This is a genomic window from Bifidobacterium sp. ESL0798, from assembly GCF_029395415.1.
Taxonomy (GTDB): Bacteria; Actinomycetota; Actinomycetes; order Actinomycetales; family Bifidobacteriaceae; genus Bifidobacterium.
The window spans coordinates 519,041-575,446 of record NZ_CP113914.1 but is presented as its reverse complement, the minus strand read 5'-3'; the positions used below and the strand labels follow the sequence as shown (position 1 = coordinate 575,446).

Annotated in this window: 59 protein-coding genes, 4 tRNA genes and 2 pseudogenes (1 of these 65 running past the window's edge); 7 read left to right on the top strand and 58 right to left on the bottom strand. The window is 57.2% G+C overall.

The window, feature by feature from the left end; all coding sequences use genetic code 11:
* Positions 1 to 134: 134 nt before the first annotated feature.
* The 23 genes and pseudogenes from secY to adhE all read right to left on the bottom strand — a co-directional run.
* Positions 135 to 1,466: pseudogene (gene secY, locus OZX74_RS02325) on the bottom strand (preprotein translocase subunit SecY); the annotation flags it as partial.
* A gap of 235 nt (positions 1,467 to 1,701) precedes the next feature.
* Positions 1,702 to 2,163: a 50S ribosomal protein L15 gene (gene rplO, locus OZX74_RS02320; RefSeq protein ID WP_277156960.1), complete on the bottom strand. Its 462-nt coding sequence runs from the start codon at positions 2,161 to 2,163 to the stop codon at positions 1,702 to 1,704.
* 1 nt (position 2,164) lies between these two features.
* Positions 2,165 to 2,344: a 50S ribosomal protein L30 gene (rpmD, locus tag OZX74_RS02315; RefSeq protein WP_277146295.1), complete on the bottom strand. Its 180-nt coding sequence runs from the start codon at positions 2,342 to 2,344 to the stop codon at positions 2,165 to 2,167.
* The gene (gene rpsE / locus OZX74_RS02310; RefSeq protein WP_277156959.1) at positions 2,344 to 3,129 is read right to left on the bottom strand and encodes a 30S ribosomal protein S5; all 786 of its coding nucleotides are present in this window, start codon (positions 3,127 to 3,129) and stop codon (positions 2,344 to 2,346) included. The genes rpmD and rpsE overlap by 1 nt, the downstream gene beginning before the upstream one ends.
* The gene (gene rplR / locus OZX74_RS02305; protein WP_277156958.1) at positions 3,126 to 3,497 is read right to left on the bottom strand and encodes a 50S ribosomal protein L18; all 372 of its coding nucleotides are present in this window, start codon (positions 3,495 to 3,497) and stop codon (positions 3,126 to 3,128) included. The genes rpsE and rplR overlap by 4 nt, the downstream gene beginning before the upstream one ends.
* A 1-nt stretch (position 3,498) precedes the next feature.
* Positions 3,499 to 4,038, bottom strand: coding sequence for a 50S ribosomal protein L6 (gene rplF / locus OZX74_RS02300; protein WP_277156957.1), 540 nt, complete (start codon positions 4,036 to 4,038; stop codon positions 3,499 to 3,501).
* Between the two features lie 16 nt (positions 4,039 to 4,054).
* Entirely contained in the window at positions 4,055 to 4,453 is a 399-nt protein-coding gene (rpsH, locus tag OZX74_RS02295; protein ID WP_277156956.1) for a 30S ribosomal protein S8, read from the bottom strand.
* 88 nt (positions 4,454 to 4,541) lie between these two features.
* Complete coding sequence (locus tag OZX74_RS02290) at positions 4,542 to 4,727, bottom strand: type Z 30S ribosomal protein S14 (protein WP_277156955.1); 186 nt, start codon at positions 4,725 to 4,727, stop codon at positions 4,542 to 4,544.
* A 1-nt stretch (position 4,728) separates the two neighbouring features.
* Positions 4,729 to 5,301: a 50S ribosomal protein L5 gene (rplE, locus tag OZX74_RS02285; RefSeq protein ID WP_277156954.1), complete on the bottom strand. Its 573-nt coding sequence runs from the start codon at positions 5,299 to 5,301 to the stop codon at positions 4,729 to 4,731.
* Entirely contained in the window at positions 5,298 to 5,633 is a 336-nt protein-coding gene (rplX, locus tag OZX74_RS02280; protein WP_277156953.1) for a 50S ribosomal protein L24, read from the bottom strand. Before rplX ends, rplE begins: the two co-directional genes overlap by 4 nt.
* 1 nt (position 5,634) lies before the next feature.
* A complete protein-coding gene (gene rplN / locus OZX74_RS02275; protein WP_091847708.1) occupies positions 5,635 to 6,003 on the bottom strand; it encodes a 50S ribosomal protein L14 in 369 nt (122 codons plus the stop codon).
* 71 nt (positions 6,004 to 6,074) lie between these two features.
* The gene (gene rpsQ / locus OZX74_RS02270) at positions 6,075 to 6,341 is read right to left on the bottom strand and encodes a 30S ribosomal protein S17 (protein ID WP_277143842.1); all 267 of its coding nucleotides are present in this window, start codon (positions 6,339 to 6,341) and stop codon (positions 6,075 to 6,077) included.
* Between the two features lie 2 nt (positions 6,342 to 6,343).
* Positions 6,344 to 6,601 (bottom strand): 50S ribosomal protein L29, encoded by a 258-nt coding sequence (gene rpmC, locus OZX74_RS02265; protein WP_277156952.1) that lies wholly within the window; start codon positions 6,599 to 6,601, stop codon positions 6,344 to 6,346.
* Positions 6,601 to 7,020: a 50S ribosomal protein L16 gene (rplP, locus tag OZX74_RS02260; RefSeq protein WP_277146287.1), complete on the bottom strand. Its 420-nt coding sequence runs from the start codon at positions 7,018 to 7,020 to the stop codon at positions 6,601 to 6,603. Before rplP ends, rpmC begins: the two co-directional genes overlap by 1 nt.
* A 6-nt stretch (positions 7,021 to 7,026) precedes the next feature.
* Positions 7,027 to 7,860 (bottom strand): 30S ribosomal protein S3, encoded by an 834-nt coding sequence (rpsC, locus tag OZX74_RS02255; protein ID WP_277156951.1) that lies wholly within the window; start codon positions 7,858 to 7,860, stop codon positions 7,027 to 7,029.
* Between the two features lie 2 nt (positions 7,861 to 7,862).
* Entirely contained in the window at positions 7,863 to 8,222 is a 360-nt protein-coding gene (gene rplV, locus OZX74_RS02250) for a 50S ribosomal protein L22 (protein WP_277146285.1), read from the bottom strand.
* A 15-nt stretch (positions 8,223 to 8,237) separates the two neighbouring features.
* Positions 8,238 to 8,516 carry a 30S ribosomal protein S19 gene (gene rpsS, locus OZX74_RS02245; RefSeq protein ID WP_091847714.1) on the bottom strand — a complete coding sequence of 93 codons (279 nt, stop codon included), beginning with the start codon at positions 8,514 to 8,516 and terminating at the stop codon, positions 8,238 to 8,240.
* A gap of 14 nt (positions 8,517 to 8,530) precedes the next feature.
* Positions 8,531 to 9,361: a 50S ribosomal protein L2 gene (gene rplB / locus OZX74_RS02240; protein ID WP_277146284.1), complete on the bottom strand. Its 831-nt coding sequence runs from the start codon at positions 9,359 to 9,361 to the stop codon at positions 8,531 to 8,533.
* Between the two features lie 35 nt (positions 9,362 to 9,396).
* Complete coding sequence (rplW, locus tag OZX74_RS02235; protein ID WP_277156950.1) at positions 9,397 to 9,693, bottom strand: 50S ribosomal protein L23; 297 nt, start codon at positions 9,691 to 9,693, stop codon at positions 9,397 to 9,399.
* A gap of 5 nt (positions 9,694 to 9,698) precedes the next feature.
* The gene (gene rplD, locus OZX74_RS02230) at positions 9,699 to 10,358 is read right to left on the bottom strand and encodes a 50S ribosomal protein L4 (RefSeq protein ID WP_277156949.1); all 660 of its coding nucleotides are present in this window, start codon (positions 10,356 to 10,358) and stop codon (positions 9,699 to 9,701) included.
* 6 nt (positions 10,359 to 10,364) lie between these two features.
* On the bottom strand, positions 10,365 to 11,018 hold the full coding sequence (rplC, locus tag OZX74_RS02225) for a 50S ribosomal protein L3 (protein WP_277156948.1): 654 nt from the start codon (positions 11,016 to 11,018) through the stop codon (positions 10,365 to 10,367).
* A 14-nt stretch (positions 11,019 to 11,032) separates the two neighbouring features.
* A complete protein-coding gene (rpsJ, locus tag OZX74_RS02220) occupies positions 11,033 to 11,341 on the bottom strand; it encodes a 30S ribosomal protein S10 (protein WP_003808013.1) in 309 nt (102 codons plus the stop codon).
* A gap of 436 nt (positions 11,342 to 11,777) precedes the next feature.
* Positions 11,778 to 14,459, bottom strand: a pseudogene (gene adhE / locus OZX74_RS02215) (bifunctional acetaldehyde-CoA/alcohol dehydrogenase); the annotation flags it as partial.
* A gap of 481 nt (positions 14,460 to 14,940) precedes the next feature.
* On the opposite strand from adhE, the gene OZX74_RS02210 reads away from it, so the two are divergent.
* A complete protein-coding gene (locus OZX74_RS02210; protein ID WP_277156947.1) occupies positions 14,941 to 16,005 on the top strand; it encodes an ROK family transcriptional regulator in 1,065 nt (354 codons plus the stop codon).
* A gap of 185 nt (positions 16,006 to 16,190) precedes the next feature.
* On the opposite strand, the gene OZX74_RS02205 is transcribed toward OZX74_RS02210, so the two are convergent.
* The 6 genes from OZX74_RS02205 to OZX74_RS02180 form a co-directional block, all read right to left on the bottom strand.
* Complete coding sequence (locus OZX74_RS02205; protein WP_277156946.1) at positions 16,191 to 16,586, bottom strand: VOC family protein; 396 nt, start codon at positions 16,584 to 16,586, stop codon at positions 16,191 to 16,193.
* Between the two features lie 124 nt (positions 16,587 to 16,710).
* Complete coding sequence (locus OZX74_RS02200; protein WP_277156945.1) at positions 16,711 to 17,715, bottom strand: zinc-dependent alcohol dehydrogenase family protein; 1,005 nt, start codon at positions 17,713 to 17,715, stop codon at positions 16,711 to 16,713.
* 411 nt (positions 17,716 to 18,126) lie between these two features.
* Positions 18,127 to 18,618, bottom strand: coding sequence for a 30S ribosomal protein S9 (gene rpsI / locus OZX74_RS02195; protein ID WP_277156944.1), 492 nt, complete (start codon positions 18,616 to 18,618; stop codon positions 18,127 to 18,129).
* Between the two features lie 21 nt (positions 18,619 to 18,639).
* A complete protein-coding gene (gene rplM, locus OZX74_RS02190; protein WP_277146276.1) occupies positions 18,640 to 19,089 on the bottom strand; it encodes a 50S ribosomal protein L13 in 450 nt (149 codons plus the stop codon).
* Between the two features lie 372 nt (positions 19,090 to 19,461).
* A complete protein-coding gene (locus OZX74_RS02185) occupies positions 19,462 to 20,151 on the bottom strand; it encodes an AbrB family transcriptional regulator (protein ID WP_277157388.1) in 690 nt (229 codons plus the stop codon).
* Positions 20,152 to 20,759: 608 nt separating this feature from the next.
* The gene (locus tag OZX74_RS02180; protein ID WP_277156943.1) at positions 20,760 to 21,404 is read right to left on the bottom strand and encodes a YigZ family protein; all 645 of its coding nucleotides are present in this window, start codon (positions 21,402 to 21,404) and stop codon (positions 20,760 to 20,762) included.
* 507 nt (positions 21,405 to 21,911) lie between these two features.
* On the opposite strand from OZX74_RS02180, the gene OZX74_RS02175 reads away from it, so the two are divergent.
* On the top strand, positions 21,912 to 22,577 hold the full coding sequence (locus OZX74_RS02175) for a GNAT family N-acetyltransferase (RefSeq protein WP_277156942.1): 666 nt from the start codon (positions 21,912 to 21,914) through the stop codon (positions 22,575 to 22,577).
* Between the two features lie 51 nt (positions 22,578 to 22,628).
* Here the strand turns inward: OZX74_RS02175 and OZX74_RS02170 are convergent, their stop codons facing one another.
* From OZX74_RS02170 to OZX74_RS02160, 3 genes are all read right to left on the bottom strand, one after another.
* On the bottom strand, positions 22,629 to 23,165 hold the full coding sequence (locus OZX74_RS02170) for a DUF2165 domain-containing protein (protein WP_277156941.1): 537 nt from the start codon (positions 23,163 to 23,165) through the stop codon (positions 22,629 to 22,631).
* 436 nt (positions 23,166 to 23,601) lie between these two features.
* Positions 23,602 to 23,688, bottom strand: a tRNA-Ser gene (locus OZX74_RS02165).
* A 225-nt stretch (positions 23,689 to 23,913) separates the two neighbouring features.
* Entirely contained in the window at positions 23,914 to 24,807 is an 894-nt protein-coding gene (locus tag OZX74_RS02160; protein ID WP_348519561.1) for an EamA family transporter, read from the bottom strand.
* Positions 24,808 to 25,243: 436 nt separating this feature from the next.
* On the opposite strand from OZX74_RS02160, the gene dinB reads away from it, so the two are divergent.
* Positions 25,244 to 26,695 (top strand): DNA polymerase IV, encoded by a 1,452-nt coding sequence (gene dinB / locus OZX74_RS02155; RefSeq protein WP_277156939.1) that lies wholly within the window; start codon positions 25,244 to 25,246, stop codon positions 26,693 to 26,695.
* Between the two features lie 173 nt (positions 26,696 to 26,868).
* Here dinB and OZX74_RS02150 read toward each other — a convergent pair whose 3' ends face one another.
* Positions 26,869 to 27,591, bottom strand: a complete 723-nt coding sequence (locus OZX74_RS02150; RefSeq protein ID WP_277156938.1) for a CPBP family intramembrane glutamic endopeptidase — start codon at positions 27,589 to 27,591, stop codon at positions 26,869 to 26,871.
* A 673-nt stretch (positions 27,592 to 28,264) separates the two neighbouring features.
* Here OZX74_RS02150 and OZX74_RS02145 point away from each other — a divergent pair.
* Positions 28,265 to 29,248: a hypothetical protein gene (locus OZX74_RS02145; protein WP_277156937.1), complete on the top strand. Its 984-nt coding sequence runs from the start codon at positions 28,265 to 28,267 to the stop codon at positions 29,246 to 29,248.
* 139 nt (positions 29,249 to 29,387) lie between these two features.
* On the opposite strand, the gene dapC is transcribed toward OZX74_RS02145, so the two are convergent.
* From dapC to OZX74_RS02075, 14 genes are all read right to left on the bottom strand, one after another.
* Positions 29,388 to 30,524, bottom strand: coding sequence for a succinyldiaminopimelate transaminase (dapC, locus tag OZX74_RS02140; RefSeq protein ID WP_277156936.1), 1,137 nt, complete (start codon positions 30,522 to 30,524; stop codon positions 29,388 to 29,390).
* 162 nt (positions 30,525 to 30,686) lie between these two features.
* The gene (gene fdxA, locus OZX74_RS02135) at positions 30,687 to 31,010 is read right to left on the bottom strand and encodes a ferredoxin (RefSeq protein WP_277156935.1); all 324 of its coding nucleotides are present in this window, start codon (positions 31,008 to 31,010) and stop codon (positions 30,687 to 30,689) included.
* Positions 31,011 to 31,268: 258 nt separating this feature from the next.
* Complete coding sequence (locus tag OZX74_RS02130; protein ID WP_277156934.1) at positions 31,269 to 32,828, bottom strand: amino acid permease; 1,560 nt, start codon at positions 32,826 to 32,828, stop codon at positions 31,269 to 31,271.
* 248 nt (positions 32,829 to 33,076) lie between these two features.
* Positions 33,077 to 34,351: a UDP-N-acetylmuramate dehydrogenase gene (locus OZX74_RS02125; RefSeq protein ID WP_277157387.1), complete on the bottom strand. Its 1,275-nt coding sequence runs from the start codon at positions 34,349 to 34,351 to the stop codon at positions 33,077 to 33,079.
* 161 nt (positions 34,352 to 34,512) lie between these two features.
* Positions 34,513 to 34,683: a 50S ribosomal protein L33 gene (gene rpmG, locus OZX74_RS02120; RefSeq protein WP_277156933.1), complete on the bottom strand. Its 171-nt coding sequence runs from the start codon at positions 34,681 to 34,683 to the stop codon at positions 34,513 to 34,515.
* A gap of 49 nt (positions 34,684 to 34,732) precedes the next feature.
* Positions 34,733 to 34,806: transfer RNA gene (locus OZX74_RS02115), tRNA-Met, on the bottom strand.
* A gap of 4 nt (positions 34,807 to 34,810) precedes the next feature.
* Positions 34,811 to 34,882 (bottom strand) — tRNA-Thr (locus OZX74_RS02110).
* Position 34,883: 1 nt separating this feature from the next.
* A tRNA-Tyr gene (locus OZX74_RS02105) sits at positions 34,884 to 34,965 on the bottom strand.
* Positions 34,966 to 35,158: 193 nt separating this feature from the next.
* Positions 35,159 to 36,241, bottom strand: coding sequence for a histidinol-phosphate transaminase (locus tag OZX74_RS02100; protein WP_277156932.1), 1,083 nt, complete (start codon positions 36,239 to 36,241; stop codon positions 35,159 to 35,161).
* Between the two features lie 276 nt (positions 36,242 to 36,517).
* Positions 36,518 to 36,811, bottom strand: a complete 294-nt coding sequence (gene groES, locus OZX74_RS02095) for a co-chaperone GroES (protein WP_277156931.1) — start codon at positions 36,809 to 36,811, stop codon at positions 36,518 to 36,520.
* A gap of 245 nt (positions 36,812 to 37,056) precedes the next feature.
* On the bottom strand, positions 37,057 to 37,287 hold the full coding sequence (locus OZX74_RS02090; protein ID WP_277156930.1) for a hypothetical protein: 231 nt from the start codon (positions 37,285 to 37,287) through the stop codon (positions 37,057 to 37,059).
* An 8-nt stretch (positions 37,288 to 37,295) separates the two neighbouring features.
* Entirely contained in the window at positions 37,296 to 38,669 is a 1,374-nt protein-coding gene (locus OZX74_RS02085) for a hypothetical protein (RefSeq protein ID WP_277156929.1), read from the bottom strand.
* A gap of 70 nt (positions 38,670 to 38,739) precedes the next feature.
* Entirely contained in the window at positions 38,740 to 39,405 is a 666-nt protein-coding gene (locus OZX74_RS02080) for a GNAT family protein (RefSeq protein ID WP_277157386.1), read from the bottom strand.
* A gap of 45 nt (positions 39,406 to 39,450) precedes the next feature.
* Positions 39,451 to 39,675, bottom strand: coding sequence for a hypothetical protein (locus OZX74_RS02075; protein WP_277156928.1), 225 nt, complete (start codon positions 39,673 to 39,675; stop codon positions 39,451 to 39,453).
* 54 nt (positions 39,676 to 39,729) lie between these two features.
* Here OZX74_RS02075 and OZX74_RS02070 point away from each other — a divergent pair, with 54 nt between their 5' ends.
* From OZX74_RS02070 to OZX74_RS02060, 3 genes are all read left to right on the top strand, one after another.
* Positions 39,730 to 40,365, top strand: coding sequence for a 5-formyltetrahydrofolate cyclo-ligase (locus tag OZX74_RS02070; protein WP_277156927.1), 636 nt, complete (start codon positions 39,730 to 39,732; stop codon positions 40,363 to 40,365).
* Positions 40,366 to 40,666: 301 nt separating this feature from the next.
* Positions 40,667 to 40,870, top strand: coding sequence for an FmdB family zinc ribbon protein (locus tag OZX74_RS02065; RefSeq protein ID WP_277156926.1), 204 nt, complete (start codon positions 40,667 to 40,669; stop codon positions 40,868 to 40,870).
* Between the two features lie 226 nt (positions 40,871 to 41,096).
* The gene (locus tag OZX74_RS02060) at positions 41,097 to 41,933 is read left to right on the top strand and encodes an SAF domain-containing protein (RefSeq protein WP_277156925.1); all 837 of its coding nucleotides are present in this window, start codon (positions 41,097 to 41,099) and stop codon (positions 41,931 to 41,933) included.
* Positions 41,934 to 42,077: 144 nt separating this feature from the next.
* Here OZX74_RS02060 and OZX74_RS02055 read toward each other — a convergent pair whose 3' ends face one another.
* From OZX74_RS02055 to mtnN, 11 genes are all read right to left on the bottom strand, one after another.
* On the bottom strand, positions 42,078 to 42,284 hold the full coding sequence (locus OZX74_RS02055) for a hypothetical protein (RefSeq protein WP_277156924.1): 207 nt from the start codon (positions 42,282 to 42,284) through the stop codon (positions 42,078 to 42,080).
* Positions 42,284 to 45,901 carry a helicase gene (locus tag OZX74_RS02050; protein WP_277156923.1) on the bottom strand — a complete coding sequence of 1,206 codons (3,618 nt, stop codon included), beginning with the start codon at positions 45,899 to 45,901 and terminating at the stop codon, positions 42,284 to 42,286. Before OZX74_RS02050 ends, OZX74_RS02055 begins: the two co-directional genes overlap by 1 nt.
* Positions 45,898 to 47,778: an FHA domain-containing protein gene (locus tag OZX74_RS02045; protein ID WP_277156922.1), complete on the bottom strand. Its 1,881-nt coding sequence runs from the start codon at positions 47,776 to 47,778 to the stop codon at positions 45,898 to 45,900. The genes OZX74_RS02050 and OZX74_RS02045 overlap by 4 nt, the downstream gene beginning before the upstream one ends.
* Positions 47,779 to 48,022: 244 nt before the next feature.
* Complete coding sequence (gene rplL, locus OZX74_RS02040; protein ID WP_277156921.1) at positions 48,023 to 48,406, bottom strand: 50S ribosomal protein L7/L12; 384 nt, start codon at positions 48,404 to 48,406, stop codon at positions 48,023 to 48,025.
* Between the two features lie 123 nt (positions 48,407 to 48,529).
* Positions 48,530 to 49,051 (bottom strand): 50S ribosomal protein L10, encoded by a 522-nt coding sequence (rplJ, locus tag OZX74_RS02035; protein WP_277146253.1) that lies wholly within the window; start codon positions 49,049 to 49,051, stop codon positions 48,530 to 48,532.
* Positions 49,052 to 49,500: 449 nt separating this feature from the next.
* On the bottom strand, positions 49,501 to 50,895 hold the full coding sequence (locus OZX74_RS02030; RefSeq protein ID WP_277157385.1) for an NCS2 family permease: 1,395 nt from the start codon (positions 50,893 to 50,895) through the stop codon (positions 49,501 to 49,503).
* Between the two features lie 237 nt (positions 50,896 to 51,132).
* Positions 51,133 to 51,912: a phosphate ABC transporter ATP-binding protein PstB gene (gene pstB / locus OZX74_RS02025; protein WP_277156920.1), complete on the bottom strand. Its 780-nt coding sequence runs from the start codon at positions 51,910 to 51,912 to the stop codon at positions 51,133 to 51,135.
* A 173-nt stretch (positions 51,913 to 52,085) separates the two neighbouring features.
* Positions 52,086 to 53,066 carry a phosphate ABC transporter permease PstA gene (gene pstA / locus OZX74_RS02020; protein ID WP_277157384.1) on the bottom strand — a complete coding sequence of 327 codons (981 nt, stop codon included), beginning with the start codon at positions 53,064 to 53,066 and terminating at the stop codon, positions 52,086 to 52,088.
* A gap of 86 nt (positions 53,067 to 53,152) precedes the next feature.
* Positions 53,153 to 54,277, bottom strand: coding sequence for a phosphate ABC transporter permease subunit PstC (gene pstC, locus OZX74_RS02015; RefSeq protein ID WP_277156919.1), 1,125 nt, complete (start codon positions 54,275 to 54,277; stop codon positions 53,153 to 53,155).
* A 181-nt stretch (positions 54,278 to 54,458) separates the two neighbouring features.
* The gene (gene pstS / locus OZX74_RS02010; protein ID WP_277157383.1) at positions 54,459 to 55,580 is read right to left on the bottom strand and encodes a phosphate ABC transporter substrate-binding protein PstS; all 1,122 of its coding nucleotides are present in this window, start codon (positions 55,578 to 55,580) and stop codon (positions 54,459 to 54,461) included.
* Between the two features lie 331 nt (positions 55,581 to 55,911).
* Positions 55,912 to 56,406, bottom strand: partial view of a 5'-methylthioadenosine/S-adenosylhomocysteine nucleosidase gene (gene mtnN, locus OZX74_RS02005; protein ID WP_277156918.1) — the 3' portion only. 198 nt of this gene lie beyond the right edge of the window; the window shows 495 of its 693 coding nt (coding positions 199–693); its start codon lies beyond the right edge, outside the window — the gene reads right to left on this strand; its stop codon occupies positions 55,912 to 55,914.

Genomic DNA, 56,406 nt, shown 5'->3' with positions numbered 1-56,406 from the left:
ACCTCGGAGTCTTTGAGCGTGGGGGTATCCCTGACTTCCTCTGTAGTGGCAAGCGCCTCATCGGTTATCTCAACCTGATCGTTATCACTTTGCGCGGCCTTTTTCGTAACCTTCTCGGAAGTGCTTACATCCGCACCTTCGACATGATCGGTGTCTTCAAGCAGGAAACCAGTGTACTGGAACTGCTCGGTCTGAGCCTTGGCCTGACGCAGGGTGTCGAGGCCGACGCCCGCGATAATCAGGATGGTGGTTCCACCGAACGGAAGCCTGTTGTTGAGCTTCAGCATCATGATGAGCATGGTAGGAATCAATGCGACGAAGAGCAGGTAGACGGCACCGACCGTGTTGAGCCTGTTCATCACATAGCTCAGGTAACGGCTGGTGGCGCTGCCGGCACGAATGCCGGGAATGAAGCCGCCGTACTGCTTCATGTTGTCTGCCGTCTCATCGGGATTGAAGGTAATCGACGTATAGAAGAAGCAGAAGAACACGATCATCACAGCGTAGAGCGCGATGTACCAGATCGAGGTGGTGTTGGCCAGATTGGTGTTGATCCACTTGACCCACTTCTGGTCGGACTTGCCGAACTGCGCGATCAGTGTCGGAATCGCCAGAATCGAGGAGGCGAAGATCGGCGGGATAACACCGGACATATTGATCTTCAGCGGAAGATAGGTGGAGGAACCACCGTACATCTTGCGGCCGATCATACGACGCGTGTACTGCACCGGGATACGGCGCTGTGCAAGCTCGACGAAATCGACGAAGATGAGAATGACGACCAAGACCGCGACAACGATGCCGAAGTAGATCCAATTGCCGTTCTTGCCGTTGGTGCCCCAGCCAATCTGCCAAAGCTGCGGCAGGAAGCCGGAGCAGATGGACATGAAGATCAAGACGGACATGCCCTGGCCTATGCCCTTGTCGGTGATCAACTCGGCCATCCACATAATCAGGCCGGTGCCGCCGGTCATGATAAGCACCATAACCACGAGGTTCCAGACAGAACCGTCGGGGACGACCTGACCGCACTGGTAGTTGAACAGCGCGCCCGAGCGGGCAGTGACCAGAATAGTGGTGGACTGCAGGATCGCCAGGCCAATGGTCAGATAACGCGTATACTGCGTGAGCTTGGTCTCGCCCGACTGGCCTTCCTTATGCAACGCCTCGAAACGCGGAATAACCACACGCAGCAGCTGAATGACGATGGATGCCGTGATATATGGCATCACGCCCAATGCAAAGATGGAGAGCTGGAGCATGGCACCGCCGGAGAAGAGGTTGACCAACCCCACGAAGTTCTCCTGCGTGGTCTTCATTGTACCAACGCACTGCTGCACTACTTTATAGTCCACACCCGGTGTCGGTATGAACGAACCGATACGGTAGATGATAATGATGCCGAGCACGAAGAGGATCTTATGGCGAAGTTCCTTCGTCTTCAGGGCCTGGATTAACGTCCTCACCTGGATTTCCTTCCCTATTCGGCACAACTGATGTACCGACGCAAACACACTAAATGATAATCTTAGCGTCAAGCATCTACCAAACGCCACTTACTACGTGGCTCAACCAATCGGAAACGACTGGTTTTATCCAATGCCACGCCGTATACAAATAATGGTCCCCCTCGCTGATTGCAAGGGGGACCAGATATAACGCGTTTCGAAGCTTACGTTTCAAAACGCAAAGACATCCGAATTATTCTTCGGAAATGGAGCCGCCTGCAGCCTCAATCTTGGCAAGTGCGGACTTGGAAGCCTTCACACCCTTGAGTGTGAACGCAACCTTGGTCTCGCCGTCGCCCAGAACCTTGACAGGGTATCCGGCGCGAACCGCACCGGCCTTGACCAGATCCTCGACCGTGACCTCTCCGCCCTTCGGGAACAACTCGGAGAGAGCGGAAACGTTGACGACCTGGAACTCCTTCTTGAAGGGGCTCTTGAAGCCGCGAAGCTTCGGAAGACGCATATACAGCGGCAGCTGGCCACCTTCGAAGCCAGGACGAACCTGATAACGCTTCAAAGTACCCTTGGCGCCACGTCCCGAGGTCTTACCCTTGGAACCCTCACCACGGCCCACGCGGATACGGTTCTTTTTGGAACCCGGCGCAGGACGCAGATCGTGCATCTGCAAAATCGTGTTTTCTTCTTGTTCTGCCATATCAGGCCTCCTCAACCGTGACCAAGTGGCGAACCGCATTGATCAGACCGCGAGTTGCAGGAGTGTCCTCACGGACAACCGTCTGACCGATCTTGTGCAGGCCAAGCGTGCGAACAGTGTCGCGCTGGGCAGGCTTGCGGTTGACCAGACCTTTGGTAAGTGTGATCTTCAGATCTGCCATTACTCTTCACCCTCCTTGGCTTGGTTCTCCTCGGCCTTGGCGTCCTCACGGGCCTTGCGGGCCGCGGCGATGCCTTCGGCACGAGCACGAAGCAGAGTGTCGGGAGCGACTTCCTCAACGGTCAGGCCACGGCGTGCCGCGATCTCTTCCGGCTCCTCAAGCTGCTTCAAAGCATCCACAGTGGCGCGAACCACGTTGACCGCGGTGGCGCTGCCCATGGACTTGGTGAGGATATCGGAAATGCCGGCGCACTCCATGACGGCGCGAACAGCACCGCCGGCGATTACACCGGTGCCTGGAGCGGCAGGACGAAGCAGAACAGTGCCTGCGGCGTCATGGCCGATGACCGGATGGGTCACGGTGCCACGAACGCGGGGAACGCTGAACATGTGCTTCTTGGCGTCAAGCTGGCCCTTGGCGATGGCGGCAGGAACCTCACGGGACTTGCCATAGCCAACACCCACGGTGCCGTTGCCGTCTCCGACCACGACCAGAGCGGCGAAGCTCATGGAGCGGCCACCCTTACGGGTCTTGGAAACGCGGTTGATGGTCACGACGCGATCAAGCAGCTCATCGCCACGATTTTCCTCGTGACGACCGCGACGGCCACCACGACGATCGTCACGACGTCCTTCGCCGCGTCCTCCGCGACGGCCACCACGGCGGTCATCATTGCGACCCTCGCCGCGGCCACCGGCAGTACGCTGACCTTGCTTATTGTCGTTGGACGCCTGCGTGTTCTGATTTTCTTCAGTCACTTGGGTTTCCTTTTCGTTGTCGCTCACAGTGCAAGACCTCCCTGACGGGCGCCTTCAGCAACGGCTGCGACGCGACCATGATACTTGTTGCCGCCACGGTCGAAGACGACGGAATCGATGCCCGCGTCCTTGGCCTTCTTGGCAATCAGCTCGCCGACCTTCTGAGCCGCTTCGGTCTTGGTGCCCTTGAACCCATCGAAATCATGGGTGATGGTGGACTCGCTGACCAAAGTGATGCCCTTGGTGTCATCAACGATCTGAGCGACCATGTGACGGTTCGAACGGGTGACGACGAGACGCGGACGCTCTGCAGTGCCGCTGAGGTGCTTGCGCAGACGAGCGTGACGACGAAGCCTTGCGACTTTCTTGCCTTTACCGAAAATCTTGACTGTCATATCACTTACCAGCCTTTCCAGCCTTGCGCAGGATGTGTTCGTCGGAGTACTTGATGCCCTTGCCCTTGTAGGGTTCCGGCTTGCGAAGTGCGCGGATATTGGCCGCGGCCTGACCGACCGCCTGCTTGTCGATACCCTTGACGACCACCTGGTTGGCATTCGGCAGCTCGAAGGTGATGCCTTCGGGCGGGTTGACGGTGATGGTGTGCGAATAGCCGAGCGAGAACTCAATGCCCTGGCCCTTCATCTGCGCACGATAACCGGTGCCGACGATGTCCAGCGTCTTGGTGAAACCAACGTGGACACCCTCAACCATCGAAGCGACGATGGAACGGGCCAGACCGTGGTCTGCACGGGTCTGCAGCTGATCATCGACCGGATCGAAGTAAATGGTGTTGTCTTCGACCCGGGCGGTGATGCCGTCCGGAATAGTGTAGGAATCAGAACCCTTGGCGCCCTTGACGCTGAAGTTCTGTCCGTCGATCTTGACTTCCACGCCTGCCGGGATGGCGACGGGGAGCTTACCAATATGTGATGCCATGTTTAGCTCTCCTTCCTCACCATACGAAGGCGACGATTTCGCCGCCGATGCCCCGGTCGAGGCAATCTTTCTGGGTCAACAATCCTGCACTGGTCGAAATAATCGCGACACCCATGCCACCGAGTGGCATCGGCAGTGCGTCCGACTTTGCATAGCGACGCAGGCCTGGCTTCGAGATGCGCTTGATGCCCTGAATGGCACGCTCGCCATTGGGACCGTACTTCAGCGTGATCTCAAGGTTCTGGCCGACACGGGCATCCGTAGCGGTGAAGTCATTGATATAGCCTTCACGCTTGAGGATCTCGGCAATCGCCGCCTTGAACTTGGAGTACGGCATGGAAACGGTCTCATGCTTCGCCGCACTCGCATTACGCAGACGCGTAAGCATATCTGCGATTGGATCTGTCATTGTCATGTGGGCTAACGCCCTTTCTCGCCGTGGTTTCCTCCGCCGGAGCAGGTATTTGCGACCTGCTCCGGCCGAGGACCTTCAGCGTCGATGTTTACCAACTGGACTTCGTAACTCCGGGCAGCTCGCCACGATGAGCCTTCTCACGAAGGCAGATGCGGCACAGGCCGAACTTGCGATATACGGAGTGGGGACGGCCGCAAACCTGGCAGCGCGTGTAGGCACGCACCTTGAACTTTGGTTTGGCAGCAGCCTTTTTTCTAAGAGCGGTTTTTGCCATTTCAGTTCTCCTTGAAGGGGAATCCAAGGTGCTTGAGCAATGCCCGGGCTTCCTTGTCATCCTTGGTGCTGGTCACCACGGTGATATCCATACCACGCTGATGATCGATCGCATCCGGATCGATTTCGTGGAACATGGACTGTTCCGTGAGACCGAAGTTGTAGTTGCCTTGGCCATCGAATTGCTTGTCGCTGATGCCGCGGAAATCGCGGATACGCGGCAGGGCCAGAACGAGCAGCCTATCGAGGAACTCCCACATGCGGTCGCCGCGAAGCGTCACATAAGCACCGATGGCCTGGCCCTCACGCAGATGGAACTGCGCGACGGACTTCTTGGCCTTGGTGATCTTCGGCTTCTGGCCGGTGATGGCGGTGAGGTCCTTGACCGCGCCTTCGATGAGCTTGGAGTCGCGGGCAGCGGCGCCGACGCCCATGGAGACGACGACCTTCTTGACCTTGGCGACCTGCATCGGGTTGGAATACTTGAATTCCTTCTCGAGCTCAGGCACGATCTTGTCGATGTACTGCTGCTTCAGGCGCGGTGTTGCCGGCGCTTCGACTGTTGTATCGCTCATGCCAGCTCCTTTCCTGATTTCTTGGCGACGCGCGTACGCACAGTCTTGACCTTGCCGTCAACGGCCTTGGTCGAGACTTTGACGCCAACACGGGTCGGTTCCTTGGTCTCCGGGTCGATGACCATCACATTGGAGCGATGAATCGGCGCCTCAACGGAGACGATGCCGGACTGCTGACCCTGCTGGGTGGCGCGCACATGCTTCTTGACGATCTGCACGCCCTCAACGATCAGACGATCATTGGGGAGCACACGCGTAACCTTGCCCTCTTTGCCGCGATCCTTGCCGCGGATGACCTTCACCTGATCGCCGGTCTTGATCTTGGCTACCATCTCAGATCACCTCCGGGGCGAGGGACACGATCTTCATGAAGCGCTTGTCGCGCAGTTCACGGCCGACCGGTCCGAAGATACGAGTGCCCTTGGGCTCATGGCCGGAGCCAAGAATAACCGCAGCGTTCTCGTCGAACTTGATGTATGAGCCGTCTTTGCGACGATGCTCTTTTACTGTGCGGACGACAACGGCCTTGACCACGTCGCCCTTCTTGACCGACCCGCCAGGGATCGCGTCCTTGACGGAGGCGACGATCACGTCGCCGATGCCGGCATAGCGTCGCTTCGATCCGCCGAGCACTCGGATGGCCAAGATCTCCTTGGCACCCGTGTTGTCGGCGACATGAAGCCGCGTTTCCTGCTGAATCATTGATTCTCCTTAGCCGCGCTGGTTCTCCCCTGCCACCCGTGAAGGTGAGCAGCGGAGCCTTGCCGAACTTATTACTTGGCGCGTTCGACGATGGAGTCGAGACGCCAACGCTTGGTCTTGCTCAAAGGCCGAGTCTCCATGATACGCACGAAGTCGCCGTTGTGGGCGTCATTGTGCTCGTCATGAACCTTGACCTTACGAGTGGAACGAACGACCTTGCCGTAGAGCGGGTGGGTCGAACGCTGCTCAAGCTCGACGGTGATGGTCTTGTCCATTGCGTCGGACACGACGTAACCGCTACGAGTCTTACGGAAGTTGCGCTCTTGCTTTTCAGCCATGCTTACTTCTCCTCAGTCTTCGTGTCGCCCGACTCAGGCTCCTCGCTGATGCCGAGTTCACGCTCGCGCAGGACGGTGTACATCCTGGCGATATCGTGCTTCACGGCCTTGAGCCTAGCGGAGTTGTCAAGCTGACCGGTGGCGTTCTGGAAGCGCAGGTTGAAAAGCTCTTCCTTGGACTTCTTGAGGAAGCCTTCGATCTCGCCATTGGTCTTCTCGTTGAGATTCTTGATGCTGTAGTCTGCTGTTCCGACTGCCATCAGAGATCACCGCCTTCACGTGCGATAATGCGGCACTTCATCGGCAGCTTGTCGATAGCGCGGCGAAGGGCTTCCTTCGCAGTCGCTTCCTCGACGCCACCGATTTCGAACATCACGCGTCCAGGATGCACGTTGGCGATCCAAGACTCCGGGGTGCCCTTGCCGGAACCCATTCGGCTTCCGAGTGCGTGCTTGGTCAAAGGACGATCAGGGAAAATCGTGATCCACACACGACCGCCACGCTTGATGTAGCGGGTCATGGCGATACGAGCAGCCTCGATCTGACGGTTGGAGATATAGGCAGGGGCCAAAGCCTGGATGCCATAATCGCCGAACGCGATCTCGTTGCCGCCCTTGGACATGCCGCGACGCTTCGGACGCTGCTGTTTACGGTACTTAGTCCTCTTTGGGATAAGCATATCTGCTCACTCCTTTGCTTCCGAGGCGGCAGGTGCTGCGGCTGCTGCGGGCTCTGCGGCTTCGGCCGCGGCCTGAGGGGCCTTGGCTTCCGGCTTGGAACCACGAGCACCGGACGGACGACCACCACGACGCGGGCGACGATCGCCGCCACGACGTCCACGGTTGTTGTCCTGCTGGGCCTGCTGCTCATCGAACTGACGTTCGGTCATGTCGCCCTTGTAGATCCAGACCTTCACACCGATACGGCCATAGGTCGTACGGGCTTCGAAGAATCCGTAATCAATGAGAGCGCGAAGGGTCTGCAGCGGAACGCGACCCTCACGATAGAACTCGGAACGGCTCATCTCGGCGCCTCCAAGGCGACCGGAGAGCTTGATGCGGATACCCTTGGCGCCAGCGCGCATCGCGTCCTGCTGAGCCTTGCGCATGGCACGACGGAACGTGACACGGTTGGTCAGCTGCTCGGCGATGGACTGAGCGACAAGCTGGGCGTCCAAAGCGGCGTTCTTGACTTCGAAGATGTTGAGCTGAACCTGCTTGCCCGTAATCTTCTCGAGCTTGGCACGAACGCGTTCGGCCTCTGCTCCACGACGGCCGATGACAATGCCCGGACGAGCGGTGTGGATATCCACACGCACGCGGTCACGGGTACGCTCGATGATGATGCGGGACACGCCTGCACGCTCGAGGTCCTTGTTCATGGCCTTGCGAATCTTGTCGTCCTCGAGGACGAAGTCGCTGTAACGCTCACCAGGCTTGTTGGAATCGGAGAACCACTTGGAACGGTGGTCTTCAGTGATACCCAGGCGGTAGCCTAACGGATTGATCTTCTGACCCATCTTTAGCGGGCTCCTTCCTTGCTGGCGACAACGACGGTGATGTGGCTGGTACGCTTGTTGATGCGTCCGGCGCGGCCCTGTGCACGAGCACGGAAACGCTTGAGCGTCACGCCTTCGTCCACATAGGTCTCTTTCACATACATATCGTTCTCACGGAACGCCTCGCCAGCCTTGTCGGCCTTGACGCGTGCGTTCGCGGTGGCGCTGCGCAGTACCTTGAGCACTGGCTCGGAGGCATCCTGCGGTGCGAATTTCAGAATGGTGACGGCTTCGCTCACTTTTTTGCCTCGGATGAGGTCGACCATGCGGCGAGCCTTGCGCGGCGTCACACGGACGTGACGTGCGATTGCTTTAGCTTCCATAATCTTTCTCTTCCTTTAGCGACGAGCTTTTTTGTCGTCATGAACATGACCACGGAAGGTCTTCGTCGGTGCGAATTCACCGAGCTTGTGGCCCACCATGGACTCGGTCACGAAGACCGGGACATGCTTGCGACCATCATGCACAGCGAAGGTGTGACCGATGAAGTCCGGAGTGATCATCGAACGGCGCGACCACGTCTTGATGACGTTCTTCGTGCCTTTCTCGTTCTGTTCGTCGACTTTCTTCTGTAAATGGGCGTCGACGAAGGGGCCCTTCTTGATGCTACGTGACATCTATTCGACGCTCCTTACTTACGGTTCTTGCCATTGGGACGACGACGAACAATCATCTTGTTCGAAGCCTTCTTCGGACGGCGAGTACGAACTTCGCCCTTGCCCCACGGCGACACTGGCGGCTTACCACCGCGAGTGGTACCACCATGCGGGTGGTCGACCGGGTTCATGGACTCACCACGAGTGATCGGGCGACGACCCATCCAACGAGCGCGACCTGCCTTGCCGAGCTGCACATTGGCGTGGTCGGAATTGCCGACCTCACCGATGGTTGCGCGGCAGCGAGCGTCGACGTTGCGGATTTCTCCGGACGGCATACGCAGCTGGGCGTAAGCACCGTCCTTGGCGACAAGCTGAACGCCTGCACCAGCGGAACGCGCGATCTTGGCACCGCCCAGAGGACGAAGCTCGATAGCGTGGACGATCGTACCAGTCGGGATGTTGCGCAGCGGCAGATTATTGCCGGGCTTGATATCGGCATTTTCGCCGGTCTCGATGACGTCACCCTGCTTGATGCCCTTGGGCGCTACGATATAGCGCTTCTCGCCATCTGCATAATGCAGGAGGGCGATACGAGCGGAACGGTTCGGATCATATTCGATCTCAGCAACACGAGCAGGAACGCCGTCCTTGTCCCAACGCTTGAAATCGATGAGACGGTACTGACGCTTGTGGCCGCCGCCGCGATGGCGAGAGGTCACACGGCCGTAAGAGTTACGACCGCCGGTGCTGTTGAGTTTGCGTACCAGCGACTTCTCAGGCGTGGAGCGCGTAAGGTCGGAGAAATCCGACACGGACGCACCACGACGGCCCGGAGTCGTCGGCTTATAAACGCGGATAGCCATAATGAGTTCTTCCTTTGACTTTTTCGGCTATTGCTTCAGTTGCCGAAGATGTCGATCGACTGGCCCTCGGCAACGGTCACGATCGCGCGCTTTTCATTGACGCGGCGACCGAATCCGGTGCGGGTGCGCTGACGCTTGCCGGCGCGGTTGAGGGTGTTGACGTTCGTCACCTTGACATTGAAGATTGTTTCGATGGCCTGCTTGATCTGAACCTTGTTGGCATCAGGAGCGACCACGAAAGTGTACTGACCACGGTCACCGGCGGCATAACTCTTTTCAGAGACAACCGGCTTGATGATGACATCGTGGGCGGGATTGTGAATAGCTACCATATCGTTCAGGCCTCCTTGGGCTCAGTCTTGGCGGCAACGAAGGCATCGAAGCCTTCCTTACTGAAGACGACATACTGAGCGGTAACCACATCGTAGGTGTTGAGCTGATCTGCGAAGAGCACATGCACCGTCGGGATGTTGCGAACGGAAAGCCACTCGTTGACGTTGTCGCGCGAAAGCACGACAGTGGTGAACTCGTTCTGGCTTACCGGGGTCAGCGCAGCGATAGCGGCTTTGGTAGACGGAGTGTCCTTGATACCAAAGTCGACAACGGCGACGTGACCGGCATTCGCACGGTTGGAAAGCACATAGCGCAGTGCGCCGGCCTTCATCTTCTTGGGAGTGCGCTGGGAGTAATCGCGCGGCACCGGGCCGTGAGCGATACCACCGTGAACCCACTGAGGAGCGCGAATCGAGCCCTGACGAGCGCGACCGGTGCCCTTCTGCTTCCACGGCTTCTTACCGCCACCGGAGACATCGCCACGGCTCTTGACCGCGTGCGTACCCTGACGAGCAGCAGCGAGCTGAGCGATGACGACCTGATGAATCAGCGGAATGTGAGCCTCGACTTCTTCATTGGAGATGCCGAAGATCTCGACCGGCGCCTCAACGGTGCCAGCGGACTTGCCCTTGGCGTCGGTGACATTGAGTGTTACGTTAGCCATGATTTATCAGGCTCCCTTCACAGCCGAGCGAAGCAGGACGATGCCACCCTTGGGCCCTGGAAGAGCACCCTTGATGGCGATGACGCCGTTCTCCGTATCGGAGGAAACGACCTCAAGGTTCTGCACGGTGGAAGTGACATGGCCCATACGACCGGCCATACGCTTGCCCTTTAAGATACGGCTCGGAGTCGCGCATGCACCGACTGAGCCGGGGCGACGTTCGTTCTTGTGCGAGCCGTGAGTACGACGATAGGACTTGAAGCCCCAACGCTTGATGGTTCCGGCGAAGCCCTTGCCCTTGGTCGTACCGGTGACGTCCACTTCCGAACCATCGGCGAACAAGTCGGCGGTCAATTCCTGACCGGGCTTGAAATCGTCGACGTTGTCCGTACGGACCTCGACCAGATGACGACGCGGGGTAACGCCCGCCTTCGCGAAATGACCAGCCATGGGCTTGGTCACCTTAGTGGGATCAATTTGGCCATAGCCGAGCTGAACGGCCTTGTAGCCGTCGCTCTCTTCGGTCTTGACGCAAGTGACCACGTTCGTGGACACATCAACGAGCGTCACGGGAACGAAGAAACCTTGTTCGTCCCAAACCTGCGACATGCCAAGCTTGCGGCCCAGCAGTGCAGAACGATTTGCTTTCTGCAACGACATGCTTCTCCCCTCCTTTACAGCTTGATCTCGATATTGACATCCGCAGGCAAATCGATGTGCATCAATGAATCCACGGCCTTGGGGGTCGGGTCCACGATGTCGATGAGGCGCTTATGAGTACGCATCTCGAAATGCTCGCGAGAATCCTTGTATTTATGAGGAGAACGAATTACCACAAAGACGTTCTTCTCAGTAGGCAGAGGAACCGGGCCCACCACAGTGGCACCCGCGTTCGTGACCGTCTCGACGATTTTCTTCGCCGATTGGTCGATGACCTCATGGTCATAGGACTTAAGCCTGATGCGGATTTTCTGTCCCGCCATTGCCGTCCGCCCTTTCTAGCGATTGTTGACATTACCAACCCATTTAAGGACACCGGCGCGTACGACCCCCGGGAAATCCCGTGGCCGTGACCACATCAGTGTGCAGCACTACAGCGCCTTCGAGAGGACGGCACCGGGCTGCACTCGCTCTTTTTCTTACAATTTGCGAGCCTAAAACAGGCAACTGTTCTATTAAAGCATCGGGGGGCTACTAGGAAAATTCGGGCGTGTCGTTGGCATTCCTTGCGTTTGCGTGTTTTTTATACCACTTCCGTGTAGTCCCCACCGTGTGAAAACCATTTCGATTTTTTTAAAAAACAGTGCCCCAAAAATATGCAAATTTCGGATGATCGATCATACGAATATTGCTGAAAATACTAAATGATGCCTACCATCATGCAGACGGCAGGCATCATCAACGTTGAGTTTTTCGCCCTCAGCGTTCGACTATCTCCACTTCCGTGACGGCGGTTCCTCCTTCACGCGCGAGACGACGGGCGTGGCCTTCGGCTTGCGCAACACCGTAATAGGCGGCGATGGCGATATCCTTCATATCCTCGATCTGCGGAACCCGTGGGTTCGCGGGCGTGCACTGGTCCTCGTAGGCTCGCATGCCGATCTGGTCCAGGATACTCCAGAAATACTCCTCATCGACGCCGCATTGCTGGAAACTGGAATCCATGCCGAGTTTGTTGTCGCGATAGTCCTCAACGGCAAGCGCAAGGTTCTCGACGCCCTCCTCGGCCGTCTGGCCCGGGTCAATCCCCAGAACGCGGGCGAATTCCTGGTAGCGTTGCGGGGCGATGTACTTGTCGTATTTCGGCCAGCTCGTCGGCTCCTGGGGAACCGAGCCGTTGTAGCGGATGACATACGGCAGCAGAATCGCGTTGGCATGTCCGTGGGCCACATCGCACAGCGCACCGATGGTGTGGGCCATGCCGTGGCACATCCCAAGGAACGCGGAACCGAACGCCATGCCCGCCATCGTGCCGGCGTTGTGCATCCTTTCCTGCGCTTTGATCTTGGTCTCGCCCGGCCCGGCACACACAGAGGTCTCAAGGTTGTCCCAGATCAGCTTGGCGGCATGCAGGGCCATGCCATCCGTGAAATCGTTGGCATAGACGGAGACATAGGACTCCATGCAGTGCGTCAGCGCATCGAAACCGGTGTTGCTGGCGAGCGTTCGCGGCTGGGTGCGGGCCAGGACCGGGTCGACGATGGCCACCGACGGAGTCAGTGCATAATCGGTGATCGGGTACTTGTAGCCGGTTTTGTGGTCGGTGATCACGGCGAACGGGGTGACCTCGGAACCAGTACCCGACGAAGTGGGGATGCACACCAGCTTGGCCAAGCTTCCCAGCGGCGGAATGCGGAAGGCGCGCTTGCGGATGTCGAAGAACTTCTCGCGCACATCGTCGAAGGAAATCTCCGGGTGCTCATAGAGCAGCCACATGATCTTGGCGGCGTCCATCGGCGAGCCGCCACCCACGGCGACGATGGTGTCGGGGCGGAATTCGTCACGCATCATGGCCGCGCCACGCTCCACCGTCTCGACCGACGGCTCAGGTTCGATGTAGTCGATGATGCGGAACGTGGCCGGCTCCGGACGGCTGCGCAACTGGTCGATGACCTTGTCGATCACGCCGAGCTGCTCCATGACCTTGTCGCAGACGATGACCACGCGGCGGACGTTGTACATGTCGCGCAGATAACGGATGGCGTTGGGCTCGAAATAGGTCTTCGGCGGAACCTTGAACCATTGCATATTGTTGTTCCTTCGCGCGATTCGCTTGATATTGAGCAGATTGACGGCCTGTACGTTGCCGGAGACGGAATTGCCGCCGTAGGAGCCGCAACCGAGCGTCAGGGACGGGGCGATGGCGTTGTAGATATCGCCGATGCCGCCGAGCGCCGAGGGCTGGTTGACGATGATGCGGCAGGCGTGCATGCGAAGTCCGTAGCGACGGATCAAGTCGTGGTCGTCGGAATGAATGACGGCGGTGTGGCCAGCCCCGAATCGGAGCATCCCTTCGCACATGCTGAATCCCTGTTCCTCGGTCTCGAAACGCAGCATGGCGTGCACCGGACAGAGCTTTTCGAGCGTCAACGGCTCCTGCTCCCCCACCTCCTTGCATTCGGCCACGAGAATGGTGGCGTCTTCGGGAACGCTGAAACCGGCCTCGCGGGCGATGAACTGCGGGGATTTGCCCGGCACCACGGAGTTGAGTTTCGGGGTCTTGCCGGAGTACGCGGTGCAGCCGAACATGTAACGCTCGAGCTTGGTCTTCTCATCGGCGTTGACGAAGTAGGCCTTGCGGCGCTTCAGTTCGTCGACAAGAGGGTCGTAGATGTCGGTGTGGGCGATGATGCCCTGTTCCGTGGCACAGATCATGCCGTAATCGAAATGCTTCGAGAGCACCAGGTCGTTGGCCACACGCTTGACGTCGACGTTCGTGTCGACATACGCCGGCGCGTTGCCTGCACCAACGCCGAGTGCGGGCTTGCCGGAGGAATACGCGGCATGAACCATCCCGGGACCTCCGGTGGCAAGAATCGTGGCGATATCCGGGTGGGTCATCAAAGCCCCGGTGGCTTCGGTGGAGGGATGATCGATCCACTGGATGCAGTCTTTCGGAGCGCCGGCGGCCACCGCTGCGTCACGCACGATGCGTGCGGCTTCGGCCGAGCAACGCTGCGCATAGGGGTGGAAGCCGAAAACGATCGGACAACGGGTCTTCAGCGCGATCAGCGACTTGAAGATCGCGGTGGACGTCGGGTTGGTAACCGGGGTGACGCCCGCGACCACGCCGACCGGTTCCGCCACCTCGTCGATGCCCGTCACGTCGTCCTCATGGATGACACCGACCGTCTTCTGCCCGGCAAGGTAATGGGTGACGTGCTCGCAGGCGAAGATGTTCTTGGTGGCCTTGTCTTCCACCAGCCCGCGTCCGGTTTCTTTGACCGCCATGTCAGCCAGCACCAGATGCTTGTTGAGTGCGGCGATCGAGGCCTTGGCGACGATGCGGTCGACCTGTTCCTGGTCGAGTTTCTCGAATTGCCTCAAAGCCTCGACGCCACGGGCGACCAGTTGGTCGACCTCCCGGTTGAAGTCAGGCTTTTTGGTTTTTTGGTTTCCTTCGTGGGTGGAGTCCCAGCATTCTTAGGTTGTGCCGTCATGACTTCCCTTTCTGTTCAATGCCATCATCCCGTCACACATCATTGCTGTAATGTGACTTAGGTCACAATATAATGGAGGAACGCTACGTTTTTCCTTTTGTTTTAGCTTGAGGCTTTACCTGACATTTCATGTTCGTTTTTGGAGTATGAAACCGAATAATCCTGCTCATTTTTGTGCGCAAAGCACGTTAAGAATGTTCAACCGAACAAAACCTCACATCGAACGCAGTCAAAAAGAATTTTCGTTAGCGCTAACGAACCGAATGGAGAATGTCAGACGTCAACAAGACCCGCCTCATCTTCCTACCGACTGTTGTCAATCTCTTTGCCCAATGTAAAAAACCTACAGGAGACGCCCCCGCCGAAAGCAACCACAGCTTCAATCAAAACGCGCAGCCTGCATGCGCTCACGGCGCACATCCATGCGCACAGCGGTGACCAAACAGGACCTCCAGCAAGCACTGGGGCTCAGTCTGCCCACCATCAGCCAGAATCTTCGTGCCCTCGAGCAAAGCGGGCTGATCGCCAGAGGCGAAACGCTCGATTCGACGGGCGGACGAAGGGCCCGCACTTACGTTTTTCAACCGCAGACACGTTGTGCCATCGGCGTGGGAACGGCAAGCAATCAGGTGACGCTTTGCGCAGTGGATCTCAAGGGTGATGTCATCGCCTCAGAACACTACAACGTCACCTTTTGCTCCGATCCGAAATTCATCGCGGACATCGGCCAAAAAATATCACGGTTTGCCGCCGGCCTTGAAAGCAAAGGATCACACGTCCTGGGCGCGGCATTCGCCATCAAAGGTCTCATCTCCGAAGACGGGGGCGAAGTCATCTATGGCAATATCATGAACGATACCGGTCTGAAAGTCCAAGCGCTTGAAGCGGCGACGGGCCTCAAATGCGCGCTGATCCACGATTCCATGGCATCAGCATCGGCCGAGCTGTGGTTCGACAAGAGCATTCACGACGCGATATGCCTGTATCTGGGGCGACGCCCCGGCGGTGCCATCATCGCCGACGGCGCGATCAGCCTCGGACCAAACCGGCGCAACGGCACCATCGAACACATGACGCTGGTGCCCGGCGGACTGCCCTGCTACTGCGGCAACAAAGGCTGCATGGACCCTTACTGCTCCACGGATTTTCTGACCAATCACGGTGGGCAAAGTTTGGACGGTTTCTTCAAAAACGTCCGCGCCGAAGACGAAAAAGCCTGCCGACGTTTCGATTCATGGCTCGACTATTTGGCGCAGACCATCAACAACGTACGCAACGTACTCGCCTGTGACATCATTATCGGCGGCCCGGTGACGCAATATCTCACCGCAGAGGATTTCGCCAGGCTCAGAGCCAAATGCGACGGTCTCAATACCTTCCGGTCCGATACGTACCAGATTCGCAAAAGCATCTGCGGCCAAGGCCAGGAAATCGTGGGGGCGGCATTGCACTATATCGACCCATTCGTCAGCGGCATCTGCAAGTAAACGACTGCGACTGCATACTTGCGACCAGCTACAAAAGCCTAACTGCGACCAAAAGCACGTTTAAAGGCCTATTTGCGTGCTTTTGGTTGTAGCCGATATAGAAACGCGACGATAAGCACGCACAATCATGCTTATCGTCGCACATGTCTGCAGTCCATTCAAACGGACGCGGCCATCAACCAATCTCAGACAATCTGGCAGAACTCGATGGTCTCGCGGTTCGGGCCGTAGATGTTGAAGTAACGAATGCCATTGTCCCAGAAAGCGGGGATGGACTGGATCTCCTTGTCTTTCAGCTCAAGCCCAAGCGCCTTCGCGTTCTCGAACGCGGCCTCGATATCCGGGGTATCCAGCGCCCAATGATTGATGGCGCCGTCCTTCATCGCCACCGGATCGCCTTCCCACGTCTCGATGGTCAAGTGGCCGTAACGCAGGAACGCGCAACGGTTCTTGCCGTTCGGGAAGAGGCCCACGAGCTCGAAGCCGAGCTTCTTGGTGTAGAACTCGATGGTCTCGTCCAGGTCCTTGGCGGGCATGCCGGAATGCTGGAAATCCGTAGTGAAATCGGACATTGGTTTCATCTGTACTCCTTTTTAAAATTTACTGACTGCAAGCCTACCCAAGTCTTGGGTGCCTTGAACTGTCGGTTTGACGGATCGGAAACATACTGGATGGTAAGTTTGCCGAGCTCTGTTACGCCGAAATCTACTTGCCGACCTTGACGACGGCCTTGGAAACGCCTTCGATCTTGCCGTCAAGGAAGTCCTGCACGTCTTCAAGCTTGAACTCGTGGCTGATCAGCGGCTCGACGTCCACCTTGCCGCTTTCCAACAGACTGATGGCGTCCTTAAAGGTCAACGGGTTGATGAAGGAACCTTGGATCCGCAGCTGCTTCTTGTAGATGTCATATGTATTCATCTCGAAGCTCGCTTCCTGCGGACCCACGCCGAACATCAGGACCTGAGCGCCCTTCTTGGTGGCCAGAACCGCGCTATGCTGCGTCTGCGGCAGACCGACGGCCTCGATGACGATGTCATATTTGTTTTCGGGAATCGCGACCTTTGTGGTGTTGTAGATGTTCTTGACATTGAACAGACGCTGGTTGAGCTCGAGCTTTTCGTCGAACAGACCGGCGAAATCGACCTGGTGGACGCCGTAAGCCTGCAATATCTGCACGAAAAGCTGGCCCATGAAACCGTCGCCGATCACCAACGCCTTCTGATAGGGATGGATGTCGAGCAGATCCACGCCGTGCACCGCACAGGAAATCGGCTCGATGGTGGCGGCGTCCTTGAGACTAACGCTGTCGGGCAGCTTGTAGACCACGGTTGCCGGCGCGGTGAACTGCTCCTCGAGGCCGCCGTCACGCGTCACGCCGACGGCACTCAAGGAATCGCAGAGTTCGGGGCGTTGGGTCAAGCAGTATTCGCACTGGCCGCAGTAGATGTTCGGGTCGACGGCCACACGGTCGCTTGGCTTGACGTTGGTGACGCCCTCGCCGACGGCTTCGACCACACCAGAATTCTCGTGGCCCAGCACGATCGGCGGCACGGCGGAGGCGGAGCCCGGACGGCCGGCATAAAGATCGTGGTCGGTGCCGCATACGCCCGCATATGCGGTATTGATCAGCACCTCGCCTGCCTTGACTTCAGGAGTCGGCAGATCCTGGATTTCGAATTGCTTCACACCGGTTAATACAAGAGCCTTCATCGCTGTTCCTTTCCAAGCTTTATTGCTGGCTTTGCGACCGACCGCCACTGAGTTCTGCGCTGATTCTCAACGAAAAGTCAACATCGGCTTTGGCCCGCAACAAGCTCACTATAACTCTCATGAACAACTTATGCAAATCGACTTTCTAGAAGTTTTGCATTCTTTTCTCTTTTACCTTTGCCATCGGCGCATTCGCCGAATCTGCGAGGAAAATCAAGGAAATCGATGCCGAATCCTGACTTTCATCGCTTGTCCAATTGAACATGCGTGCGAAATCAAGAGAACCGGGCCAAAACCCTGATTTTCATCGCATCATTGCCAGGATCAGTGTGTACGGAGCCGAATGGATATGAAAAATCCCCCCGCAACCAGTTGGTTGGGAGGGATTTTGCAACAGTTTGAAAGCGAAAATCAACGCTTCGAGAACTGAGGCGCGCGACGTGCCTTGTGCAGACCTGCCTTCTTGCGCTCCACGACGCGGGCGTCGCGGGTGAGGAAGCCGGCCTTCTTCAGTGCGGCGCGGTTGGCGTCGCGATCGATGGCGTTCAGTGCGCGGGCCACGCCGAGGCGGATGGCGCCGGCCTGACCGGTGGTGCCGCCACCCTCGACGAGGACGATGACATCGAACTTGTTCTCAAGCTTCAGCAGAACGATCGGGGAGTTGACCTCACGCTGCTGCAGACGGGAGGGGAAGAACTCCTCCAGGGTGCGGCCGTTGATGGTCCACTTGCCGGAACCGGGAACCAAGCGCACACGGGCGATGGCTTCCTTGCGGCGACCCGTGCCGTAGCCCGGGGCGATCTGCGAGGCACCGGTGCCAGCACCGGCGTTGGTTTCGGTAGTGAATGTTGTAAGTTCCTCTTCGGTCTCTTGAGCCGCGGAGTTATTGGTATTTTCAGCCATGATTCGTTATCTCCTCTCGGTTCACTTGGCCTGCTGCGAAACCGCAGCGATCTCAATCGGCTGGGGCTTCTGTGGGGTGTGCGGGTGATCGGGACCAGCGAAAACGTGGAGACGATCGAGCTCGACCTTGGACAGACGGTTCTTCGGCATCATGCCCTTGACTGCTTCGCGGATGATGCGCTCAGGATTGTGCTTCAAGAGATCGGCGTAGCTGTCGGCGCGAAGGCCGCCGGGACGACCGGAGTGCGCATAGAGCACCTTGTCCATCTTCTTACCAGTCAACGCGATCTTTTCGGCGTTGATGATGATCACGTGATCGCCCAAATCGGCGTTGGGAGCGAAGGTCGGCTTGTTCTTGCCGCGCAGCAAAAGCGCTGCCCTGGTCGCAAGCTTGCCCAGCACCACGTCGGTGGCGTCAATGATGTACCAGTCGTGAGTCAGATCAGCTGGCTTCGGTGTGAAAGTTTTCACGAGTGTACCTTTTCTTTATATTGTGTTCCCGGCCAAATCGGCAAAACCTTGACGATGATGCCTTTCCGACCGCTTTATCCGTGGGCTCCCTGAAAGTCCTAGTGCGAGTGGGAAAGCGCTTTGAAGGACCCCTCTAGGGAAACACAACAACTCACCATTGTACCTACTCCCCTGACTAAGCGCAACGCGGCGAAACGGCCGGCGACCGCACGACAATCTCCACGGTAAGCGCGCACGCTGCGAAACGGGGACCGATCCGGACTCCTCCACCTCTGATTATGCGAGCAACAAGACAATCCTGCTAGAAAACGTACACTTTATCGGCGCAAAACATACGAAAACTAACAGGATTGTCTGTTACCGGCGCAAGTATCAGCGCAGACGGTTTGCGGCGGCATGCTGAACGTCGGTCGAAGCGTCTTCGGAAAGCCTTGTGAGAGTAGCCTGCGAACAGTTGGGATTGAGCGCGACGGCACGACGGACCATCGCCGAAAGGATCGACGGCGCCTTCGGTTCGGATTCGACGCCCAGTTTGCTTAGAAAATCAAGCGTATCGGCTGTGGTTTCCGGGTTTTCGGCACCCTCGAGACGCATCTTCCACGAAGTCTGCGGGTTGTGCAGCGCGGCCTCCCGCACCTCAATGACCCTGTCTTTGGTAAGCCTGCCGACCAACCAGTTCTTGTCGTCCGCGTTGGAGGCGACAGCCTTGCGCACCTCATCGTTCTCGTCCTCGGAAAGCTTGACCAGGATGTTCGGGAAGGGCATGGTCGAGGCCAGAAAAATACGGTCCTCCACAGGGGTGTGCTCATTGCCGGCCACCGCCTCTAGCAATGCAGTCGCACGCGAGAAAGCGGCCTGATCCGATTTCGGCGGCAGGGGCTTGCGAGCAGCCGCGCTCAATTCGGCGGAATCCTCGGTATGCCTCAGCTCTTCGTATGTGTTGGTCAGCGGTTCGAAGTCGGCATCACCGGCCTCATCATCATTGCCGGAATCGGTCGACCCCTTGGAATCGCTTGCGGAATCACTACTGGAATCATTGGTAGAAGCGTTACCAGAATCAATGTCGGAACCACTATCAGAATCATTGGCGAGGCCATTACCGGAGCCAAGATCGGCTTTGCCGGAATCATCCGAAGCCGCAGCAGCGCCGGAAACAGATGAGCCATCACCGTTTGCATCACCCTTGGAAAGGGCGGTATCGGAAACTTCAGCCTTGGAAGCACCTTCTGCCACCGCGTCGACGGGCATGGCGTCTTGATTCTGGTTCGTTTTATCCTGTTCCGTTTCGCTCATGGTTCCAGCTTAACGCGAGCCGAAGAATCACGGACAAGGCAATACACGGCCACGTAAGCACTGAGCGGCAAAAACGCAATTCCCCGGTGTCGATGCTGTGAAGACGCAGCAGCGAATAGACAAACGTGAAGTTTTCCGCTTCCCTGCTGCCGAACCCAGGCACCTTAATTTTGAATCCGCACAATTCCGCCATTTTAATTTTTCGTATTTCCGCATTCATAGCACGCTGAAGCAAAAATTCAGAAAATCCGCTTCCCTGCTACGCACCGACACGACACCCAGAATCCGCAGACATCAAATTGATTTTGCACGTATCAAATCTACCCAGCGGTTTTAAGACATGGATGCACTGACGGAAAACTGACATTCCGAAGCCATCAAACGGCGGAAAGCGTCACTCGGGCGTTGAACGCCTCACGAACGCGCGTCTCGAAATCCCCCGCGTTCGCCGACGGAACAGCGAGATGTATGGTGACGCGATCGGTGAATTCCCTGCCTTCCTCATTGCCTCCAACTTGCGCAAGCAACTGCTCGAAACGGCCCAGCCAAGAGTATTGAAGCACCACGCGATAATGCCGCATCGGCACGATCCGCTCGACATCGGCCGCCTTTACCGCCATCGAAGCGGCCGTGGAATAGGCACGGATCAGTCCGCCGGAACCGAGAAGTATCCCGCCGAAATATCGGGTGACGGTGATGACGCAATCAGTGAGCCTGCCCATGCGAATCACGTCAAGGATCGGCTTGCCCGCAGTGCCGCTCGGTTCGCCGTCATCGCTCATCCGCTCTTTGGCCGCCCCAAGAGCGGCGCCGTAAATCGCCGCGAAGGCGACGTGACGGGCTTTCGGATTTCGGTCTCGTACGGATTGAACGAACGCGAGCGCCTCGTCCATGGTCTTGATATGACAGGCGTCACCGATGAATTCGGACTTCTTCTCGATAAACGAAGCCTGCGCGGGCGCGCTGGCGGAGTCGATAATCGTGGAAAAACCGTCAATGCTGTCGTTGCGTTCCCTGCCCACCGATGCACCTTCCAGCTATGTCAAAAACTTTTGGATACTTCCACTGTACTTTTGGTCGTGGGCACCACGTCAAAATCCTACGAACATGACGTCACCATCATCGTCAAACCGCCGATTTCCCTCGAGTACGCCTCATTTCCTACGCCGTCACCAAAATCAATTGTAAAAATTCTTATTCTAAAATATCAAAAAATGGAATTTTGACCTGCTGATCCCGTTTTGTCTGCTATACTTACCGGGTAAGGAGCAGAGGACAAGGGCGTTCCTCAGCTCCCCATACAAATCCCAAACAACGAATTAATGACCTGCCAAGGCCTCGGATTTCGCCGAAATCCCTCTTTTCAATTATCTAGCTTTTACCAGTCGCGCACCATCCTTGTCGCCGTCTACCACGACTTTGACCGCAGTCGCACCATTCGCTTCAACCGAGCCGATTTGAAAAACAAGAAACATACCAGGACATACCGGCCTTGCACGCACGTCATATTTGCCGTCTACCATATTGCTATGCGAATCACCACCGAACGACTTATTCTGCGGCCTTGGAAACACGGCGACCGACACGAGGCCGAATCGTTGTTCCGTTACGCTTCAGACCCGGAAATCGGGATCCGCTGCGGGTGGATGCCGCATCGCAACGTCGAGGAAAGCCTGAACACCCTCGATAACGTCTTTACCGGCGACGAAAACTATGCCATCACATTGCGAAACGGCGACGACGACAGGCCGATCGGGGCCATCGAACTGAAGAAAACCGGACCGGACGACCACGTTGGCGAATTCGTGCGGGAAGCTATTGACAGGCACAACCTCTTCGCGGGTGTCGACGAAAACGAAACGAAACGGGCACTCGCCCACTACGACGGCGACCGCGTGCTCGGCTACTGGATCGGACGGCCGTTCTGGGGGCAGGGCATGATGAGCGAGGCACTGTGGGCGATGATCCGGCACGCGTTCGCAAACCTGGGGTGCAACGCCGTGTGGGGCGGGCACTACGTTGAAAACCCGGCTTCCGGCAAGGTGATGGAGCATTGCGGGATGCAAGCGGTGTGCCGCAAGGACGGCGACTACTTCCCTCTGATCGACCAAAGGCACGACGCCATGGTGCGGGTGATCACGAAAGAGGAATGGGAACGCAACAACGAAAAACCGGCAACAAGGTATGGAAGATAGGTGCTCCAACCTCATTGCCGGCCGATATTTATTCAGATACGCGTTAGAAAACTAGCCCTTGGCGATCTTTTCGGCCGTCTCCCCGATCTTCTTGGTCGTGGGAAGCCAAAGGATGATCATGAACAGCACCGCGTGCTCAACGATGTTGTAGGCGGTCATCTGGGCGTTCCAATGCTTGGACTGCCACATATCGAACCATTCCGAACCGATGATCGAGAAGCCGCCGTACCAGATGCAGATGGCGATGATGAACATGACGTAGCCGAAGGTCTTGGACTTCGCGAACGTCTCCTCATCCTTATTGACCGCTCGAATCATCTTGTACGTGCCATAATAACCGGTCAGGCACGTCAAGGTCTCGCACAGGATCAGGAAGCAGTAGCCGATGACATGGATAGGCACGGCGTTGATCGCACGCCACGTGACCGTGTTGGCGGCGGGCAGATCATCCATCATCATGACGTGGTGGATGAACGCGTAGTTCGAACCCCAATCCATATAGTTGCCCATCGCCACGAAAAGCGCGAACGAAGCGAACATGAAGACCACGAAAATCTTGATCCATCGCTGTATTTTGGCTTCCAACATATTTCTCTCTCTTTCTACTGCGAAACCATTTCAAAGCACCATTGACATTGACACAGTCGAAAACCTTTAGAACCGGTGTCACATAATCTCGTACTATTGCCGAAAGTGGCTTCGACTTTGCAACTTAACTACGTAGGACAGTGACTACTCTACACAAATAAAAAGTACATTATGCAATTTCTTAGTGAGATTCAATACAAATGGGAGTAAACGTTATGGATCAAAACTATGAAACTCTATAAAAGAAAGTTATAAAAGGCTATCCCAAAACAAAAAGATTCCGCATTCAAAGCATTCGTGAGTTCATGTTGCGATTATTTGGAGTGATTTAGCATGTTTTACCGTGATGTCGGCAACGGTGACGGACACCCCGAAACGCAAGTCGGGAGTAAGCCTAAGCCTACTCCCGACTGCATCTTCATTTATACCTCTAAAGCGGAGCCGGAGAGATTCGAACTCTCGAACCGCTTGCGCAGTTAACACCTTAGCAGGGTGCCCCTATCGGCCACTCAGGCACAGCTCCGAGCTACACACGCATACGCGAGCGCAACATTTCATAACTATAGCAGTATCCGGCGACGCACGCCACTCCGATTTTGCCTGTGTCTTCATTTTTTCTTCATACCGTTCCTAGATCCGGCAGCGGCATACACACGACCAACGATGCATACGGCATCCTCGCTTTTCCGTCGTTTCAGAGACGGTAACGGCGATGAGGACGGCCAGAAAAGATAGGCACATTCCACCTTTACATCGTTTCCGGATCAGGCTGACGATGACCGGAGAACGTAACCACCACCGCAACGATGACCAGCGCGACGCCGGCCAAATCCCCCAGCGTCGGAATCTCACCGATAATCAAGCCGACTAGCAGGGCCATGACCGGATTGATGGCCTGAATGACGGAATAACGCGCCGAGCTGACGCGACGCATGATCATTTGGTCGATGATATACGGCAAGAACGAAGCGAATACGGCAACCACCAACATCACGCCCAAGAGCTTGCAGGCGCCGAAGGCACCACGTGCCCACGTGGCACTCGGCTTGGGGGCAACGACACCTTTGATTGCCGGAACCGCAAGAACAACGGATTGTACCAACCAGCCGATCAGCATGCTCACGCTCAGGGAATCAAGCGGATTGGCACGTTGCGCGACCATACGCCCGAAGACGATGTAGCATCCCCACATCGCGCCGTCGATGAGAATGGCGATGAGACCGATCAGGAAATGAGGATATTGAGCGGGGTTCGAGAACGACACACCGGCCAACAGCACCACGCCGCCCGCCGCCAGCACAATCCCGACACGCTCACGCCAGCTGTGGCCGGTAATGACAGCGACGCCGAGCGGACCGACGAACTCGATGGAAACGGCGATGCCCATATCCATGTTGCTCATGCCCAAGTAGAACAGCGTGTTCATCAGCATCACCGAAATACCCGCGAGCGCCACAATCCACCAATCGCGGGAGGTGCGCGGCAAACCAGCTCGTTTCTCCTTTGCAAACGGCCTGCGCCAGATCAGCATGAGAATGGCGACGAAACCGACACGATACCAGGCGGCCAGCAACGGATCGAGCTGGGTGAACGCCAATTTGGCGACCGACGTAGCCAGATAGATCATCAGTCCTTCACCCATGATGATGAGCACCACCGGAACGCGGTTGAATATGGCATCCAAGCGAGAACCGCGTGGTTCGATGTGTGCGAAACGCGGCTTTTGGGGCTGGAGATTGGGCCCGGCCTTGCGTCGGGGTTCGGGTTGGCTCTGGGACTTGTTGCCGGGAGAGGTCTGCGGCGAAGGTGAAGAAGACGGCATAACCACCTAAACTACACCACAATGACCAGTAATTGAAGGGTGTTTTTGCAAGGTGACATATCGGGTTTTACCGCTGGCGTTGCGCCCGGCCCACGTTCGGGCTGCATGCGAAATCACGGCCGAAGTTACGTTTGGTACAGCATTTGGAGCAACGTTCGGATTCCGCCTGAATCCATTTCGGTTGCTTGCACCGATAAGCCCCGAGGAATTTCACAGCCGGCAAGAACGCGGTAAGCCCGACAATTACAATGGGAGCATGAGCACAGCACCAAGGAACGCCGCCGCGAAACGCGACTGGGGTCACGACGAGACCGGTTGCACGGTGCTGCATATCGATATGGACGCCTTCTACGCTTCGCTGGAAATCGCGCGGCATCCGGAACTGAGCGGAAAACCGGTCATCATCGGCTGGCCGGGGCCGCGAAGCGTGGTGTCGGCGGCCAATTACGAGGCACGAAAATACGGGGTCAACTCGGCGATGCCGATGGTGCGGGCACGGCAGCTTTGCCCCCGCGGCGAATACGTCAACGTCGACATGCCTTATTACCGCGGAAAATCAAAAGAAATCTTCGACAGCGTGTTCCGGCAGGTCACCGACCAGATCGAGCAGGTCTCCGTCGATGAAGGCTATATGGACGTTTCAAGCGCGCTGCTGCGCTGGAAGTCGCCGAGCGTCATCGGGGCGTGGATCCGGGCACAGGTCGCGGCGCGATTCCATATCACGTGTTCAGTAGGTATCGCGGCCAACAAACTGGTGGCGAAAATGGCCTCGACCAACGCCAAGCCGGACGGGATGCTGCTCATACCCAAGGCACGGCATGCGCAGTTCGTGCAGATGATGCCGTTGCGTGGCATACCCGGCATCGGGCCATCGCTTGAAAAACGGCTCAACGAATGGGGCGTCAAAACCGTCGCCGACCTCGCCAAAATGGACGAATCGGCAATGTTGCAGGTGACACATTCGAAAATCACCGCGCACAACCTCTATCTCGCGGCCCGCGGGCAGGACGAACGTCCTATCGTCACTCACGCACCGGAAAAGTCCATCGGTGCGGAAATCACGTTTGAACAGGACACGCGCGACGCCTCGCAGGTACGCGAGCTGTTGCACCATTGCAGCAACGAAGTGACGCACACGTTGCGTTCCAAAGGGCTCGTCGCGCGGACGGTGACCGTGAAACTGCGGTTCGCCGACATGAGCTATTCCACCAAGGCGCACACGCTCGAGCGACCCATCGACACCGCGGCGGCAATGTACCCCGAATCCGTGGCGTTGCTCAAAGCCATGCTCAAGATGCCGGCCGACGCCTCGGACGACACTGCCCTACCGCGCGAAATCCGTCTGGCCGGGGTGAGCGCCAGTTCGCTGAGCGCCAAGGATTCCACGCCGGTGCAGCTGACGATCGACGATTTGCTGGGCGATGACTCTGTGGCTGGCAATCGGGGTGGCCAAAACAACAGCGGCGATAATCCCGTTGCTAGCAACAGCGACAATGGTCAAGGCGATGATAGCGGTAAACGCGGCAATGACAATCGCAATAATGATGACCGTGGGAACAGCAACAATGGCGAAGAACGCATTCGCAACGCCGAAACCGTGCTCGATGCCGTGCGTGAACGCTACGGAACCGGCGCGGCCACCCTCGGCCTCGAACACGGCGACTGGAAGGCCAAGCAAATCGCCAACAACAGCAAACCGGAATCCTAGCCGGGAGATTCCCGGCTGCAGGGTCCAGCCCGATTACCTACAGTCACGTTCAATCGAACATGCGATGAAAATCAGCGAATCAAGCCCGGAATCGTGAGTATGCTCGCATGTTCGATTGAACATGCGATGGAAATCAGGATTTCACAGGCAAAATACTGATTTCCATCGCAACTTCAACGATTCTTCATACGCCTGCGCACCCATGCCGGTCGAACCAACAGCCCCTTGCGCTGGGCGTAGACCATCAGCGCGATGCCGGCGGCACCCATCAGGATCACCGGGACGATACTGGCTTCGAGGCCGAAACTGCCACCGGTCAGGATGTTGGGACCAGACCATTGAGCCACAAGCCACGAATCCTGCTTGCCATTGCCGGAAACGATGGATCCGAAAATAGGCCCCTCGGCGATGTTCCACATCGCATGCTCACCGATGCACACCCACAACGAACGAGTGACAAAATACAGTGCCGCAGCAAGAATCCCGTCTTCGATGGCAATGGCCAGTCCGCCCCACAGCGAGCCGTCCTGATTGGTCAGGTGCATCAACCCGAATACCAGCGCCGAAACCGCGAGCGCGCCCCAAGAGCCAAGCCACTCCTCGACCAGACGAAGCAGCATGCCACGCATCATGATCTCCTCGGCCACGCCGACACAGATGCCCATGGAGATGATATCGATCCATGGATTGTAATGTGTGTTGAGCCCGACGATCCTGTAGTTGCCGGTAATCGCAAGAACGCTTACGCAAAGACCAATCGCCACAAAGCCTATGACGATGCCAACCATCAGCCCTTTCCATCTGCCAAGCCGAAACTCAAACGGATGGGAACGGTACTCCATGCCGTAAACGACGACCAGATAGCCAATAATCGCGGCCGCGACCTCAGCCAGCATATCAAAAAGCGTTACAAGAGAATGAATGTCATCAGTTTCGAAGATTTTCAAATTGCCGGTCGCCACAACGCACCCCACAGCAATGATCACGGAAGCAACGATCTCCAACAGGACAAACACACCCAAAAAACGAGTCCCCGCAGCAGCGGATTCAACCTTCTAGGTTCGGCCGTTCCCGTCTTTGCGTTTTGTAAGCGCTCTGGATGGTCTTCCGTGAGCAAATCGCTGGTTCGTATTCGCTGACTGACGTGCATGGTTTACAAGGATAACCCGGCGAGCTCATCGGTGCCACCAAACCCCATACATTGAGACATCATGATTTTGTATCCGCCACTATCACGTCGCCCATCAACACGATTGAACTTGCGATAAAAATCAAGATTTCCTAGGCATTTTCATGATTTCTATCGCATGTTCAATCGAACATGCGATGAAAATCAAGATTCGGAAGGCAAAACGCTGATTTTCATCGCAGGATCATGGCGTGAACCATCCGGCAGAATGCCATGCCAAGCACCTATCAGATGATTATCCACAATGTTGGGCACATTGGGTAGCTCTTCAATGAGACTTATCCACGAAACGCCCGGGCAATCACGAAAGAGGGTATCATTCGACCACATAACCCCGATTGAGTTGACGTCGCCCCCATAGTGCACCGTAACGTAGGATTATGAAAATCAATCCACGCATACTGACACGGCTGACCGAAGCGGAAGCACGACATTGCTGCTTGCATACAAGTAAACATAACGAGCAACAAACACTCAGCATGCTTGTGAAATCCGGTGAAGTCACGCGAGTGCGACAAGGACTTTATGCACGGACGGCCATTTGGAAAAGCCTTGATGCCAACGAACAGTATCTGTGGATGCTCAGAGGCTTGCATGAATGGCACCCGGATTGGGTCTTCGCCGCCATCAGCGTCATCAGTGCATACAAGGTGGAACATCCATACTGGTTGCACAACGACGCAAAGGTGTTTCTTGCCACCGACAAACTTTCTGGTGCGTTTTCGTCAAAAGGCGTTCAATACGTACATACAGAGAATTTCCCAAAGTACCGACAGACCAATATTTCCATGACCTCCGTACCACAGGCACTTTGCGATTGCGCCGCGCGATACAAATTTCACGAGGTTTTGCCGATGTTTGATTCAGCCTTGAGAAAGCAACTGACCTGCGAACAAGATATCCGAGCAATAAGCAAGAAATCACATCGCTTTGACAAGAAAGTTGCGCATTTGCTCAACTATACGGATCCGAAAAGCGAAAACGGCGGAGAATCAATATGCCGGGCCATGATGATTGAAAAGGGATTCGGCAAGCCCGAATTACAACGTGAGTTTCGGATTCCCATTTCAGACGCTACAGTTCGGACTTACCGAGTAGACATGCTTTACCACTTGGCCGGAAAAGAGCTGATAGCGGTTGAATTCGACGGGATGGACAAGTACGTAAACCCAACGATGACAAATCAACGCAGCATCCGTGAAGTCGTGCATGAAGAAAAGGAACGGGAAAACCTTTTACTCACCAAAACACCAATTAGGCAGATTATCAGAATCGATTTTAACGAGACGATGCAACGCGAGCGGTTGGTGAAAAAACTGAGCGCAGCAGGGTTACCACGCGCAAGGCCACTTGCGCACCAGTAACGGGCACGCGAGGAAAATCAGCGAATCAGGCCCGGAATCGTGAGTATGCTCGCATGCTCGATTGAACATGCGATGGGAATCAGGATTTACAGGGTAAAACACTGATTTTCATCGCATCTCAAGCAGGAAGAAGCTGGCCTCAGCCACGGAGACGAGCGACAGTCTCGGCGATGATGACGTCCGAGGCGGTGGCAGATAAGCGCAGGTGAGTGGGGTCGCCGTAGAACTCCCCAGGGCTGGCGACGATACCGAGATGCGCGAGCGCATCCATATCCTGCCAGCAGTCGCCGGACTTCGCACGCACCCAGACATAGAGCGCTCCTTGGGGCATATGCGCATCGTAACCGGCGGCACGCAGGCCGTCAACCAGCTGATGAAGACGCTGACAATAGCGGACGTGCTGGGTACGAACCGCATCGGTATCGTGCAACGCCGCAGCCATCGCAGCCTGGACCGGGCCGGGAATAATCTCACCGATCTGCTTGCGGTAGACGACCATCGGCCGGACAAGCTCGGGGTCACCGGCGATGAGCGCGGTGCGATAGCCGGCCATATTGGACTGCTTGCTCAGCGAGTACAGCACGAGGATGCCCTCGGCGCTGCCGTCGCAAACGTCGGGCTGCAGCATGCAGGGAGCCGGGCTTGGCTCGGTATCATTGTCATCTTTCCACGTGAGCAGGCCGTAGCACTCGTCGGAAAGGACCACGGCGCCGATCTCGCGGGCGGCGGCGACGATGCCGTGCAATTCCTCGGCCGAGAGCACCTCGCCGGTCGGGTTGCAGGGTGAATTGACCCAGACAGCCTTGACACCGGGAATGGAACGCCACGAGTCCACATCGGCGATATCGGCGGCCTTGTAAGTCTTGGCACCGGCCAGTTGGGTGCCGATATCGTAAGTCGGATAGGAAACGGCGGGCTGCACGATGACGTCGCCCGGCCCGAAATGCAGCAGCGAGGCCATGAGCGCGACGGCTTCCTTGGATCCGACGGTGGGCACGAAATCGGCGTCGATCGCTCCGAAATCAACACTACGATTCGCCCGGAACCACTCCTGCACGGCTTCGCGCAAGGCATCAGTCCCCACAACGGTCGGATAACCGTGGGCGTTGGGCGCATCAGCACCATCGGCGAGCGCCCGCTGCACGCTCGCAGGCACGGGATCAACCGGCGAACCAACGGAAAGGTCAATCATGCCGCCGTCGGCCTGCGCCGCGATCTTTTTATACGGCGCGACGCGATTCCAATCGTAGGGAGAATCAAACCTGTAAAAACCCATTGCCGTCGCCTTTCGCGTCAACTCAACCATAAAAACTACTGTATCGATGATACCGGCGTTGACGCCGAACAACAGCCGTCATTTCGCTGTATGTGCTCGTACAATACAAAACCGCCGAACTCCATAGCAAAAAGCGAAGTTCGACGGTCTGAAAAGAAACAATCAGTCCTGGTTCTGCGGGGGAAGCGCGGCGATGCGGGCTTCGTCCTTGCCAGACGGGCCAGCGGCCTGGGCACCGCCCAAATCACCGAGATCGTTGAAATAGGTGACCGCGGCGTCCTTGTACCACGCCCATTCCTCGGGCACGTCATCCTCGTAGAAGATGGCCTCGGTGGGACATACGGGCTCGCAGGCACCGCAGTCCACGCACTCATTGGGGTTGATATAGAGCGTACGATCGCCCTCGTAGATGCAGTCGACCGGGCATTCGTCCACGCACGCTTTGTCCTTGACATCGATGCAGGGCTGAGCAATTACATAAGCCATCGAGGAGGCCTCCTTACAAGCTTCAAGTAGTATCAGCCTACGATTAAGCAACGACGGCCGAACCGTCGCCCGTGACGCAAAGGAAACGCCATAGAATTCCCACTGGCACTAAAGGCAACGCGCCTGATGCCGGTTCCGTCGCCGGCTATTGCTGCCAAGTACTCTGTAGGCTCCCGTAGGCTTTTCCGCACGTCCCAAGGCTCAACGAGCATGTCCGCATCACGAATCCGCCCACTATATCGGCATACCCACAAGTTCTTACGCTCTTCGGGCCTCTGCGCTTTCTTCTGTCAGACCGGCCAGGTCCAGGTTTTCCTCTGCCTGTTCCACGTCCGCGTCAAGCTCTCCGGTGCCCAAACGCGAATGACGGTAGGAATAGCCGAAGTAGATGCAGAAGCCGATCAAGAGCCAGACCACGAAACGAATCCACGTCAGCACTGAGAGATTGACCATCAGCCAGAGGTTGGCCACGGCGATCAGGATCGGCACCCAGGGGTTGCCGGGAATCTTGAACGAACGCGGTAGGTCGGGGCGCTTCTTGCGCATGATCGGCATGGAAATCGCGACCAAGGTGAAGGCCGAAAGCGTGCCGATATTGACCATGTCCGCCAGGATGGAGACATCGAACGAGGACGCGACGATGGCGAAAAGCACACCGACGGCGATCTGCAGCTTGGCGGGGGTACCGTGCTTGCCGACCTTGGAGAGGCCGCGCGGCAGCAGGCCGTCACGGCTCATCGCGAAGACCACGCGGGTCAGGCCGAGCAGCATCACCATGACCACGGTGGTCAGGCCGATGACAATGGCGAAGGAGATGATCTTGGCGGCCCAGGTCGCGCCCGCCAGCTCGAAGCCGGTGGCCAGCGACGGGTCCTTGGCGTTGGCTAGGTCCTTGTAGGAGACCATGCCGGTGGTGACGATGGCGACGAGCATGTACATGATGACGACCATCACCATACCCATGCCGATGCCCAAAGGCACGTTGCGCTTCGGGTCCTTGGCCTCCTCGCTTGCGGTGGCCACCACGTCGAAACCGAGGAACGAGAAGAAGACCAGAGCCGCGCCGGAAACGATGCCGGAAACGCCGTAGACAGTGGGCTGCTGGCCGGTGACCCACTGGAAAAGCGGCTGGGTCATCACCCCGCCGGAAGCCGGCCCGAGCACTTTGCTGGCAGGTTCGGACGGCGGGATGAACGGGGTGTAGTTCGAGGCCTTGACATAGAAGAATCCGACGACCACCACGAAGACGACGATGCCGATCTTCAGAATCGTGAACGCACCGTCCACGCGCGCGCCGATCTTCGTGCCGAGCACCAGAAGGACCGTAAAGAACGCGACGACGATCAGCGGCGCCCAATCAAACGTGAAGCCGCCGAAATGCAGCTCTGTACTGGAATTGACACCCATCAGATGCAGGAAGTCGTTGAGGTAGACGCTCCAGTACTTCGCAATGACCGAGCTGGCCATCAGCATCTCGAGGATGAGGTCCCAGCCGATGACCCACGCCATCAGCTCGCCGACCGTGGTATAGGTGAACGTATAGGCCGAGCCGGCCGCGGGAATCATCGACGCGAACTCCGCATAGCACATCACCGCGGCCCCGCAAATGATGCCGGCGATCAGGAAGCTCAGGATCGCGGCCGGACCCGCGTGATAGGCAGACGCCTGCGCGCCGATGGAGAAGATGCCCGCGCCGACGGCGACGGCCACACCCATAATCGCCAGATCCCAAGCGCCAAGGCTGCGAACGAGTTTGCGATCGCCCGTGGCGGTTTCGGCAAGCGCCTGTTCCACCGATTTCGTCCTGAACAGCTTCATTCGACCCTCACCCTTCACATCTTGAAGCCTTACGAAAATGCCAACTTCACCATAGGGATATGACATGACGAGAACGTTACCGCAATTGCATACCCGACATTGTATTACAGAAAAACAAGACAATTATCTTATCGTGTTATCGTTGCGAACCGTCTGCGCGCAACGGCATCCTCGATATCCTGCGATTGTGCCCATCACGTTGCCTGAATGTCTGAATGACTGAATGCCTGAAATCCAGCAACCGCCGCTTATCGCAGATTCATGCCCACGACCACCGGCTCGGGAACCAAGCGCACGCCGAAGCGTTCTTCGACACCGTCTTGAAGCGTTTTCGCAAGTTCGGCGATATCGCCGGCATCGGCGCCGCCGCGATTGGTCAGCGCGAGCGTATGCAGCGTTGAAAGGCCGGCTTTGGCCTCTTTGCGCACTTTGTGGCCTTTGTGGAATCCCGCGTGATCGATCAGCCACGCGGCCGAGGTCTTGACACCCGGCCTGCCATCAGACAGCATCGCGTCGAAGCGCGGCGCATCTTCAGGAAGCGTTGCTGCCTGCGCCTGCGTCAATATCGGGTTCATGAAAAAACTGCCGCAGCTGTGCCTGTCGAAGTCCGGCTTGGCCTCTTCAATGTCACGGGCAACGACGCCATTCCCCAGCTTCGCCAAAATGCGCTGCAACGCCGCTTGGGAGATATTGCTCTGGTCTTTGCAGCCTTGCATCCATCGCGAGGCATATCTGCCGGGATCTTCCAGCATGCCCTTTGAGGCACGTACCCGCAGCACGGCCTGACGAATCGCCACGATCGGCATCCGCTCCCCCATTGAGACACCGAGCGCCTTGGCCAGCTGGCCGAACGCCACCTCGTTGGCGTCGCTGCGCTGCAACATAAAGGACACGGAAAGCACAACGTAACGCGGCGTCGGGAAATAGTGGTCCGCTGGCGTTGCAGGAGCGCTATACATACTGGATTTGAGGGCCGAACTGCGGTACCCGAAATGCATATCGGCAGGGTTGAGCTTCTGAATATCGCCGTTTTTACGGTCGAAAACCCGTACCGAAGACACGGACGAGGCCACTTCCTGACCATATGCACCGATATTCTGCACCACCGAAGCACCTACAGTTCCAGGCACTCCCGAAAGGCCTTCCACTCCGGAGAAACCGGAGGAAACGCAGAACGCAACGAAATCATCCCAATTCACTCCAGCTCCGGCCACGATTTTGACCGCTCCTGCAGTTTCATTTAGAGCAATCCCCGTCTTCAGAGCCGAAACACCGTGCCGTTTGTCGCGCACGACAACACCATGGAAGGGCTCATCAGAAATGAGTAGATTCGACCCGCCGCCGATAACCAACAGCGGAAGGCCCGCGGCATCGGCGCTACACACCGCGGCAATGAATTCCTCTTCGGTTTGCGGCTCAACAAACTGATCAACAGGCCCGCCCACACCGATGGTGGTCAGTTGCGCCAATGTCGGTGTTTCCAACGCTGACATCCCGAAATGTCGCGAATCCGTCTGCCTCATCATGCCGTCGTCACCAATCTTTCCGTTTATCCCGTTTATCAGCCGTTTGCGCGTATCTGCGCGGCAGGCATCATTGTTGCTTCTTTGCCATTGCACCCGCAATTTCCACGGTCCGAATATGAAAAAGCCCGACCGAAGTCAGGCTTGAATACCGCTAAAACTCAACGAGTCTCGCGATGCACAGTTTCTTTGCCACAACGAGAGCAGAACTTCTTCAGCTCGAGACGATCTGGGGTATTGCGACGGTTCTTGGTCGTAATGTAGTTACGCTCCTTGCACACCGTGCATGCCAGCGTGATGCCCGGACGGACTGCGGCGCTTTTGCTTGCCATTGGTTCACCTTCTGCGTGTTGTTTCTTACCGACTTCTGTCGGTAGTTTGTAGCGGGAAAGAGACTCGAACTCTTGACCTTACGATTATGAGTCGTACGCTCTAGCCAGCTGAGCTATCCCGCCAGAGAGCCTCGGGTGAGAATCGGACTCACGACCTCTTCCTTACCAAGGAAGTGCTCTACCACTGAGCTATCGAGGCGTGGCGGATAGTGGATTCGAACCACTGAAGCTATCAGCGGCTGATTTACAGTCAGCTCCCTTTGACCGCTTGGGAAATCCGCCATTACTTACTTCGCAACTTTAAAAGCCTTGAAGCAGGCAACTTGACTATAATGCCATGAACCGGAGACTGATGCAAGCCCGCGACACGCCTAGTGTGTCGAAAACAATACCGCCACATCAACAAAACGTTGAAATGACGGCATTTTGGCACTTATTTCGCATTTGGATAATTTATTGAGACTATGTTCTTCTTTCAGGCGATGCCGTCATCCTTCAGCGTCTGGCAGACTTCGATGACCTTGTCGTTGGCCTCTTTCTCGCCGATGGAAATGCGGATGCCCTCGCCGTCGAAGACGCGGGTCGAAAGACCGGCAGCCTTGAAACGAGCCTCGGCTTCGGCGGTCTTGGACCCAAGCGGCAGCCAGAAGAAGTTCGCGTACGGCTCCGGGAAGTCCCAGCCCTGCCCGCGCAGCGCACGCACGATACGCCCACGTTCGCCGATCAGCGCCTGCACGCGTTCCATCAGCTCGTCCTTGGCCTCAAGCGAGGCGACGGCGGCGACCTGTGCGGTCTGCGTGACGCCGAACGGAATCGACATCTTGCGCATGCCGGCAGCCACGTCCGGCGCCGCGATGCCATAGCCGATACGCAGCCCGGCCAGACCATAGGCCTTGGAGAACGTATGCGCCACAACGATGTTCGGATATTCGCGATAGAGCTTCATCGCCACGCTGGTGTCCGGATCGGTGTTGAAGTGGATATAGGCTTCGTCGAAAAGCACGATGACGTCGCTGGGAACCGCCTTCATCAGGCGGCGCGCGTCGGCGTCGGAAACCGACGAGGAAGTCGGGTTGTTCGGGTTGTTGACGATGATCATGCGGGTCTTGCTGTTGATCGCGGCGATCATCGCGTCGATGTCGTGGCCGCCGTCGGGACGGTTGGCGATCTGGACGCTCGTCGCACCCGCGCCGGAAACGATGATCGGATACGCCTCGAAGCTGCGCCACGGATAGATCACCTCGTCGCCGGGGCCGGCCAGCAGGTCGACCAGCTGGGTGATGACCTCGGTGGATCCGCAACCGAGCACGATTTCGGCGGGATCGACCTCATAATCCTTGGCAAGCCTGCTGACGACCTGCCAGCCGGACATGTCCGGATAGCGGTTGATACGGTCGAGCGCCTGGTCTTCGATGGCCTTCTGGACGCTGGGCAGCGGCGGATAAGGATTCTCGTTGCTGGAAATCTTGAACGAACGCTGGCCCGGAACCGCTGGAGCCGGCTTGCCCTGCTTGTAGGCGGGAATGGTATCGACGATGGCACGATGTTTGAAAGTCATAACGGCATTGTAAGTCGCAACAAGAGATATTGCACATTTTACGTTTTATTTCAAGACGGAATGCCACGAATCCAAAACCTTGCACGAAGACGGAGGCCCGGCCATCCGCCTATCAGAACATTTCCGGCAAACGAAAGGGAGCTTTGGCCGTTGACGTCCAAGCCATGCTGTCGCCCTTGCCGGCACACCCTATGCAACAGCCCTGTTCAAACAACGATGCGCCCCAACCGCAGAAGGGTTGGGGCGCATCGTATGAAATGTATGCGAAAGCGGCAATCAGTTCAGGATCGCGAGTACGTCGCGGGCACCGACGATGAGGTAATCCTCACCCTTGTAGTGCACTTCGGTGCCGCCATACTTGGAATAGAGCACCTTGTCCCCGACCTTGACATCCATCGGGATGCGCTTGCCGTTGTCGTCACGACGACCCGGGCCGACGGCCAGAATCTCGCCCTGCTGCGGCTTCTCCTTGGCGTTGTCCGGAATGTAGAGACCGGATGACGTCTGCGTCTCCGCTTCGGCTTGCTTCACGATAATCTTGTCTTCCAACGGTGTAAGTGAGATCGACACTGTGGACCTCCTCTTTCTTAAGTGAGAGTGTTATTTCTCGCGCGAGGACACCGCTTTCAGAGGCTGACGATCACTTTCGGCACCGTCCCTTTGCGCTTACCTGTCTATCGTAGCGCGAAAATTAGCACTCTGCCAACCCGAGTGCTAACGCTCTCAGTGAAACCTTCACATTTGAAAACAGCAAACGTTGATTTTCCAACGAACAACTACAGCACAGGCGAAGAAATAAAACCCGAACGTACCGCTCAGACGTTGCGCCGTTCGAGAATCTTTTCCAGTCCGGTTCCCAACGAATCCGACGACACCGCCGGCGCCTCCGTATTCGCAGAGACTTCCTCGGCGTGGAACTTCTCGGGATCGCTGATATAGACCGGCCTCTCGTCCTTCACCTTGCCGTTGCGCTCGGCGGAGGCATGTCCACGCTTGGCTGCGGCACGAATCCGCTTGCGGTTCTTCTTCGAAATCAGCCTGCCCACGGAACCTTTTACCGGTTCGGCTTCGGATTTGGACTCGGAAGTAGCGGAAACCGAAGAACTTGAACCTTTTTGCACATCCTCGGCGGCCTGATCGGCAGATTCCTTCTTATGCTTCGACGCCGAAGAGCCAGCTTCTGTCTTTTTGCAGTTGCCTTGGCGACCTGACGTGTGGATTTGATTTCCAGACTCTCCGGCTCTTCGCTTTTGACGTCCACGCCATTGCGTGGCGCACCGAGCGAGAACGAAATAAGATCCTGGTTCGGAGCCAGATCGACCACATCCAAAGCCTGCGCCGGATGAACCCGCTTCAGCTCATTGGTGGCATCGCTCGGCTCGACCGCCTGCTGTTTGGTGGCCGAATTCACCTTGCCGAAACCATTGGCAGCGGCATGTTGGTGACGCTCGTTTGCCGGATTGGGAGCCTGCTTCTTCGCCGACGCCGGAGCGGCCTTAGCCTGCGTATTCGGCCTGCGCTTGGAAGACGATGACGAATTGGGCTTGGATTCGGTTTTCCCTTCAACCGCGGCGGAACGCTTCGCCGCATTGCCGGACTTGGTCTCCGCTTTCTTGCCCGTAACCGTTTGCTTGGCTGCGACCGTCGACTTTCCGCCCTTCGCCTCCGAGCTGGCGGCGGAAACCTTCTGGCCGGCCTTGCCCTGCGCTTTGGCGCGTCGGTTCTCAATACGTTCTTTTTCGGCCCGAGTCTGTTTGACTGCCTTCGCGATTTCCTGCTCGGCCATCAGTCCGGTGGGCTGCTCATCACTGGATACGGGGGTTTGCGAAATCTTGCCGGCGACTTCGGCACTGGCTTTGGCCGATTGCGCGTTGGCGGGAGCGGAACCGTCGCGGTGGGCTTGATGGGCCTTGGCTTGCGCGGCACGTTTCACCTTGAGGTCACGTTCCCAAGCCCTGGCATGATTGGCCGTACGCACGCCCAACGCCACGACCAACGCGAGCAATACCGCGGGAATCAAGGCAAACAGCGGACTGAACCTCAACGGGAAGGAAACGGCGAGAACCACAATCGTGACGAGAAGCAACGCCGCCGAAACGATGGCACGCCTGCGCGCCGCCTCACGGCGAAGCCTACGGATACGCGCGACTCTGGCGCGTTCCTTCATGGCTTTCGCGGTTCGTGCAACCGATGCCCCCGATGGACTCGCGACAATACCTTTTCGCTCCGATTGCATGACAATCCCTTTCGCCGAAGACTGGCGTTCATCACTAAAACGAGTACCGCTTTCGGCATCCACCAGATGCAACGACGGCGAGTACTTGTCCTCACGATGCTCGACCACCTTTTTCATACTATCCACGGTGCGCCGCGGAAGCCAGCCGAGTAACAGGATAACGAGAATGACCAGCACAACAACACCGCTCACCCACGCATAATCCATGGTTTCAAGAATAGAGAGAGTTAGTGACTTTTTACACCCGTGTAATTCGTGCGCGTCATACAAGCAGTCGTCGGGTGAAACCATGCGGCGCATCCTCCGCCAACAGACTATAGACGTCGTGGTCACGCCATTGATGGTGAATGTACATGCTTTTCAAGCGCGTGCCCTCGTGATGGGCCTGCAATTTCTGCGCCACTCTGCGGGAACGCCAGTTTTCCGGCAGCATTGATATCTCCAAACGATGAAGCCGCGGACCGTTTGGACTGAACATCGCCCAATCCGCCAACATCGCCGCCGCCAATGGCGCGATGCCGTGGCCGGCGTGACCCTGATCGACCCAGTACCCGATATTGCCGCAACGCGACGATCCGTAGCTGATGGCACCCACGGAAATCTGGCCGATGATGTCCATCTGATATTCGATGACGAACAGCGCGCCGACCCCAAAGGCTTCGTCGCTACGCTGCCGTTGCAGCCACGTGTTGAACGTCAAAGCGGGTCCATGCATCGGATCGTTGGAATCCCAGGGAGCAAGCCAGGCAGCGTTGCGTTGTCTGGCTTCGTTCCACGCCGCCTCGTCCTCCGCCACCATCGGACGCAGACGAATCTGAATGGCGCCTTCGGGAGGCACGAGCTCGACCGGCATGGTGATGGCGTTGGGATTGGGGACAAACGCGTTGCGTAGCGAACGAAAGACTGACACATACCCCATCATACCCATCACTAGATGTCTTCAATCTGAAAGCGTTTGTCTGAAAATATGAGCTCAGATGTTCACGGAAACCTTTGGCTTTACGCCGAATTTACGTTCAACCTCTGCCATCTGGCGTCTCACTTCAGGATAAGATGGAGAACCAATAATAACCGGGCCAGCAATTCCTCTCCAAGTACCATTTTCGTACGGTTCGGCCATCTCGTCTAATTGCTCGGGCGTATAGCCAAACAGTTCTTCGATTTCCCTGTTTTTCTTTTCTATTTCGTCCTTGTTCATCAATACCGCCTTAATATTCCTAATTCTATCAGTCCATACGTTTACCATGAATGCATGGGCGACAAAGCGGAAAATATCGATACGCTGAAACAGAACATGCGACGGGAAGCCATCGGCAGACGCAAGGAAATCGGCGAAGGCGAGCGGGCGGAAGCCGGCAAACGATTGGGGAAGCTGGCTACGTCGCTGGTGAATAATCTGCCAGCAGTCGATTTGAATCCCGGAGACAGCGCGGCGGCTTACGTTTCGATGGGGACGGAAGTGCCGACGTTTGAATTATTGGACGCGCTTGTTGAACGCGGGTTGCGGGTGCTGGTGCCTCGACTTGGCAAAGGACGCGATATCGGATGGAGCGAATATGACGGAAAATCCGGACTCCGTCAGATGCCGCACACCGCCACGGGTGGATTGCGGCCGGCGGAACCGGGAGGCGAGATTTTAGGGCCTGAAGCCATTGCCGACGCGAAAATCGTCTTTATCCCTGCCTTCGCCATCGACCTTGACGGCACACGGCTGGGTCGCGGAGGTGGCTGGTACGACCAGGTTCTCGGGCTCTGCCGGGAGGATGCATTGAAAATCGGGGTCTGCTGGGACCGGGAATTCATCGATCGTCACCACGCGGTGCCTCGTGAAACGCACGATATTCCGGTCGACATCATAATGACGGATAAGCGAATTATCACCATATGACACCGATCGCCAAGGGGCCAATGCCTTTGACTGCCTGATTGTCGCATGGCAAATCATAAAACCGGCTCGAAACCGTGAGCGTCTCAGCACAACCCATGCAATTGCAGGCATAATTACACTTTGAGCGCTCTGCCGGCAATCCGGATATCGGAATATCGGAAACCGATATTTTCCATCAGTTGAATCCTCGCCAGCTGGTTGCCGAGCGCCCCTTAACTTCACCGGAAACGAACGAGCGTCAAGGCTGGGACTAGGATATGAACAGTTGAATTGTTAAGCATTTATCTTTGTGGAGGGACCGTTGCCTACTTATCACTATCGTTGCAAGAACTGTGGATACGATTTCACCGAGCAGCAGTCATTCTCCGACGATCCCATTACCGTTTGCCCCAAATGCGGCGAAGAGCAGGTGCGCAAGGTCTATTCGGCGGTCCCCATCGAGTTCAAGGGACACGGCTTCTACCGCACCGATAAGGGAGGTTCGTCGTCTTCGTCCGAAAAGTGACTGCGGACTGATTAAGCCTTAGAGATCTTCAGAAAGCCGGTAACTTGCTTTGATGCGAGTGCCGGCTTTCGTGTTTTGGAAATCATCGATTGATTGATGGATTTCAGATGTGGATAACCCGTTTCGTACTCCACCGCGACACGCCCCGAATGTTGATAAGCCGTATCATCCGACCACAGTACCCGTTTTTGCCTCGGTAATTTGCGTTTTGGTCCATCATGGAACCATGAACCTTTTTCATCATGGAGACCATCAAGGTCTAAGCGTAAAGCAACCGACGCTCAGGCAACGGCGCACCATGCGTCAGACGCGTACCGTGCTCGCGGCACTGTGTGTCGGGTTGGCCGTTTTCTTTGCCTTGCAGTCGATTTCCAGCAGCGTTGCCACTAAAACCGCCGTTACCGCCACCCGTGCCATCAAACGCGGGCAGACCATCCGCGCCGATGACCTCAAAACCGTACAAATCGCCGACAGCCCTGCTTTGGCAAACGTGTTCGGCCCGGATGACGACGTACAAGGACTCATAGCTCAAGTGGACATCGAAATCGGCAGCGTCATCTCCCGCCCCATGGCACGGGCCTCACCGGTGATCGGACACGGTTTGACCACCATAGACGTCAAAATCAGCGGATCTGCAAACGGGCTGATCCCCGGCGACAAAGTCTCGCTCGTAGGCAGCGCCGGATGCGAAGCCGTGCCGAATCTTCCGGCTCAAACCCCTCCGACGAAACAGCAACCTAAAGACGATTCGACACCGAGAAGCCCTCCCGACGGAAGCGATTCGGAAAACGGGGAAGGGTCAAAAAATCAGTCGGATGCCTCTGAAAGCGACGATAAAGGCGACGATGGCGCGGATGACGATGCCGCACAGGCATCAAACGAGGCAATGGCAACGCCGTCGGGTGGTCAAACGTGCACGTTAGTAAGCCTTGCGACGGTCACCGGCAGCCCACATCACGACGATGGCGGCAACGTCACCACCCAGCTTGCCATGCCTCCGCAGGATGCCGCGCGCATCATGGCGATGCAGGAACGTATGCCCATTATGGCTGCCAAACTCTAGCTGGCAGGAATCCCAATATATAAACGAAAAAGACAAGGAGGAGATCATGAACGAAAAACAGGTCGACAAAACGATCCGAGCCCATAAACAGCAAAGGGCGATGGTTTTACTATCACCATCACCCTTAGCGATAAACGCTAAGCCCTACTTGTCTCGTTCGCTGAAAATACCCCAGTGCGGGGGCAGCTCACGCAGGATGCGACTGTCATCATCCTGCTGCTTGCTGCCCCTCGGACGGCGATCTGACGGATCAGGCTCGACACCGTCGACATCAAAACGTTCGCTGCCTTTGCGCACCACACGCCGATGGACACGCGACGAGCGACGGTTCGGATCATACGCTGCCGCCATCAACGGACCTCTTGATACAAATCGCTGATGCGACTGACAATCCGGTCAACTTCCTTGTCCGGATTGACGAATGCCGCCACACTCCAGACCGTCATCACCGACCAGCCCAGGGTGGCCAATTCCTGCATCAGCACACGATGACGCTTGCGGGTTGACTGGATGCCCATGAAATGTGCGTCATCGGTCATCACCGCCAGCGAGAACGGCTTGTCTTTCAGGCCGACGACCAAAGGAATGGAGGCACCGCCATCGAAACCGTAATTGGCAGCGACTTTGAGCCCACGTGCACGAATGCGGTCGGCCAAATCGTTGAACAGAACGTTGTCGCCCTTAAGAGACATCGAGGGACGCACCACTTCCTTGCCCAGGCCCTCGGCCCACTTGAGCATGACCTTCAACAGCTTTGGACCTGGCTGATGGAGACGGTCGTCTTCCATGTCTTCGGAGCCGAATGCCGAAATGATGTCGACATTGCGATTGGCCAGAGCAAGGGCATCGAGCAGCTTGCCGCCGCCCCCCTCGCCTTCCAAGGTTCCAAACTGTTGGAGCAGACGGCCATGCGACGTCTTGGCGAAGCACAGCGAAAGGATGACATCAGTGGCACGCACCCCGGCCGCCTCATCGAGATCGACCAGACGTACGTGACGAAGGAAACGCCCCATGGCTTCATCCTTCAGCGACAGCGACTTCAGTTCAGCGCCAAGCCGCGTGCGGAAAACCGGAGTCAGAGTGACCACCGCAAGCAGATAGCCGGTCGGCACCACGGTAAAGGCCCCGGCACGCTGCTTGATCACGGCAATGACCTCATCGATTTCCTGCTGGCTGCTTTCCACCAATCCCGTGGCGAGCACGGGCACGCCGTTGGCCTCGATCCTGTGGAAACGCACCCTGCCCTGCATCGATTCCGTGGCCACATCCCTGCGGGCGCCACCATAGCCTTGAGCAGAAAGGAACAACGAAAGACGCGGATCGCGGCATACCGGCCGTGTTTCGAGCGTGACCTTCGGCAACAAGGCGACCAGAGCATTCATCGATTCAGAGGTGATGGTGGATTGATGGGCGATGACCACAACACGCCTGGCACGGCTCAAGATGCTCAGCAACTCAAGGGAAGGAAGGTGGGAGGCAGCATCGATGATGGCCACGTCGGCCAAAGGTTCCGGGCCGCTCAACACGGCAAGCGTGAACGGAGTGGCCATGATGACCGGCTTCGCCGCCGCAAGAATCTGCGAGTATTCATGGGCGATACGGCTCAACGGCACATGCCTGTTACTGGCCAGCAACGTGTGCAGCTGGTTGGCCTCCTGCGTGTGCGAAAACAGCATGTCGCAGAGGTGACGCATGGCTTCCTGATCAAGCATGGGACCCACGGAGTTGACGTGGTCGACATCGACCTGCACGAACCGATCGGCCGCGGATTGCAAGGCAGAACCGTCCTGGTTGGAGATAATCGCCGAAGAACGCACGATATCCTCAAAGACCGTCGTCCACCAAGACAGCTGAAGCTCCCCTTCCACGGCGTCCACGGACACGCGACGGTTGCGCATGTCTTCAATCAACGCATCAAGTCCCATGGAATGGAAATCGCGTTCAAGGCTGGCACGCCCCGGCAAGGTATCCAGCGCATTGCGATCGGAATAGAGAGCCTTGAGCCTGGTCTCAAGCCTGGCCAAGTCAACGCTTTGCAGGTCGCCGCCCTCGACCGTGGTGGCCAGTACGGTGTCGAGCGCCGTAATGTCACGCATCAGCGCTTCCTGCGTTTCCACTATCGTATCCAACTTTGCGGGAAGCACGGGCCAACCGCCATGAGGCACGATGTCATGCCACTGTTGCGATTGCTTATCGACAACCTGCAAAGCCTCGTGCAGGTCTTCCACCTGGGAACCGGCCCGAAGCAGGCTCTTGGCTTCTTTGACATGGCGGCGACGTTCCCAGAAGCCCATGCTCGTCCCCTCGGCCTTACGCTGGGCCTTGGGCTTGCTTGCCTCGATCATCGAGTCGATGTCACGCTCGAAAATCCTGGGTTGGAAAACGTCGAGCACGCGACGCAGGTTCTTCAAAACCGTGACCTGACGACCCCATTCCTGAGCTGTCGACGGCACCGGGAAACCGCAGGTTTCAGCGACGGACGCCACCTGGTCACGCGTGGCGGGAAGAAGACGTTGAAGCAGGTTCTCAACCTTCTGGTAGGCGTTTACCGCCTCGCTTTGCGTAAAAAGCGAGGCTCCATACCAAGCGGTGGTCTGCGGGCCGACGGTAAATTCACCGTATTCGCCGGCCTTGCGAAGCTTCTTGATCCATTCGTCCATGTGTGGGGCGATGGCTCTTGCGGTTTCATTGGAAAGACGGACATGCGTGGCCGGATGAGTCGGCATCGCGGAAATGCTGGCGAGATTTTGAATGGTCTGGTAGGCGGAGACGCCCCACCGACTGCTCACCCCGTGCAAATCTCCGAGATAACGGGTAAGACGCGAGCGCACTCCGACGAGTTCATCGGAAACTTGGTCGAATCGGGCGACGGCGGCACCCGGCTTGAATCCAACGGCCGCGATCAATTCCTTATCGATTTGCGACGCCGCTTGGGAATCAGCCATATCGACCACTCGGCCACCCATATGGCAGGTTTCCATTTCGTGGACGAAACGCTTCTTCTGCCCCGCCACTGCCGGCACGTACAACACGGTTCTGCCGGCACTGATGCAGCGGGAGGCAACGGCCGCGGATATCTGCGCCGTATCGTTGCCAGATGCAACGTCGACAAACAGCGAATGACCCTGTGCCGCCATATTCGCGGCATAACGCACAACATTGTCGACATCCCCGGCTTCATGCTCGCTATGGGGATCGGCATCAAAGGGGCTGAAACTCGGAAGTCTGGTGTCCTTCAAAGCGCTGATGGCGTCAGCGTTGCCGGCCAACGCGTCAAGAGCGGTGTTGCCGCTTGGCTTGCCGGCCAGAGCATCGATGATATGACGGCTTTCGGCAAGCATCTTGGTGGCAGGATCCATGAAGCAGCCCAGGATGATATTGCGCTCGATATCGAAATCCGCAATCATCGGTTTGATTTCATCGGTGATGGCGCTGAACACGGAAGAAGTATCAGGAGTGCCGCTGGCATAGTTCCTGCCATCGAAAAGAGCAACTTCATCAATATCGAGGCGCTGATCGTGCATGGCCGTCGTGAATGCAGGATTCATGCTGACGTGACCGGTGAAACGGATGACGGCATCGGTCTCACGGCCACCCGGCTTGCGGCGCACCTCAACCGGATAGAGAAGAACAGGAACCGAATTGCCCTTCCACGTAGCCACTCCGACCACCAGAGAAAGCTCGGCGACCCCGGCGGACCGTGTTTTTACGGCCTTGTCGTCGAGAACGCGTTCGAGCCTGCGTCCGGCCGCCCGCAACATTCCGGCGTCACGGAACATGGAATCAAGGGTGGTATGCCCGCTGGCGAAAAGCTGGGCGATGCCGGAAGGATGGGCGTGGGTCAGATCGAGCTGCGCAGTAAGCTGTCCGACGTCTTCCAAAGGCGAAGGCATGAGCCCGTTGCGGTAGCTGTCATACCATTTGCGCATCCGCTGGATGCCGTTCATTGTCTGGTTCGTTTCGCTCATTGTCTACGTCCCTCCCCAACCTCGTTACGATATTCGATATATCCTGAATTTTGTGAAAGCGCGGCGTCGACATCATCGTTGCCCACTGCCGAAAGCCATGCATACAAATCGTCATACAGCGAAGGATTCATCGCAAGAAACGGCAGAAGCTCAGGTTGCTTCGCCATTTCGAACTGGCGCGAAAAGTCCGTGGTCGTCTTGGCTTCCAGTGAACTCATATCTCCCACTTCGACCTCGGGCTGCGGCTGGTCGAATTCGCCATTCGACACCTTTTCGAAAACCGAACCGGGTTCGAAGGTCGGCTTGAAGGTCTGTTGCATATCGAACGAACCGCAACTGGCATTCGGGTTTTGGACGAATGTCGGGGAATCCGCAACATCCCTGATCGGAGGCATGAACTTGTTGCGTTCCTCGGTCGCCTCGCGTTTCGCCTCGTCGTTTTGCGGTTCCTGTGAAACGATTAGATTCGAGCGGGAACGGGCACCGCCGCCCTGCCGGGGGCTTTCATCCATGGCGACGAATACCGGAGCGTCCTGGTCGGCTGAAGTCTGACCGGAAGCCTGACCACCCGTTACACTGCCAAACTGATTCGCTTGTTGCTGTTGCGAGAGTTGCTGTGGCTGCTGAGCCTGCTGCTGTGGCTGGGCAACCTCCCGAGCCTGCTGCTGCGCCGCGACTCTCTGTGATTGCTGCTGTTGCTGAGCCTGTTGCTGACCGAGCTGCTGAGCTTGCTGCGCTTGCCCGGTCCGAGCTTGCTGCGTTTGGGTGGCAGCCACATTACCACCAGCCACATTGCCACCATCAACGTTGGCCTGACCCTGTGTTGCCACCGGCGAATTCATCGGTTGTTGCACGCGGGAGGCATCCCGAGAAATCTGCTCATCCTTTTGACGCGAAGGCAGCGACACCTGCTGTACCGTTGCCCCGGTCCGCGATGATTTGCTTTCGCCGGGGCGGGTGGCTGCTGCCACCGACGGTTTCGCGGACTTGTTGCCGGTAGCGGAGGGTCGGGCAGACTTTATTGCCTCGGCATCCTTGTCTTCGGCTTCGCTCTCCATGGCGTCTTTGAACAGATCGCGCGCCTTGGCATCCTCGACCTGCGAATCGGGTGTCATCACGTTCAGCGAAATCTGGTCGATGGCATGGTCGGTTTGCGGGCTTTCAGGTTTTTGGCTGGTGCCGGCTTCGGTTGGCGACGGGGTTTCGACGGCAATATCGTCGGCGCTGGTAGCGGCATCCTTGGCTGCCTGATCATCAGGAGTCGGGGAGTTACCGTTGCCCTGCGCCCTAGCGGCAGCCGAAGCCTCGATACGATCGGCCACATCCGCAGCGCTGAAAGCCGTGGTCGGCTCCCCCGCGCGTAGGTTCAGAATGTCGTCAACGGACATTTCATTGAGGTCGGGTTCGACATCGGCGCTTCCCCCGTCGCTAGCGGCATAGTCGAACAAATCGGTAACCTGGTTGCCGTCCTCGTGGCTTTCATCCACCTCGACACGCACAAAATCAACAGGAACATCACCGAACTGTAATCTCATCGGCGAATCGGGAAGGATGAAATCCTGATTCGGGGTCAACGGACGCAGCCCCTTTTCATCGACCACGTATGTTCCGTTGGTCGAGCTCAAGTCGGTGACCGACGCCCCGCCATTGACCGCCACGGTGAATACCGCATGGCGCTTCGACATCGAACGCGTATCGTCGTCAATCTCCAAACGACGATGTCCGTCATCGGCAAGCGGACGCAAAGGCCTTCGGCCGATCTCAACGTTTTCGCCGGGACCGACATCGACTTTTGTAGAGCCATTGACCTTGATGACCCAATGTTTTGTCGTTCGCGGATCAGACACCTTGCGGCCTCCCCTATACACCATATTCATGCTAATGCCATTCTGTCATATTTATCTTGAAACCAAGAAGGAAAATGACAGATATTGACAACACTCACGCACGAGCCTGCCTTCGCTTTTGCATGAAGGACATCCTTAGATACTACGATAGCCGACAAAATGAACAAACCCTGCGAACGGAGATTCCGCACACAGGGTTTGCAACATCTTTGGGGTTCAAACGGCTACCTGCTGTAAACAGCTACAGCCGTCTCGACCCGCAAACAAGAAGGAACTACTTGAGTTCGACGGTGCCGCCGGCCTCTTCGATCTCGGACTTGGCCTTCTCGGCGTCATCCTTCTTGGCCTTCTCGAGGATGGTGGTAGGAGCACCGTCGACGAGCGCCTTGGCGTCAGCCAGGCCCTTGCCGGTGATGTTCTTGACGGCCTTGATGACCTGGATCTTCTTCTCGCCGAAGGAGGAGAGCACGACGTCGAACTCGGTCTTCTCTTCAGCGCCATCGCCTGCGCCAGCGGCAGGAGCAGCGGCAACGGCAACGGCCGGAGCGGCAGCTTCGACATCGAACTCGTCCTCGAACTTCTTGACGAAGTCGGAGAGTTCAACCAGGGTCATTTCCTTGAACGCGTCGAGGAGCTCATCGCTTGAGAGCTTAGCCATAATAGGCTTCCTTTCTTTTCTGATGACGGATGTTTATTGGTTCCGTCACCTAAATTCTTAAAATTTCTTTAATTATTGGCTATTGGACTGCCTGTAATTCACGCGGCCGAAACCGCGCAAAAATCAAGCGGCCTTTTCCTGCTTTTCGCGCAGCGCGTCGATCGTGCGCACGGCCTTGGTAGGCAGAGCGGCGAAAGTACGAGCGGCCTTGGCCATGGATTCCTTGAGGTCTCCGGCCATTTCGGCAAGCAGGGTATCGCGGGACTTGAGGCTCGCGAGTTTCATGAAGCCTTCGGCGTCGTACATGGTTCCGTCTGCGAAACCACCCTTGATGACGAGGGCCTTGTTTTTCTTGGCGAAGTCACGCAGGATCTTCGCAGCCTCGACGTAATCACCCTTGACGAAAGTGATTGCGGAGGGGCCGGCGAGGACTTCATCGAAGCCTTCGTATCCAGCCTCTTTGGCGGCGATGCGAGCGAGCGTGTTCTTAGCCACTGAGTAGGAAGTATCGCGGCCTAGCTTTTCGCGCAGATCGGAAATCTGCGGAACGGTAAGCCCGCGGTACTCGGTCAGGTAGACCGCGTCGGCGTCACGGAATTGCTCCGTGAGCTCCTCGATCACCTTTGCCTTATCGGGCCTTTTCATGGCGTTCCTTCCTGAGTCGACCATTGATTTGGAAATCGGAACGCTTCGGTTTCGGGCAATATCGCGAATGCAACGAACGCATTCGGCAATAACTGTATTTCTACAAAAAATGCCCTGCGCACAGGCAGAGCAACAATCAAGCCATTTTCATGGCATATTTCCTTTTGCAAGGAACTTCATCTTGTTCAACCTATGCTGGCTTGGCGAACCAAACTTCGAGAGACCTTGCGGCCTCTAACCAACAGTCTGTGGTTTACAGATACATACTATACGGAAGACGGCCGACTATGCGACACGCCTGCCTCCCCTACTCAACGAAATGCGTTGGAAAGCAGAAAAACGGAGGCGAAATTCTGCTTTCCAACGCATCCTGATGGGGACTCGCGTTGAAAAGCAGAAATATCGACCTGAAAATCTGCTTTCCAACGCAGGCAGCGGACAACGATGGCTCAGAGCACGGCCTGCAGCGCGAAGTCGAGGATGAAGAGGATAGTGACCACCCACATCACCGGATGAATCTCCTTGATCTCCTTCTTGCAGATCTTCACCAGGCAGTACATGATGAAGCCCGCGGCGATGCCATAGGAGATGGAGTAGGACAGCGCCATGAACACAGACGCGAACAGGGCCGGAATCGCTTCAGCGAGATCGTTCCATTGCACTTCCTTAAGGCTCGAGGCCATCATGCAGCCGACCACGACCAGCACACCTGCGGTTGCCGCGGACGGAATGGCGGAGACCAGCGGCGAAAGGAACATCGAGATGAGGAAGCACACCGAGACGGTGACGGAAGTCAGACCGGTGCGACCGCCGGCGGCGATGCCTGCGGAGGACTCGACGTAGGTGGTGACGTTGGAGGTGCCGAACAGGCCGCCGATGGAGGTGGCGATGGAGTCAGCGAAGAGAGCCTTGTCCATCTTGGAGCTGAAGCCCTTGCCGTTGGCCATGTTGGCAATGTCCTGGTCAGAGAAGATGCCGGTCTTGCGGCCGGTGCCCACGAAGGTGCCGATGGTGTCGAAGGTGTCGGACATCGAGAAGGCGAAGATGGTGACGATCACCAGCGGCAGGCGGCTGAGGTTGCCGAAGAGCGACGGGAAGCCTTGCGGGCTGAAGATCGCGAGGAACGTGGTGGGCAACTGGGCGAACGTGTCGGAGATGGAGACCGCGTGGCTCATGTTGGTGATGCCGAAGGGAATGCCGATGAGTGCGGCGGCGATGATCGCGATCAGCAGCGACCCGCGGACCTTGAGCAGAGTGAGCACGATGGCGATGACCAAGCCGATGAGGAAGACCCAAAGCGCCGGGGTGTTGAGCGTGGCCAGACCCGGGGTCGCGTTGATCGGGCCGCCCTTGGCCGCGGCCTTCGGGTCGCCGGGAGTAAAGGAGATAAAGCCGACGTTCAACATGCCGACATACATCACGAACAGGCCGATGCCGCCGCCGATGGCGTGTTGCAGGGACTCGGGGATACAGGCGATGACGAGCTTACGAATGGAGGTGACGGTGATCAGGATGTTGATCAAGCCGCACAGGAATGTCATGCACAGGGTTTCCTGCCACGAGAAGCCAAGACCTGCGCAGACCGTGTAGGCGAAGAAGGCATTCAAGCCCATGCTGGCGGACTGAGCGTAGGGAACGTTGGCAAACAGGCCCATCACCAGCGTGCCGACGATGGAGGCGATGATGGTGGCGAGGAACACGGCGCCCCACGGCATGCCGGTGGTGCTCAGCACTTGCGGATTGACCACGATGATATAGCTCATCGCGAAGAAGGTGGTGATGCCCGCTGTGATTTCAGTGGATACTGTGGTGTGATTTTCTTTAAGATGGAAGAACCTGTCCATCATTCTCTCTTCCTTGGTTTGAGCACCGCCAAGTCAGAGCTACAAGGAAAGGGACGGTCGGCGTTCAAGGCGTTACCACTACGAAACCGACGACTTCACTAGCTGTTGATAGTTGAATTGACGATACGGAGGTTGCTGCGACTCGCCCGCGTTCCCGCGGACATCTCGAATATAACACCGGTACTCCCCTACGCCCGTTCCAGCGTGTCTGATATCTTGTTGACTTAAAAAAATAAATCACCCGAAACGGCCGGAGATGTAACGCTCGGCCTCTTCGTTTTGCGGGTTGTTGAACATCGTGGTGGTATCGGCGAAGTACTCAAGATGGCCGGGTTTGCCGACAGCCTTCAAGTTGAAGAAGGCGGTGTAATCGGCCACGCGGGCGGCCTGCTGCATGTTGTGGGTGACGATGACGATGGTGTAGTCGCGTTTGAGCTCGCAGATCAGATCCTCGACGGCGAGCGTGGAGATCGGGTCGAGGGCGGAGCACGGCTCGTCCATCAAGAGCACCTGCGGGTGGACGGCGACGGCGCGAGCGATGCACAGGCGCTGCTGCTGGCCCCCGGAAAGGCCGATGCCCGGACGATCGAGCCGGTCCTTGACCTCGTTCCACAGATTCGCGCCGCGCAGCGCCCATTCCACCAGCTCGTCGGCGTCGGATTTGGAAATACGGCGGTTGTTCAAGCGAATGCCTGCCAGGACGTTGTCGCGAATGGACATCGTCGGAAACGGGTTGGCCTTCTGGAAGACCATGCCGACGTCACGACGCACAGCCACCGGGTCGACGCCACGCGCGTAAAGGTCGCGGCCATCGAGCAATACCTTGCCCTCGACGCGCGCGCCCGGCGTGATCTCGTGCATGCGGTCGAGCGTGCGCAGGACCGTGGATTTGCCGCAGCCGGAAGGCCCGATGAACGCGGTGACCTTGTTGGCCCGGATGTTGAGGTTGACGTCCTGGACAGCCAGGAAATCGCCGTAATAGACGTTCAAATGTTCGACATCGATGCGTTGCCCCATGTTGTCTCGCTTTCTCGTTAATTACATTCTGATAATGCTTTTGATTTTTACGATTTCGAATAAGACTCGTTATTTTTGATTTACTTGATTACCGCTTACCCGATTATTCGGCCGATAACCTACCGGATTGACCGTTGACCCCGCAGCTGCAAGGTAAGCGAGCGACGTTTTTCTCATTTCGCCTCCGCGCTGAACAGGCGCTGCACCAAGCGGCCAACGAGATTCAAAGCAAGCACGATGGCAATCAGCACCAATGCCGCCGCCCACGAACGTTCGGACGGAATGGAGGCGATGCAGCCCGGGCCGGCGCTCGGCGGGCAGGTCACAGACATCTTGCTATATTCCTGATAGACGAACACCGGCAGCGTGGTCATCTGCCCGGAGAAGAGGTTCCAGTTGGTGGTGGCGATGAACCCTGCGGTCATCAGAAGCGGCGCCGTCTCGCCGATGACACGAGCGATGGCGAGGATGACGCCGGAGACGATGCCGGGAAGCGCGGTGCGCAAGACGACCTTCACGATGGTTCGTGATTTGGTGACACCCAGCGCATAGGAAGCCTCACGCAGGTCATCGGGGACGATCCGCAACATCTCGACGCTGGAATTGACCACGGTGGGGATCATCAGGATCGACAGCGCCACAGAACCTTCGAAACCGTTGGAAATACCGGGACCCATTACAATCGCGAACAGCGAAAAGGCGAACAGGCCAGCGACGATCGAGGGGATGCCGCTCATCACATTGACCAACAGCGTAATGGCCTTGGCGAATTTACCGCCACGCGCATATTCCACCAAGTAGATGGCGCACATCAGGCCGACCGGCACGGAAATCAGCATCGCACCAAGCGTGACCTCAAGCGTACCGATGATGGCGTGTTCGATGCCGCCGTGGCCGCCGGAGGGTGTCGGCATGCCGCCGATGACGCCGGACATGTTGTACGTCAGGAAATTCAGGTTCAGCCGTGTGACACCACGCGCGACGGTGGTCCAAAGCAGCGAAACCAGCGGTATCATCGCAACAAGGAAGGCAAGACCAATGAAACCGGCCATGATCCGGCTCTTGAATTCGCGTTGCTTGAGCAAAGCGTTCGAAGGCTTGAACTTCGAGAAATCAGGGGTCGGGCCGACCGATTGCGAGGCATTGGAGACCATTGCATCCGAAGCTTTTGCTACTGAATCGAGCGCAACGGTTCCGGCCTGAGCATCCTTCAAAGTTGCGGTAACCTTATCGTTTTCTTTCATCGCGCACCTCCCTTCTTGGTGATACGTCGGGCAAGAAGGTTGACCGCAAACGTGATGGCGAACAGGACCAGGCCGGTGGCGATCAGCGCCGAGACACCAAGCGAATCGGCTTCAGGATATTGCGCGGCGATATTGGCGGCGATGGTCTGGCTTTTCGAGGCCTCAAGCCAGTGCCACGAATAGGTCATGCCCGGCGAAAGCACCATCATCACGGCCATTGTCTCCCCCAGCGCGCGCCCGAGCGCAAGCATCGAGGCCGACACCATGCCGGAGCGCGCGAACGGCAGCGCGGTGAGTTTGATCATCTCCCATTTCGTGGCACCAAGTGCAAGCGCCGCCTCCTGGTTGAGGCGCGGAGTGGCCACGAAAACATCGCGGGTCATCGAGGTGATGATCGGCATGATCATGATGGCGAGAATCACCGCAGCGCTGGCAACGGTGCGCGGCGGGTTGGCAGCGGGACCGGCGAACAGCGGAATCCAACCCAGATGCGCGGAAACCCAGTCCCAGAACGGGTACATCGCCGGCACGAGTACCAGCGCCCCCCACAGTCCGTAAATGACCGAAGGAATCGCGGCCAGCAGGTCGATGACGTAATTGAGAACGGTACGAATGCGTTCGCGCGCATAAAACGTGATAAACAGGGCGACGCCGAGCGCGACAAAAAAGGCGATCGCCAGCGCCAGCGCCGCAATCACCACCGTACCGAAGACCAAAGGCCCGACATATTGCCAGAACCCCTGCGCCTTGCCTCCGCTCAAGGTTGCAAAAACCGCAGAAGTCCGGGCTTGCGGACCGGCGAAAATCGGCCAGGCACGCAGCAGCAGGAAGAGGACCACAGCGCCCAACACCACCAGAATCAAGGCACCGCAGCCAACGGCCACGGCACGAAAAAACCTGTCTTGACTGCGCCAGCCCGCTTTGGCGTTCGCGGAATCAAGGCCGTCGCGTCGATTGGTTGCGTTGCCGCCGGCGGGAGCGTCTGAACCCGTAGCGCTACCGGTCAGAAGGGCAGAACCCTCGCTGACCTGACCGGCCGGAGCGCCTGAACCCGCGCCGATCTGGCCGGCCGCAGCGGGGATCGCTTGCACCGCGCTGCCGCTTTCAGATGTATTCGCCATGCTTTTGCTTTTCCTTACGTTAACGTTCGAAGTTCAAAGCCCGGAACCAGCCGAATTGGCTGGCCAAATCATTTCGCTTCCAGTCAGCTTGTCGACTCGATTATTCACTTACCGGATTATCTCGTTAAAACAATTATCAGTTTCCCGATTATTCAATTATTCCGATTATTCAATTATCTAATTATTTCGCTTGTATTGCATTCACGGATTTCAGGGCTTTCTGCGTCAGCGCTCCCCCAAGAGGAGCCGAACCGGTGTTGTCCGCAGCCACTTTCTGGCCGCTGTCGCTTAAGACATAACCGAGCCATTCACGCACGAACAGGCCGGTCTGCCGATCTTTGTAAGCCGGGCACGCCACGGCATAGGAGGAGGAAACCACCGGATAATCGCCAGCAGCATTCGTGGCATAGTTGACGTTTACCACCACGCGTTTGCTGCCCTTGGGCATCGGACGCAACGGCGAGGCATTGACCGTTTTCGCGGCCGCATCCGCAGCCGGCGCGACATAGTCGGAACCGACACGCACCGCAACCGTGCCGAAATTGCCGGCCTTGGCCAAATCCGCGTAACCGATGGTGCCGTCGGCCTGGCCGATGCTGCTGACCACACCGTCGGTGCCTTTGGCGGCCTGACCGACTCCGTTCGGCCAATTTTCCTGCGGATCGTAACCCCAGTCGTTCGGTGCGGCAGCCTTGAGATATGAGGTGAAATTATTGGTCGTGCCCGACTTGTCGGAACGATGGATCACGGTAATCGGCGTGGCAGGCAGGTCCACCTTGGGGTTTTCGGCCTTGATGGCTTCGTCGTTCCACTGCGTGATCTTCCCGTCGAAAATACGCGCGATGACTCCGGCGTCCATATTCAGGTGCTTGCCCTGCCCCGAAATGTCTTTGAGATTGAATATCACCGCAATCGGGGAAACGTACACCGGAACGTCGAACGCGCTGCCCGATTTGCAGATGGACTTGGAAAGCTCGATCTGCTGGTCGTTCAACGGAGCGTCGGTGCCCGCCCAAGCGATGGCACCGGTCAGAAACGTAGAGACCCCGGCTCCGGAACCGGAGGGGTTATAGGCTATCCGCGCGTTGCGGTTTTTGCCTTGGTAGGTGGCGATCCACGCTTCCACGGCCCCTTGCTGCGAAGAGGCGCCGGCACCGTGGAATTCACCGGAAATACCGGTATCCCTGCCTTTAGCACCTCTTAAGGCGCCGGAGGGGATATTGTCGCCGCAGGCCGAAAGCGCCACCACCATCGCCAACGAAGAGACGACGGCGATGAGGCGCTTACATGTGGTGCTGTGCATGATGGTACTCACCGTTTCATTATGACAGATGGGCTGCCGCCAGCCACCAAGCAAGCGCCTAGTTTCCGGGTTGCGTTTGCGGGCCGCCGCCGACCAATCGGCAATTTCGGCCCCGACCAAGCCGGAAAAACACAGCCGACCTTTTCGCTTTTCGGTGGAGATTTATTGACCTGTAAATGTTGGTGTTATATTGCTTTTTCTGTATTACATACTGGACGAACGGCTCCGACACCGCCGACCAACCGCACGCCCTGCCGCCGACCTTTTGGCCCCGCAACGGCGCTGGTGCGCGACCATGAAAGGTTCAGGTTTCTCATTGAGCGAAAACGCCCTACAGCCTGGTCACGATATCGACGGCAAGGCGTGCTGCGGTATCGGCATATTCGGAGATGTCGAACTCCTTGAACTGCTCGTATTCGGTATCGGCCTCGTCGGAAAGCGCGCGGATGACCAGCACCGGCACGTCGTTGCGGGCGGCGACATGGGCCACGGCCGCGCCTTCCATCTCCACCGCGTCGGCGTGGGTCTTTTCGGCGACCACGGCCGCAGCCTCGGGAGTGCCGATGAAATTGTTGCCCGAGGCGATCACACCGGTCATGTGGTGGATGCCCATCTCGTCAAGCGCGGCACTGGCCACGTCGAGCAGATGCTGGTCGCTGTGGAATTCCTCGGTTTCCGGCTTCCACTGGGCGATCATGCGCATGTCGGAATCGAGGTAGCGCAGAGTGCCTCCGAGCACGATGTCATCGATATGCATCGACTTGTTGAGCGATCCGGCGATTCCGGAGAAGATGACGGCATCGGGATGGTAGGCATCGACAAGGAC

Bases quoted from the DNA above. Each gene is read 5' to 3' on its own strand.
- rplV (WP_277146285.1), bottom strand. From the start codon at position 8,222: ATGGAAGCTAAAGCAATCGCACGTCACGTCCGTGTGACGCCGCGCAAG.
- rpmG (WP_277156933.1), bottom strand. From the start codon at position 34,683: ATGGCAAGCAAAAGCGCCGCAGTCCGTCCGGGCATCACGCTGGCATGC.
- rpsS (WP_091847714.1), bottom strand. From the start codon at position 8,516: ATGTCACGTAGCATCAAGAAGGGCCCCTTCGTCGACGCCCATTTACAG.
- rplE (WP_277156954.1), bottom strand. From the start codon at position 5,301: ATGAGCGATACAACAGTCGAAGCGCCGGCAACACCGCGCCTGAAGCAG.
- OZX74_RS02175 (WP_277156942.1), top strand. From the start codon at position 21,912: ATGCGAATCACCACCGAACGACTTATTCTGCGGCCTTGGAAACACGGC.
- OZX74_RS02145 (WP_277156937.1), top strand. From the start codon at position 28,265: ATGAAAATCAATCCACGCATACTGACACGGCTGACCGAAGCGGAAGCA.
- pstA (WP_277157384.1), bottom strand. From the start codon at position 53,066: ATGGTCTCCAATGCCTCGCAATCGGTCGGCCCGACCCCTGATTTCTCG.
- OZX74_RS02075 (WP_277156928.1), bottom strand. From the start codon at position 39,675: ATGAACAAGGACGAAATAGAAAAGAAAAACAGGGAAATCGAAGAACTG.
- rpsJ (WP_003808013.1), bottom strand. From the start codon at position 11,341: ATGGCGGGACAGAAAATCCGCATCAGGCTTAAGTCCTATGACCATGAG.
- fdxA (WP_277156935.1), bottom strand. From the start codon at position 31,010: ATGGCTTATGTAATTGCTCAGCCCTGCATCGATGTCAAGGACAAAGCG.
- OZX74_RS02070 (WP_277156927.1), top strand. From the start codon at position 39,730: ATGGGCGACAAAGCGGAAAATATCGATACGCTGAAACAGAACATGCGA.
- pstB (WP_277156920.1), bottom strand. From the start codon at position 51,912: ATGGGGCAACGCATCGATGTCGAACATTTGAACGTCTATTACGGCGAT.
- OZX74_RS02050 (WP_277156923.1), bottom strand. From the start codon at position 45,901: ATGAGCGAAACGAACCAGACAATGAACGGCATCCAGCGGATGCGCAAA.
- OZX74_RS02030 (WP_277157385.1), bottom strand. From the start codon at position 50,895: ATGGACAGGTTCTTCCATCTTAAAGAAAATCACACCACAGTATCCACT.
- rplF (WP_277156957.1), bottom strand. From the start codon at position 4,038: ATGGCATCACATATTGGTAAGCTCCCCGTCGCCATCCCGGCAGGCGTG.
- OZX74_RS02080 (WP_277157386.1), bottom strand. From the start codon at position 39,405: ATGGGTATGATGGGGTATGTGTCAGTCTTTCGTTCGCTACGCAACGCG.
- rplB (WP_277146284.1), bottom strand. From the start codon at position 9,361: ATGGCTATCCGCGTTTATAAGCCGACGACTCCGGGCCGTCGTGGTGCG.
- OZX74_RS02290 (WP_277156955.1), bottom strand. From the start codon at position 4,727: ATGGCAAAAACCGCTCTTAGAAAAAAGGCTGCTGCCAAACCAAAGTTC.
- OZX74_RS02045 (WP_277156922.1), bottom strand. From the start codon at position 47,778: ATGAATATGGTGTATAGGGGAGGCCGCAAGGTGTCTGATCCGCGAACG.
- rplL (WP_277156921.1), bottom strand. From the start codon at position 48,406: ATGGCTAAGCTCTCAAGCGATGAGCTCCTCGACGCGTTCAAGGAAATG.
- OZX74_RS02160 (WP_348519561.1), bottom strand. From the start codon at position 24,807: ATGGGTGAAGGACTGATGATCTATCTGGCTACGTCGGTCGCCAAATTG.
- OZX74_RS02055 (WP_277156924.1), bottom strand. From the start codon at position 42,284: ATGGCGGCAGCGTATGATCCGAACCGTCGCTCGTCGCGTGTCCATCGG.
- rpsQ (WP_277143842.1), bottom strand. From the start codon at position 6,341: ATGGCTGAAAAGCAAGAGCGCAACTTCCGTAAGACTCGTAGCGGTTAC.
- dapC (WP_277156936.1), bottom strand. From the start codon at position 30,524: ATGGGTTTTTACAGGTTTGATTCTCCCTACGATTGGAATCGCGTCGCG.
- OZX74_RS02100 (WP_277156932.1), bottom strand. From the start codon at position 36,241: ATGACTTTCAAACATCGTGCCATCGTCGATACCATTCCCGCCTACAAG.
- OZX74_RS02150 (WP_277156938.1), bottom strand. From the start codon at position 27,591: ATGCTGGCTGAGGTCGCGGCCGCGATTATTGGCTATCTGGTCGTCGTT.
- rplW (WP_277156950.1), bottom strand. From the start codon at position 9,693: ATGGTAGCTATTCACAATCCCGCCCACGATGTCATCATCAAGCCGGTT.
- rpsC (WP_277156951.1), bottom strand. From the start codon at position 7,860: ATGGGTCAGAAGATCAATCCGTTAGGCTACCGCCTGGGTATCACTGAA.
- OZX74_RS02205 (WP_277156946.1), bottom strand. From the start codon at position 16,586: ATGAAACCAATGTCCGATTTCACTACGGATTTCCAGCATTCCGGCATG.
- dinB (WP_277156939.1), top strand. From the start codon at position 25,244: ATGAGCACAGCACCAAGGAACGCCGCCGCGAAACGCGACTGGGGTCAC.
- rplO (WP_277156960.1), bottom strand. From the start codon at position 2,163: ATGGCAGAACAAGAAGAAAACACGATTTTGCAGATGCACGATCTGCGT.
- rplN (WP_091847708.1), bottom strand. From the start codon at position 6,003: ATGATTCAGCAGGAAACGCGGCTTCATGTCGCCGACAACACGGGTGCC.
- rpsI (WP_277156944.1), bottom strand. From the start codon at position 18,618: ATGGCTGAAAATACCAATAACTCCGCGGCTCAAGAGACCGAAGAGGAA.
- rplC (WP_277156948.1), bottom strand. From the start codon at position 11,018: ATGTCGTTGCAGAAAGCAAATCGTTCTGCACTGCTGGGCCGCAAGCTT.
- rpmD (WP_277146295.1), bottom strand. From the start codon at position 2,344: ATGGCAGATCTGAAGATCACACTTACCAAAGGTCTGGTCAACCGCAAG.
- pstS (WP_277157383.1), bottom strand. From the start codon at position 55,580: ATGCACAGCACCACATGTAAGCGCCTCATCGCCGTCGTCTCTTCGTTG.
- rpsH (WP_277156956.1), bottom strand. From the start codon at position 4,453: ATGACAATGACAGATCCAATCGCAGATATGCTTACGCGTCTGCGTAAT.
- OZX74_RS02060 (WP_277156925.1), top strand. From the start codon at position 41,097: ATGAACCTTTTTCATCATGGAGACCATCAAGGTCTAAGCGTAAAGCAA.
- pstC (WP_277156919.1), bottom strand. From the start codon at position 54,277: ATGGCGAATACATCTGAAAGCGGCAGCGCGGTGCAAGCGATCCCCGCT.
- OZX74_RS02200 (WP_277156945.1), bottom strand. From the start codon at position 17,715: ATGAAGGCTCTTGTATTAACCGGTGTGAAGCAATTCGAAATCCAGGAT.
- OZX74_RS02130 (WP_277156934.1), bottom strand. From the start codon at position 32,828: ATGAAGCTGTTCAGGACGAAATCGGTGGAACAGGCGCTTGCCGAAACC.
- OZX74_RS02210 (WP_277156947.1), top strand. From the start codon at position 14,941: ATGCGCACAGCGGTGACCAAACAGGACCTCCAGCAAGCACTGGGGCTC.
- rplD (WP_277156949.1), bottom strand. From the start codon at position 10,358: ATGGCTAACGTAACACTCAATGTCACCGACGCCAAGGGCAAGTCCGCT.
- rplP (WP_277146287.1), bottom strand. From the start codon at position 7,020: ATGCTTATCCCAAAGAGGACTAAGTACCGTAAACAGCAGCGTCCGAAG.
- rplR (WP_277156958.1), bottom strand. From the start codon at position 3,497: ATGACAGTCAAGATTTTCGGTAAAGGCAAGAAAGTCGCAAGGCTTCGT.
- rpmC (WP_277156952.1), bottom strand. From the start codon at position 6,601: ATGGCAGTCGGAACAGCAGACTACAGCATCAAGAATCTCAACGAGAAG.
- rplX (WP_277156953.1), bottom strand. From the start codon at position 5,633: ATGGTAGCCAAGATCAAGACCGGCGATCAGGTGAAGGTCATCCGCGGC.
- OZX74_RS02125 (WP_277157387.1), bottom strand. From the start codon at position 34,351: ATGAGGCAGACGGATTCGCGACATTTCGGGATGTCAGCGTTGGAAACA.
- rplJ (WP_277146253.1), bottom strand. From the start codon at position 49,051: ATGAAAAGGCCCGATAAGGCAAAGGTGATCGAGGAGCTCACGGAGCAA.
- OZX74_RS02170 (WP_277156941.1), bottom strand. From the start codon at position 23,165: ATGTTGGAAGCCAAAATACAGCGATGGATCAAGATTTTCGTGGTCTTC.